This is a genomic window from Rhodococcus gannanensis (genome assembly GCF_042681175.1).
In the GTDB taxonomy this organism is placed as follows: Bacteria; Actinomycetota; Actinomycetes; order Mycobacteriales; family Mycobacteriaceae; genus Rhodococcus_G; species Rhodococcus_G gannanensis.
Genome location: NZ_JBHUFB010000020.1, coordinates 291,793 through 337,264, shown reverse-complemented (window position 1 = coordinate 337,264; position 45,472 = coordinate 291,793). Strand labels below are relative to the sequence as shown.

The window sequence follows — 45,472 nt, the reverse complement described above, 5'->3', positions numbered from 1 at the left end:
CGGTGACGAACGACGATGCCGCGGTACCCGATTGCGAACACTGTCGGCCACGGCGGCCCATCCGCACAGGATGGGTCGCCGTGGCCGATTCGCGTCGATCTCCGGGGCCGTGGCTTCCGGTGTCTCAGGGCTGGAGGCGGTCGTGGGTCCGCGTCGTCGCAGCGCCGCACATCCCCGGTCGTCGTGGATACCACCGAGGGTGTCAGCCGCGGACGGCCACCGAGCCGCGCATGAGGGTGCGTGCGGTGCGGAAGAGCGAGGCGCTCGCCACCTGCGGCTCGCCGTCGCCGGAGGTGACCTCCGCCGTCACCGACAGCACTCCGGACGGCGTGCCGATCGCGGTCGCCCCGACGCCCGCCGAGCCCACGAGATTCGGGAGGGTGCCCGGGATCTGCACGGCCGCGGCCAGGCAGAGCGCACCCGTTCCGGGTATCGCTCCGTGCGGCTGCTCCATGGAGATCATCCGAGCCGACAGGTCATACGACGCCCCGGTGACCTCGTCTCCGCTGATGGTCCGGTAGTCGGCAGGAGCGGCGACGACCGCGATCTTCGGGCCGGCGGGCGGAACGTCGGCGACGTCCGTCGCGAGCCCCATCGCCACCGCGCCGGCGCGCCGCAACTGCTCCAGGACGCCCAGCGTCGTGGAATCCGCGGCGAGCTGAGTGGGTGTCTCGGAACCGGCGAGCCCGAGCTGCGCCGCGTCCACGAACACCGTTGCCGCCGAGACGTCCACGCAGGACACGGTGAACTCCCCGGCCGGGACGCGCAGTCGGGTCGTCGGTGCGCCTACGGGCAGGACCCGCCCGGTCTTCGTGCCGCCCGGTGCCAGGTAGTCGAGCCGAATGGGCGAACCGGTCCCGGCGACGCCGGGGATCGCGAGATCGCCGTCCACCGCGGCCATTCCGCCGCGAACCTCCAGCGCGGCACGCAGCAGGGCCCCGGTGTTGGTGTTGAAGATCCGCACCTCGAGGGGACCGTCGTCCACCGCACCGAGGAGTCCCTCGTCCAGCGCGAACGGTGCCACCGCAGACGACAGGTTGCCGCAGTTCGTCGAATGGTCGACGACGGCGGTGCCGACGGACACCTGGGAGAACGTGTACTCGACGTCGGCGTCGGGCCGGTCCGACGGTCGCACCGACACCACCTTCGACAGCGACGACACCCCACCGCCCATGCCGTCCAGTTGACGGCCGTACGGGTCGGGGCTGCCCATCACCGACAGGTACAGCGCATCCCGGTCGGGGCCCGGTGCTGGGAGCGCGTCCTCCCGGAAGAAGACGCCCTTGCTGGTACCGCCGCGCATGAACACCGCGGGAATCCACTGCTGAGTCACTCCGTCATTCCACCCGCTTCGCGGTCCGGCGTCCACACCCGACCCCGGTCGTCATCTCCTGATGCGACCGCTGGCGAAGAGGGCTCCGGCAGTGAGCAGGGCGGCCAGCGCGAACGCCGCCTGCAGCGCTTCGAGCCGAGCATCCGCGTTGACGTCGACGATCGCCTGCTGCGCAGCGGGGTCCAGGTCCGTCTCGGCGAGCGCGGTGGTGAGCTGGCTGTCGGACACGAACGCCACGCCGGAACTCATCTCCGTGGTCGCCTGCTGCTGGACCGCAGGCGGCACCGCAGGGTTCTCCAGGATGCCTGTCAACGCCGAACTGCTCAGCGTCACGATCAGAGCCGACCCGATCAGGGCGGTGCCGAGGGAGGCGCCGAGATTGGTGGCGGTGTTCTGCAGTCCGCCCACTTCGGGACTCTTCTCGTCCGGGGCCGAGGACACCGTCACCGCCCCGAGCTGTGAGGACAGAGCGCCGAGGCCGATGCCCATGAGCAGCATCGGGATCGCGACCACACCCGCGTTCGCGCCCGGGTCCATACCTGCGGCCAGGATCAGGATGCCGATCAGCATGGACAGCAGACCGAGACGGACCACACGTCGCGGGCTGGCGTGCGGCCACACCTTCGGGATCCCGACGGCCGCGACCAGCAGTGCCAACGACAGCGGCAGCAGCCGAACCCCGGTGCCGAGGGCGCTCAACTCGAGCACGACGGACAGGAACAGGGGGACGGCGAAGAACACGCCGGCCTGAATCATGAACTGCATCATGAACATCGTCAGTCCACCGGTGAGCCGGCGGTTCCGCAGCAGTGTCAGGTCCAGGAGCGGCTGCCCGCCGGTACGCGTCACGTGCGTCTGCCAGCGCACGAACGACCACAGCACCAGCAGGCCGCCGAGGATCAGCCAGAAGACCGGGGACAGACCGAAGATCGCCGGGCCGTCGGGCCGCACGCGAAGCCAACCCCATTCGCTGGACCGCAGTACACCGAACACGATCAGGCCGAGACCCAGCGCCGACAGCACCGCGCCCGGCACGTCCAGATGCACCTTCTCGGGCGGCACGTCCGTGATCTTCCGTAGCACCAGCAGGATCAGGACGACGATCACGACCTCGCCGGCGAACACGTACCGCCACGACGCGAAGGTCGTCACCGCACCGCCGATCAGCGGACCTGCGGCCACGGCCATCGCACCCGCCGCCGCGATCAGCCCGTATGCCGCCGGGCGCCGCTCGGGTGCGAAGTTCGCCGCCACCAGCGCCACGATCGCGGGCATGATCAGTGCCGCACCGATGCCCTCGAGCAGCGACCATCCGATCAGCAGGACGGTGAGATTCGGCGCCAGCGCGGTCGTCGACGAACCGAGTCCGTAGATCACCAGCCCGATGCCGAAGGCGCGGCGCCGCCCGAGGATCGTGCCGATCTTGCCGCCGGTGATCATCAGCGTCGCCATCACCAACGTGTACAGGGTGATTGCGGTCTGGATGCCCGTGATGGTGGTGTCGAGGTCGGAGGCGACCTGCGCCATCGACACGTTCATCACCGAACTGTCGAGGGTCATCAGGAACTGACCGGCACCGAGCACCGCCAGCACCAGACCCGACCCGGTGTACTGCTTGGTGTCCGCGCTCACCACGACCGCTCCCGAACCGATCCGCGCCGCCTGATCGTCATACCGGCCTCGCCTCCACCCTGGACAGTCGCCTGATCGTGCCTCCGGCCGGCGGGACCGTCAACGCGGACAGGCCGTCCTCATCCTCGGTGGGTGAGGACTGTCGCTGCCCGGTGCGGCACAGTCGCGGGCATGGTGCGTACCCGGGCGCTGCGACTGCGCCGGGAATCCTGGGGCTTCGCGATCGGCTCGACACTGTTCGCGGTCGGCGCGCTGCCTGGGTACGCGAACGCGGTCGACGTCCAACTCGACAACACCACCTACTTCGTCGGGTCCCTGTTCTTCACCACCGCCGCGTTCATCCAGCTGGCCCTCAGCGGCCGTCGCCCGCCGCGCCACGGCGCGCACCGCGTCGAGCGCAGCGACTGGTACTCGGCCGCGATCCAGTTCGCCGGCACCCTGCTGTTCAACGTGAGTACCGGTGTCGCACTCGTGCATTCACTCACCGTCGAGGAGACGGACCGGTGGGTGTGGCGACCCGACATGTACGGCTCGATCGCCTTCCTCGTGTCGAGCGCGCTCGCCGTCGTCGCGACCACCGAGACCGATCGGCTGTGGGACCCACGCGCCAGGAACTGGATCAGCACCTGGCTGAACATGGCCGGCTCCGTCGCGTTCGGTGTGTCCGCGGTCGCGGCGTTCGTCGACCCGAGCACCGGAGACCTGCGCAACGCAGGCGTCGCGAACCTCGGCACCTTCGTCGGCGCGCTGTGTTTCCTGGTCGCCGCACTGCTGACCCGCCCGCCGCGGGAATCCGCGGGGTGATCCACGTGGCTCTCACCCTCCACGGATGATCCGCGCGGGCACGCAGCGTGATGGGCTGGTGGCACTGGCCCGCGCGTGACTTTCGAGGGGTGGACATGGCTGATTCCGGGACGGACGACGGAGCATCGGCACCGTTGTCGACGGACGAACGTGCCGAACTGCTCCGGCTGCGCGCCGAGGTCGACGAGCTGCGAGCCCAGCGCGCACCCGCACCGGACGCTGCGCCGCAACCGCAGACAGTCGGCCGGTCGGGGCATCCCACGTTGCGGTGGATCGCCGCCGGCGTCCTGCTCGTGCTGGTGGCGGTGTTCGCCATGGCGGGCGTCACGGCCCGCTTCGCGCGTAGCCAGATCCTCGACACCGACCGCTACGTACAGACCGTCACCCCGCTCGCATCGGAACCCGCACTGCAGACCGCGCTCGCCAGCACGATCACCGACGAGATCATGACCCGCGTCGACGTCGAGCAGCTCACCGCCGACGCGCTCGGCGCCCTCACCGAGGTCGCGCCGCGCGTACCGAGCACTGTCGTCGGGCTCGCCCCGGTGATCGCCGGGCAGGCCCGCTCGTTCGTCAACGAGGCCGCGACGAAGCTCGTGTCCTCCGAACAGTTCCAGACCATGTGGATCGAGGCGAACCGGCAGGCGCACGAGGAACTCGTCGCCGTCGCCACCGGAAGCGAGAGCGGCAGCGTCGCCATCGACGAACGCGGCCAGGTCAGCATCTCGCTCGCCGCGATCATCGAAACCGTCAAGACGGACCTCGTCGACCGCGGATTCCAGTTCGTCGACAAGATCCCCGACGTCAACGCCACGTTCGTCATCTTCGAGTCCGCGGACCTGGTCAAGGCGCAGCGCCTGGTGAACTGGCTCGACAAGGCCAGCGCGATCCTGCCGTGGGTGACGCTGTTGTTCGCGCTGCTGGCGATCTGGATGGCGCCGCGTGGCGGCCGGCGCCGCGCCGTGTGCCTGGTCGGCGTTGCGCTGGCGTTCGCGATGGCACTCCTTGCGGTGGCGACCAGCATCGGCCGCACCCTCTACCTCGACGCCATCCCGCCGGACGTGCTCGAGAACGCGGCCGCAGGCGTCCTGTTCGACACGATCGTCCAGCCGCTGCGCACCACCCTGCGGGCCGTGTTCGTGGTCGGCGTGCTCATCGCGGTCGTCGGCTACCTCACGGGTTCGTCGTCCTCCGCGACCGCGATCCGTGGTGCCTACGGTCGCACGATGGACCGGCTGCGCTCGCCCGCGACGGACCGCGAGCCGCGGGCGGTGGAGAAGTACGCGGCGACGTTCCGGATCCCGCTGCGGATCGCGATCGTCGGCATCGCGATCGCCACCCTCGTGTTCTGGCGCTACCCGTCCGGCACCGTCGTCATCGTCACGATCCTCGTCGCGGTGCTCGCCCTGCTGGCCGTCGAGGTACTGGCCAGGCCCGCCCTCGCCGCGAAGAAGCCCGCACCCGCACCCGTACCGAAGGAACCCACCCCGTCTGCATGACGGTTCCGTTCAGTCGATCCGATCGACTGAACGGAACCGTTCATGCCTCGCTACGGCGGGGGTCGCGGCGGATGGGGTGGTCGGCGGGGATCTGCACCAGCACCACCTGCACCCCGTCGGGGTCGGCGACCCACATCTCGTGCAGTCCCCACGGCTCCTGCCGCGGCTCCCGGACTATGCGCACGCCCTCCGACTCCAGCTCGGCGCGGGCGTCCTCGATGTCGCGGACCTGCAGCCAGATCGCGCCCTCGAACACCGACTCGACGTCGGAGCCGCCGTGCCCGGCGATCTCGATCAGGTTCTGTCCCGCGAAGAACACGGTGCCGCCCGGGTACTCACGGGCGATCGCCAGCCCCAACGCGTCCCGCCAGAAGGTGAGCGTGGTCTCGTAGTCCTTGGGGCGCAGAATGATTCGACTGCTCAGGATCTCCACTGCGGTCAGCCCTCCTCGGCGGGTCGCGACTCGTGCCCGGCGCGGCCGTGGGTGCGGCGCGCCTCCTTCATCTCGGCCTCGTAGACATGGCGACGGCCGTCGAGGACGGTGTCCCGGCCCTGCTTCTCCCACGACCGGAACGCCGACCAGTAGCCGTCGTCGAATTCCTCGACCGCCTGGAACGTCCACCGCCCGGGCAGCACGTTGCGTCCCACGAGATCGGTGTCGATCCCGTCGGCGAGCTCCGCGTGCCCGGCCGCGCGCAGCGCCGCCACCGCCTCACCCAACTGCCGGTCGGCATGCCCGACGAGCTGGTGGAACGAGTAGAGGTGGCCGCGTGCCCGCTCCACCGTCTCCAGCGCCTCGGACAGCTTGCCCACCGCCGCGACCTCGGCGTCGGTGACTCCGCCGGGCCGAGTGTGCTCGGTGGCGGGGCCGTCCCGTCGTTCCGGTGCGCGGTCTTCGGTCATGCCGTCAGTGTGCCCGACCGGCACGCAACCCGGGGGATCCGCGGACGATCGGGTCGTCACGGAAACGTGCCGTGTCCCGGCGTTCAGCCGCGCAAGGCCGAAGCGAAGATGCCGGGCAGTTTGGCGAAGGACGGCGAGGCGGCGAGCCGGGCCAGTCGCCGGCCCGTGACGTCAGCCGTGCGGTTGTCCACGAACCATGGCGGCTTGGGCGAGAGGGTCCACTCGCCGTGCAGGATCGAGCGGGGCGTCGGCCGGAACGGGCCCCGGACGACGGTGCGTTCGGGACGCTCGAGCAGTAGCGCGTTGTGCACCACTCCGATGCCGCTCTGGACGTCGTCCAGACGGTGACCGGGAAACGCTCCCCAGGTCGCGTTCGCTGTCAGGTACCCGACGCCGGTCCACGCGTTGATGCCGATCGTGCCGTAACGCAGGTCGGCGACGATCTCCTCGAACTCCTCGCCGACCTGATCGACGGTTCGTGGGTGGACGATGATGTTGGCGCCCAGTGTTCCCCGCAGCTTCTCGTTGGCCGCTGTCACCGCTGCCCGCAGGAAGTCGGCGCCGGTCGCCGGCAACTCGGCGACACCCAGCACGGGAGCGAAGTACTCGTCGGAGAAGGCAGGGTCCTCGGGTCGTTGGAGATCCAGGGTCAACAGAGTGCGGTCGGGTGTGCCGCCGACGTGGTGTGCGCATTCGGGGTGGGTGGCCCGTGCGGAGGCGACCCGGTCGGCCGAACCCGGATACCAGGAGGGCCGCGGTGGCGCGTCGGCGAGTGCCTCCTTCACCAGTTCGAGGAACTCGTCCTTCTGGGGCCAGTCCGAGCTGACGATCACGACCTGGGCTGCAATGCAGTTCGAACCGGAGTTGTGAAGGCGTTGCGTCGCGACGTGACGGGCCTGGAACGTCAGATCGGCCTTCGACCATGCGCCCGGTACGACGATGACCGGCGCCACTCCACCGAGTTCACTCGTGATCGGCTTGGTGAGAAGTGGGGTGTCCGCAGACTTGTTTCGGGCGCGGTCCTCGCCCACACCCCACACGATCGCGTCGTGGGTGTTCTCGCTGCCGGTCATGTGAACTGCCGCGACGCCGGGGTGGTGGGCAAGCAAGCCGCCGATGTCGGCGCCGCCGGTCAGGATCTCGACGACGCCGAGTTCGATGAAGGGCGCGAAGATCGCCTCGAAGACGGGCAGCAGCGGTTCCGAGATCGGGTTGAGCTTCAGCGCGACGACCCGGTTCTCCGCGTACAGCTGGTAGATCGTGTCGAGCGGGGCGATCGAGAAGATGTTGCCCGCACCGAGCACCAGGGTGACCCCGTTGGTTCGTGCGGGGTCCCGCAGTCCGAGTCCAGCTGTGTCGCGGGCCTCCTTCTCGCCGACGCCCGGCTCGAGCCACACCTCGGCCGAGAAGCCGTTGAGCAGCAAGCGGTCGTATGTCGAGTGCGGCAGAACCCGCATCGCGACGCGTCCTCCGGGCACCGCGCGCGCGTGGAATCCGGACGTGGCACCCTCGCCGGCCGCCATCCGTCCGATCGTCTGACGCAGAGACTGGAGTGCCGAGGCGGTTGCCCACGGTCCCGAGATCCACTCCTCGCCGACCAGCGGGCTGTCCGCGGGCAGGTGCTTGATCGTGGACGCCACCCGAACCCATTCGTCGGCGTGCCGGTCGGTCAGCTCGACCAGCACGTCGAGCATCTCGCCGCGCTTCTCCAACGAGGTTGCGGCCCAGCTCTTCTCGCCTTGGGTGAGTCGCTCGACGACCTCGTCGACCCGGGCCGCGAGTGGGGTGGCGTGTTCGGCGGTCATCGTGTCTCCTTGATCAGATCGGCAGCCTTCTCACCGACCATGACGGCCGGGGCGTGGGTGTTGCCGTGCGGGATTCGTGGGAACACCGAGGCGTCGGCGACGCGGAGGCCCGAGACCCCGTGGACCCGGAGTTCGGAGTCGACGACGCCGTCGGACTCCGAGCCGATGCGTGCGGTGCACGACGGGTGATAGGTGTGCGCGACGTTGCGGCGGATCTCGGTCTCGAGGTCGGTTCGGGTGCCGACCACCGGGCCGGGGTGCAACTCCTTGCCCACAAGCGCTGCGAGGGGTTCGGACGCGGCGACCTCACGCGCCCGTTCGACGGCCGTGACCATTGCTTCCATGTCGGCCGGATCGGCGAAGTAGTTGAACACGACGGCCGCCTTGTCGGTGGGGTCGGCCGAGCGGAGGCGGACTCGGCCGGTGCTCTGCGATCCGACCAGTGAGCATCCGATGGCAAAGGCCGGATTGTCGTGCGAGTCGAATCCATTGTTCCAGAAGTAGCCGGGCGCGGCGATGAACTGCATGTCCGGTGCACCGTCGCCCGACCGGGTGTGGAAGAACGCTCCGGCTTCACCGATGTTGGACGTCAGCAGGCCGCGGCGGCGCACCAGATAGTTGGCGAGCTGCAGCGGCTTCTCCGCCCCGGCGAGGGTTCCTTCGGCCGACGTCTCGTGGTTGACCATGTACATCGGGTGGTCCATCAGGTGACCACCCACGTTCGCGTTGTCGACGAGGACGTCGACGCCGTGCTCTCGGAGGTGATCGGCCGGACCGATGCCGGACAGCATCAGCAGCTGCGGGGTCGCGAATGCACCCGCCGAGACGACGACCTCCGAATCGGCGCGGACCGACCGAATCCGCCCGTCCTTCTCGACCACGATGCCGACCGCCCGGCCGTTGTCGATCTGGATCCGATGCACCGTCGCCCCGGTCCAGACCGTGAGGTTGGGGCGCTTGCGAGCAGGCATCAGGTAGCCGTCGTTCGTGGTCCAGCGACGGCCACGGTGCTGCGTTACCTGGTAGAGGCCGGCACCGACCTGTTCGGCGCCGTTGAAGTCGTCGTTGAGCGGGATTCCGGTCGCGGTCATCGCGTCGACGATGGTGCGACTCAGTTCGTTGGGCGACCGCGGGTCCTCGACGTGCAGCGGGCCGTCGGCGCCGTGGAACCGGTCGCCGCCACGGGAGTTGGCCTCCGCCTTCGTGAAATACGGCAGCACCTCGTCGTAGGACCAGCCCTTCGCTCCGCCGTCCGCCCAGGCGTCGTAGTCGCTGCGATTGCCGCGGATGTAGATCATCGCGTTCTGCCCGCTGCATCCACCGAGCATCCTGCCGCGGGGATGGTAGATCTCCCTGCCGAAGAGGTGCGGTTCCGGCTCGGTGCGGTAGTTCCAGTCGTGGCCGGTCGTGAACTGCTTCGCGAACGCCGCGGGAATCTGGATGTTCGGATGCCTACCCTTGCCGCCGGCCTCGAGGAGGAGGACGTGTACGTCCGGATTCTCGGAGAGTCGCGCTGCGACAACGGCTCCCGCGGAACCTGCTCCGACGACGATGTAGTCGTACCTCACTGTGTCCTCCTCGGTCTGGCAACCCGTGAAGAATTGCACCGGGTGTGACGTGTGCGCTTGGGAGGCGCATCCAGAGTTGTGCGTCACATCTGGACTTCCCTACAAGACGCGCGGGCAGGGCCCGTGCGCTGCGGCGGAGGTGCGACGCCCTGGAGGTACGGTGGCGGTACGCCTCGCGAGCACGTCCCACTCCTGCAGTGCAGGCCGCTCGTGCCCAGCCGACTCGAAGAGCCCACGAAGGAGACGCCGGTGGGAGATTCGACAGTTGTGGGGGACTGGCTCGGGCACTTCGTCCAGTCGTCGATGCGTGAAGAGGCCGTCGAACGCTTCGTTGCCGTGGTGGACGCCGCGATCCTCGCCGCGTTGCCCGCCGTGGCGGCCGACGCCGTGCTGGTCGAGGATCTCCACCGCAGCACCCGGCATCAGTGGCTGGCGTTCCTGAGTTCACTCGGACGGGCAGATCACAATCTCTTCGTGCCTGCCCAGGCGTCAGACCTCGCCCGGTCGTTGGCTCGCCGTGGGATGGAGGTGCGGGTGCTGCTCCGTGTCTACCTGAGCGCGCACCACGGTGTGTTCGCCTATCTGTCGGAGGCGATCGACAGGCTGTCCGCCGAGGACAACCTGCCAGAGGAGGTCCTTCGTACCGTGTGGCGAAGGGCGGACAGGTGGATGGACGAGTCCGTGGAGGCCTTGATCGAGACGTTCTACGTGGAACGGGAGCGTGAACTCGCGGGCTCGGCGGCACGGCGGGCCGAACTGGTGGACGAGATCCTCGCGGCAAAGCCGATCGATCTCGCTCACGCGAGCACCACGCTCGGTCACCCGCTGCACCTGCACCAGACCGCGTTCCTCGTCTGGTCCGGTGAGGTGGACGAGAGGACCGCGTCGATGCTGCAGTCCGCCGCGGAGGAGCTCGCCCGAACCTTCGACGGCGGGACCCTGCTGACGCAGCTCAGCGGTAGCCGCGACCTTCGCTGTTGGGTGGCCACTGTGTCGCCGCCACCGCCGGCAACGATGGCCGCCCTGGCCGAGAAGCGATTCGAGACCGTCGCGGTGGCAGTCGGCCGACCCGGTCCAGGGGCCGACGGTTTCCGCGTCAGTCACCTCGAGGCGCGGTCGGCGCAACGGCTCGCGATGGACGCGACTTCGGCGCCGCCGTTCGTCGACTACCGCGACGTCGAATTGCTGTGCATGGCAATGGCCGACCTCCCGGCACTGAAGAGGATGGTGCGGCGGGAGGTCGGCCCGATCTGTGTGGCCGACAAGAATCTCGCGCCGGTTCGCGAGACAGTGCTGACCTACCTCGCGAACCGGATGAACGTCGAAGCCACGGCGGAGCGGCTCTACGTGCACGGCAACACCGTGCGCTATCGCCTTGCCAAGGCGGAGGAACTGCTCGGCTGCCAGCTCGCGGACCGGCCCCGGCACCTCGAGCTGGCGCTGCAGTACGTCGCCTACTTCGGTCCGCCGGCCGACTGATCATCGACCAGGCGGCTGGGCGAACCCGCTCGCTCCTCGCCACGGCGAGGCGCTCCGATCAGAAATACCAAGGGTACGGGGACCAGTCCGGGTCCCGCTTCTCCAGGAACGAGTCCCGGCCCTCGACGGCCTCGTCGGTCATGTACGCCATCCGGGTGGCCTCGCCGGCGAACAGCTGCTGGCCGACCAGGCCGTCGTCCTGCAGGTTGAAGGCGTACTTGAGCATCCGCTGCGCCTGCGGCGACTTGCCGTTGATCTTCGTAGCCCATTCGATCGCGACGTCCTCGAGCTCGGCGTGGTCGACGACCCGGTTCACCGCACCCATGTGGTGCATCTCCTCGGCGGTGTAGGTGTCGCCGAGGAAGAAGATCTCGCGGGCGAACTTCTGGCCCACCATCTTCGCGAGGTAGGCGCTGCCGTATCCGCCGTCGAAGCTGCCCACGTCGGCGTCGGTCTGCTTGAACCGGGCGTGCTCGCGGGACGCGAGGGTGAGATCGCAGGTGACGTGCAGGCTGTGCCCGCCGCCCGCGGCCCAGCCGTTCACGAGGGCGATGACGACCTTCGGCATGAACCGGATCAGCCGCTGCACCTCGAGGATGTGCAGACGCCCGGCGCGGGCCTTGTCCACGGTGTCCGCGGTCTCGCCGTCCGCATACTGGTAGCCGCTGCGGCCGCGGATGCGCTGATCGCCACCCGAGCAGAACGCCCAGCCGCCGTCCTTCGGGCTGGGGCCGTTGCCCGTCAGCAGCACGCAACCGACGTCCGAGGTCATCCGGGCGTGGTCGAGCGCCTGGTACAGCTCGTCGACCGTGTGCGGGCGGAACGCGTTTCGCACCTCGGGCCGGTCGAACGCCACCCGCACGACACCCTCGGTGACGTGCCGGTGGTAGGTGATGTCGGTCAGGTTCTCGAACCCGGGGACGGGACGCCACAGCTGGGGATTGAAGGTCACGATCACCAAGGATAGGCCGACCCGATCGGGCCGGACGCGCGGCGGCGTGGCCGGGGATTACCGTGCAGGACATGAGCGAGCAGACCGAACGGGACGGCGACTACGAGAAGCACGGCGGGTTCCCGGTGTACCGCCACGACCCGGACAACGGTGGCCCGCACTTCGGACGGCTCGTCGAGGCGCTGCGCGTCGTCCAGGACCTCGCCGTCTCGACCGCGGCGCCGCCGGAGGTCGTGGAGAAGGCGGCCGAGCAGGCGGAAGCGCTCGCCGCACTGCTCGCGCCGTACACCGCTCCGGAGGGGCAGTACCCGGCCGGCCGGTCCCTGGAACTGCCCGGGCGCGGCAGCCTGCTGATGCTGCCGTGGACGGCCGAGCGACTCGGCGCCGAGGGCGTCCGGGCAACAGGGGTGTTCCGCCGGTACCACATGGGCGGCAACGGAGCCGCGCACGGCGGCGTCCTCCCACTGCTCTTCGACGACCTGTTCGGTTCCGTCACGCACGCCTACGGGCGTCCGATCAGTCGAACCGCCTACCTGCACGTCAACTACCGCAAGATCACCCCCCTCGACACGCCGCTGAAGGTGGAAGGGAAGGTGGACCGGGTCGACGGGCGCAAGACGTTCGTCTCGGCCCGCCTCACCGACGAGGACGGCACCCTCCTCGCCGACGCGGAGGCGCTGATGGTCGTGCTGCTCCCGGGGCAACCGTGAACCCCGAGGCCGTGCCGAGCGCCGACGAGCTGCGCGCCGCCGCGACCGTCGTCGCCCTTCCGATGCGGGTTCGCTTCCGCGGCATCACCGTTCGCGAGGCGCTGCTGCTGCGAGGTCCCGCGGGCTGGGGCGAGTTCGCGCCCTTCCCCGAGTACGGGGACGTCGAGGCCGCCGCCTGGCTGCGGTCGGCGATCGAGAGCGCGTGGGAGGGGCCACCGGCACCCCGCCGGTCGTCGATCCCCGTCAACGCCACCGTCCCCGCGGTCGGGGCCGAGCAGGTGCCGGAGATCCTCGCCCGCTTTCCCGGTGCCCGCACGGCGAAGGTCAAGGTTGCCGAGAAGGGACAGTCGCTGTCCGACGACCTCGCCCGGGTCGCCGCCGTCCGCGAGCACGTCGACCACGTCCGCGTGGACGCCAACGGCGGCTGGACCGTCGGCGAGGCGGTGCGCGCACTCACGGCACTGACGGAGGACGCCCCGTTGCAGTACGCCGAGCAGCCGTGCGCAACGGTGGACGAACTCGTCGAACTGCGGAACCGACTGGCCGAGCGGGGAACCGGTGTGCCCATCGCGGCGGACGAGAGCATTCGCCGCGCGGACGATCCGCTGCGGGTCGTGCGCGCCGGGGCCGCCGATGTCGCGGTGGTCAAGGTGGCACCGCTCGGCGGTATGCGGGCACTGGTCGCGTTGGCCGAGGAGCTCGCCGGGTACGGGGCGAAGGTCGTTGTGTCCAGCGCACTGGACACCGCCGTCGGGATCGGAGCCGGACTGTCCGCTGCGGCCGCGCTCCCGGAACTCGACCTCGCATGTGGACTGGGTACCGGTGGCCTGCTGGCGGAGGACGTCGCGACGCCGCGAGCCATGGTCGGCGGGGTGCTCGATGTCGCTGCGGTGACGCCGGACCCGGACCGGCTCGCCGGTCTGGCCGCGTCTCCGGAACGGACGTCCTGGTGGCTGGATCGGCTGGACCGCTGCCGCGCCTTCCTGTGAGGTCACTGGGAAATTGCTGGTGATGAATTGTCCGGCTGGGGGCAGAAGTGGCTGAAGTGGTCGACGGTTACTGGAGTGACCATGTGGGCTGCTCGTCGTATAAGGTCGGCGCTCGACATTTCACGCAACATCGGAGGCATTGAAAGTGGTTGCAGCACTGAACGACGCTCTGCTCGACCCGGCGCGGCTGCCCGCCGTCGTCGCCGACGTGCAGGAGCTCATCGACGCCGAGGTTTCGGACAAGTCCGGCGCTTCGGGTCTGGCCCTGAAGGGCGGCTACGGCGCCGTCAAGAAGGTTGGGCCGTCGATCGTTCCCGACGCGGTCGAGGGACTGCTGCCGAGCTTCGTCGCGCGCCTCGAGCCGTTCTGGGGCGACTTCCGGGCGTCCGGCGGCGCCGGCTTCGGTGACTACCTCGCTGCGCGCGGCGAAGAGGTCGCGAACGCGCTGCTCGGCGTCACCGACGAGAAGATCGAGGGCACCAGCAAGTCGGCCGTCAAGAAGGTCTACTCCTCGCTGCGCCCGTCCGCGCAGAAGCACGTCGAGGCCGCATTGCCGCGTCTCGGCGCGCTCGTGGAGAAGCACGCCGCGTAGTCGTCACACGCACGGATGCGCACTTCCGGTGGTCGTCCACCGGAAGTGCGCATCGTCGTTTTCGCCCTAGCCCGCCGCGTGGCCGTGACGCCAGAAACCGGTGAACGCGACCTCCGTCTTCGGCATTCCGAGGTCGGTCACCAGGAATCGGCGCACGCCCGACGCCAGTGCCTGCTCGCCCGCGACGAACGCGTAGTCCGGCAGGTCGAGCCCGGCGGCCCGCACCGTCTCCAACGCCAGCGTCCCCGGGCGGTCGTGCGGATCGCGCCGCGGCAGCCAGTGCAGCGTCATGCCGTCGGGCACCCGGATCTCCTGGATGTCGTCGGCGTCGGGGACCTCGACGAACGCGTCGCCACGGGCGTCGTCCGGGGACGATTCGAGGATGCCCGCGATCGCGGGCAGTGCGCTCTCGTCGCCGACGAGCAGCAGCTGCCGGGCCTCCGGCAACGGGTTGTGGATCAGGCCCTCGTCCAGCAGGGCGACGTCCTCGCCGGGGGATACGGACTGCGCCCAGGTCGACGCCGGTCCGGCATCGCCGGCGTCGGCGCTGCCGTGGCACACGAAGTCGATGTCGATCTCCGGGGTGTCGCCGTGCAGTGCGGCCTCCGCGGTCCGGAACGAGCGGACCGTGTAGTTGCGGATCACCGGCCGCGTGGCCTTCGACATCGCCAGGTACTGCGCGTACCAGAGCTTGCTCGTCGATGTGGGGAGCCGCAGTTCGGACTGCTCGGGCGTACGCAGGAACAGCCGGAACCACTGGTCGAAGCCGAGTGACGCATACGAGTGCAGGTCCGGGCCGCCGACGGTGACCCGGACGAAGTGCGGGCTGATCTGCTTGCTGCCCAGTACCCGTGCGTGAAGGAACTCGCGGTGCTCGGGCTTGACGTACTTGCTGCGCTTGGCCATGAACGCAATCCTCTGTCTCGAAATTAGCTCAGGCAATCCTAAGTCATTCGGGTCGTCCCGGACGGGGAAGTTCCCGAACCTCGGGCGGAAGCCCCCATTCGGTGCGGCCGAGGCGGCTCAGCGGGGCGATCGCCGCGAACTCCGGCAGGCCGTCCTCGGCGAGACAGTCGGGACGCACCGCGACCGCGCGCACCTCACCCATGACCACGAAACTGTTCCCGACCTCGACGACCCGGTACAGACCGCACTCGATCGCCACCGGCGACTCGGCGACCCGCGGCGGCGCGACCGTCGCACTCGGCTCCGCCGTGAGCCCGACCGCCGCGAGCTCGTCGACGTCGGGCGGGAACACCGCCGACGACGCGTTCACCCTCTCGATCAGCGGCGCCGACGCGAGGTTCACCACGAACTCGCCCGTCTCCTCGATGTTGCGGAGGCTGTCCTTGCGGGTCACCGACGTGAACTGGACGACGGCCGGAGACACCGACGCGACCGTGAAGAAGCTGTAGGGCGCGAGATTCGCGGTGCCGTCCGCAGCCCGGGTCGAGACCCACGCGATCGGCCGCGGCACCACCGACGCGGTGAGCAGCGCGTACATCCGGTTCCCGGAAACGTCCGCGGCGGAGAAGACGGTGCGCATCGGCACATCGTGCCAGCCGACCGGCGCCCCCGCAGAAACGTCTGACACCCTGGACACCGTGAATCCGTCCACCGCCCAGGCCGCCGCAGTCGTCGACGAACTGATCCGAGGCGGGGTCCGGGACGTCGTGCTGTGCCCGGGCTCGCGCAACGCCCCGCTCGCCTTCGCGTTGCAGTCCGCGGACGCCGCCGGACGGATCCGCCTGCACCTCCGGATCGACGAACGCACCGCCGGATTCCTCGCGGTCGGTCTCGCCGTCGCCGCGGGCCGGCCGGTGCCCGTCGTCATGACCTCCGGCACCGCGGTCGCCAACCTCGGCCCCGCCGTCCTCGAGGCGAATTACGCCCGTGTCCCGCTCGTCGTGCTGTCCGCGAACCGGCCCTACGAGATGCTCGGCACCGGCGCCAACCAGACCGTCGAGCAGCTCGGGCTGTTCGGCACCCAGGTCCGCGCGACCGTCAGCCTCGGGCTCGCGGAGGACCGAGCGGACCAGAACAGCCAGTGGCGATCGGCTGTGTGCCGGGTTCTCGCCGCGGCCCGCGGTACCCGCTCCGGCAATGCCGGGCCCGTCCACTTCGACATCCCGCTGCGCGAACCCCTCGTCCCCGACGTCCACCCCCAGGGTCCGGCGCCGGAGGGCAGGCCCGACGGGTCGGCGTGGACGACCACCCGGCACGCGACGCTGGACGTGCCGCTCGAGATCGACCTCACGCCGGACACCGTCGTCATCTCCGGGCACGGCGCCGCTCACCGCCCGGAACTGGCGGGACTGCCGACGGTCGCCGAACCGACGGCACCCCTGCACGGGTTTCCGCTTCACCCACTCGCCCTGTCCCAGCTGAACCCGCGGCAGGCGATCGTCACCGGTCGGCCGACGCTGCACCGCCCGGTGTCGGCGCTGCTCGCCGACCCGAGGGTGTCGGTGTACGCGCTGACCACCGGCCCGCGCTGGCCCGACGTCTCCGGGAACGTCCTCGCCACCGGCACCCGCGCCGTCGTCAGCGGCGAGCCGGCCACGGCGTGGATCGAGCGCTGCCGGCAACTGACCGCGCACGCCGACAAGGCTGTCCGCGAGCAGCTCGCCGCGCACACCACGCCGACCGGACTGCACGTCGCCGCCGTCGTGACCGACGCGCTCGCCGACGGCGACCAGCTCCTGCTCGGCGCGTCCAACCCCGTGCGCGATGCGGCCCTCGTCGGCCACCCGCGTGCCGAGGTGAAGGTGCTGTCGAACCGCGGCGTCGCGGGCATCGACGGCACCGTCTCGACGGCGGTCGGCGCGGCCCTCGCCGCCGACGCGGCCGGCGGCGGGCGCACGATTGCGCTGATGGGCGACCTGACCTTCCTGCACGACGCGTCCGGCCTGCTCATCGGGACCGGCGAGCCCAGGCCGAAGGACCTCACCGTCGTCGTCGCCAACGACGACGGCGGCGGCATCTTCGAGCTCCTCGAACAGGGCGACCCGCAGTACGCCGGTGTCTTCGAGCGGATCTTCGGCACGCCGCACGGGATGGACCTGTCGGCATTGTGCGCCGCCTATCGCATCGAGCACCACCGGGTGACGCCCGAGCAACTCGCGGCCGAACTGGCGCAGCCGTTCGCGCGGGGCATTCGCGTCCTCGAGGTCACCACCGAGCGGTCGGGTCTGCGGGAACTGCACGCCTCGGTTCGGGCGCAACTGTGACGGAGACGACTGCGCGCCGGGTCACCCGGGGAGTCCTGATCGCCGCGGCGTCGATCTCCGTCCTCGCCGTCCTGCTCGTCCTCGCCGCGTGGCGCAACGATCACACCATCAACTCCGACAAGGGCGTCGCCACCGCCGAGGTGCTCTCCGCGGGCGCGCTCCGCTCGGCGGTCAGCTTCGTCACCCCCGACGGCGTCACCCACAATCCGCGGCTCGGAGTCCTGTACCCCACCAACCTCACCGCCGGTCAGCGCATCGACGTCGAGTACGCCCGCGCCGACCCCGACCTGGTGCGGGTGGCAGGCCGTGACGTGCGGGTGGCGGTGGTCCCCGCGGGGTCGGTCATCGTCGTGACCTGGCTGGTCGCGCTGCCGACCCTGTGGATCGTGCGCAGGCGGACCGTCCCGGGCGGCGCCGCGTAGGGAACTCGTCGTCCGGAGTTCGCGACGCGGTCACCCGGTGCGCCCCGGCAGGTCGCGTGCCGCACCCACACTGGAGTCGTGCGAATTGCCGTCGTCGCCGAATCGTTCCTGCCGAACGTGAACGGAGTCAGCCACTCCGTCGTCCGGGTGGTCGAGCATCTCCGCCAGGCCGGCCACTCCGCGCTGATCGTCGCACCCGGTGTCCCCGGCGGGCGCAACAGTCCCGGCCCGCCCGCCGCAACCGACCACGACGGCGTCCCCGTGCACCGGGTGCCCGCGATCATGGTGCCCCGCGTCAGTTCGTTGCCCGTCGGGATACCGCAACCGTCGATGCTGAGCACGCTGCGTGACTTCGATCCCGACGTCGTGCACCTCGCGTCCCCGTTCGTCCTCGGCGCGGGCGGGCTCGCCGCCGCGCACCGACTCGGGGTGCCCGCCGTCGCCGTTTACCAGACCGACGTCGCGGGCTTCGCCCGGAGCTACGGACTCGGACACACGAGCCGCGCGGCGTGGCGCTGGACCCGCGCCCTGCACCGGAGCGCCGCCCGCACCCTCGCGCCGTCGACGGCAGCCGCCGAGGAGCTGGTCGCCCGCGGGGTCCCTCGGGTGCACCGTTGGGGCCGGGGCGTCGACACCCTCCGGTTCGCGCCGAGCCGGCGGGACGTGACGCTGCGTGCGAGCTGGGACCCCACCCACACCCGCCTCGTCGTCGGATACGTCGGCAGGCTCGCGCCGGAGAAGCACGTCGAGCGGCTCGCCGCGCTCGCCGACGACCCGTCAGTCCAGCTGGTGATCGTCGGAGACGGTCCGGACCGCGCACGCCTCGTCCGCGACCTGCCGTCCGCGGTGTTCACCGGGCACCTCGGCGGCGCCGACCTCGCCCGCGCCTACGCGAGCCTCGACGTCTTCGTCCACCCCGGCGAGCACGAGACCTTCTGCCAGGCCGTCCAGGAGGCGCTGGCCAGTGGCGTCCCCGTCGTCGGACCCGACGCGGGCGGCCCACGAGACCTGATCGACCACTGCCGGAACGGCTACCGGCTCCCCGTGGCGCACTTCGTCGAGGACCTCCCGAAGGCGGTCGCGGCCCTGCGCGACCCGCTGCTGCGGGCCCGGTTCGGGATCGCGGCCCGCCGATCCGTCCTGCACCGCACCTGGCCCGCCGTGTGCACAGAACTGCTCGGGCACTACGACCAGGTCATCGGGCAGGCGTCGGCACCGGCGCGCCGGACGGCCTGACCGAGGCCGCCTGTACGGTTGCGGTGTGGCAGCACAGAACGGCTCGGTGGCATCGAACGGCAGCAGGGCGTCGCTGGAGAAGGACCCGCACGAGGTCGCCTCGATGTTCGACGGCGTCGCCCGGCGCTACGACCTGACGAACACGGTCCTGTCGTTCGGGCAGGACCGGGGCTGGCGGAAGGCGACCCGCGCCGCACTCGATCTCAAGCCCGGCGAACGGGTTCTCGACCTCGCGGCGGGCACCGGTGTCTCGACCGTCGAACTCGGACGCTCCGGCGCATGGGTCGTCGCGACCGACTTCTCCAAGGGCATGCTCAAGGCCGGGGTGTCGCGGCAGGTCCCCATGGTCGCCGGCGACGCGATGGCGCTGCCCTACGCGGACGGCGTCTTCGACGCGGCGACGATCTCCTTCGGACTGCGGAACGTCTCCGACTTCGAAGCCGGACTCCGGGAGATTGCGAGGGTCACCAAGCCGGGCGGCCGGCTGGTCGTCAGCGAGTTCTCGACTCCGACGTTCGGGCCGTTCCGCACCGTCTACATGGAGTACCTGATGCGGGCGCTGCCGCGGGTCGCGCAGGCCGTCAGCTCCAACCCGGACGCGTACGTCTACCTCGCCGAATCCATCCGGGCGTGGCCGACGCAGGAGGAGTTGGCCCTCTCGATTGAGGCGGCAGGCTGGCGAGACGTACAGTGGCGCAACCTGACCGGTGGGATCGTCGCACTGCACCGAGCCCGCCGGTAACACCCGAAGCGCAGTCGGGGCGCTTCGGGCGACACAACAGGAGGACGCGAGCATGAAGGAGTCCACCGGTCGTGCGACCAGCGGAAATCTTCCGCAGGAGCTGACCAGTTTCGTGGGTCGGCGCCGGGAGCTCACCGAGGCGAGGCACGCGCTGTCGACATCGCGTCTGGTCACGCTGACGGGCATCGGCGGAGTCGGGAAGACCAGGCTCGCGCTGCGGGTCGCGGAGGACTCCCGCCGCGCGTTCGCCGGTGGCGTCTGGTTCGTCGAACTCGGCGAACTGCACGACCAGGAACTGGTCGCCGAGACCGTCGCGGCCGCACTCGGACTTCGTGAGCAGCCGGGGCTGCCGCCACTGACGCTGCTCGCCGATCACCTCGCCCCCCGCAGCGCGCTGGTGGTCCTGGACAACTGTGAGCACCTGATCGACGCTGCTGCCCGGCTCGCGGAGTCGCTGCTGCGGGTGTGCCCGGACCTGCGGATCCTCGCGACCAGCCGGGAGCCGCTCGCGATCGGCGGCGAGTCGATCCTGCGGGTGCCGTCGTTGACCGTCCCGGACCCCGAGCACACTCCCCAACTGCAGGGGATGCCGCGCTACGAGGCGGTCACGCTGTTCGCGGAGCGGGCCAGGTCGGCGGTGCCGGGCTTCGAACTGACGGACGAGAACCGGGTCGCGGTCGCCGCGATCTGCCACCGGCTCGACGGTCTGCCGTTGCCGATCGAACTGGCCGCGGTTCGGCTGCGGGCCATGTCGGCCGAGCAGATACTCGAGCGGCTCACCGATCGCTACGAACTGCTCACGAAGGGCAGCCGCGGGGCACCGACCCGGCAGCAGTCGCTGCGGATGAGCATCGACTGGAGTCACGAACTGTGCACCCCGGAGGAGCAGGCGCTCTGGCGTCGGCTCTCCGTCTTCGCGGGCGGTTTCGAACTCGACGCCGCGGAGGGTGTCTGCGGTGGCGGAGTGTCCTCGCTCGAACTGCTCGACGGCGTCGCCTCGCTCGTGGACAAGTCGATCCTGATCCGCGAGGACGCCGGGCCCGGTGTGCGCTACCGGATGCTCGAGACGCTCCGCGAGTACGGCCGGGAGATGTTGATCGAGGCGGGGGAGCTCACCGAGCAGCAACGCAGGCACCGGGACTGGTACGGCGCTCTGGCGAAGTCCGCGGAGGACGAGTGGATCGGGCCACGCCAGGTCGAGTTGATCCGGCGGCTCGATCACGAACAGCCCAACCTGCGAGACGCGCTGACCTTCTGTGTGACGGAGCCGGGCGAGATCGACGCGGGGCTTCGGGCGGCGGTCGCGCTGTACCCGTACTGGTTGTGCCGTGGCATGTCGAGCGAGGGACGGCACTGGCTGGACCGGCTCATCGAGGGTGAACCGGACAGCGCCGAGCTGCACCGGATCAGGGCGATCGCCGTCGACAGCGTGCTCGCAGGTACCCAGGGCGACCTGGCTCGTGCCGAGGCGCTCGTGGCCCGTGGTCGCGCGCTCGCCGACTTCCTCGGGGACGACGACGCCGACCGGATCCTGTGCCTCGCGTCGGCCTCGGTCGCGCTGTTCGCCGGCCGCCTCGTCGAGGCGATTCCGGAGTTCACCGACGTCATCGCCCGCTACCGCCGTACGACGGACCTCTTCCGTTTGACGACGGCGCTTGTGGGGGTGGCCGTCGCCACCGGCGTGAGCGGCGACGAGGACCGGGCGATCGCACATCACGAGGAGATCCTCGAAATCACCGAGGAAAATGGTGAGTCCGCGCTGCGTGAGTACTCGCTCCTCGCTCTCGCGATGAACCGGTGGTCCGACGACCCGGCGAGCGCCACGGATCTCCTGGAACAGGGGCTGCGGCTTGCCCGTGTCGTGGACGACCCTCTCGGCGCCAGTTCGTGCATCGAGGTTCTTGCCTGGATCGCGGCGGCCGACGGGCGGTACCGGCGTGCAGCGGTTCTGATGGGTGCCGCCCAGACCCGTTCGCAGGCGGTGGGCAGCCCCACGGTCCTCGTTCCCAACGTCCTCGTGCACCACGAGGAAGCCGAGAAACGCACCCGGGACGCTCTCGCCGATTCGGTGTTCGAGTCGGCGTTCCGGCAGGGGCGGAACCTGTCCGGCGAGGAGGCCTTCGCCTACGCGCTGGGCGAGCAGCAGGCTCCGGCCACACCGGCGACCGAGGTGGTTGCGTTGACGCGCCGCGAACAGCAGGTCGCGGACCTGGTTGCGCAGGGCCTGACGAACAAGGCCATCGCCGCGAAGCTGGTGATCTCGCAGCGGACGGCTCAGGGTCACGTCGAGCACGTGCTGTCGAAGCTCGGATTCAGCTCACGAGCGCAGATCGCGGCCTGGGTGGTCGAGCAGCAGGCGCACCAGACGAGCGTGACTCCCGACGACGCGTGAGCCCTCCGGGGTTGTGACGGATGACCAAGTATTTGTAGACACAACACGTACGTGGTGTCCAAAACAGGTACCCATCCCCGTCATTCGACCGTCGTGCACTCGGATGCGACGCGGCACTGTGATGAAGGTCTCAACAACCCGTCGATCGTCGCTGTGCCGTTGTGAAGCCGAGGTAACCGATGTACGAGTCCGCCCCCTCATCGCCGCAGGTCGCAGTCCTACGCCCGCGCCACGACGTGCGCTGGCGCCAGGTGCGGATCGGGCGTGCGCCGGTCGACTACGCGGTCGGGGGTCACGGCAGGCCGGTCCTGTTCCTGCACGGCTGGGGACTCGGCCCCGCCACCTACCGGAACGCGCTCCGTGAGCTCGCACACCGCGGGATGCGGGTGTACGCCCCCGCAATGCCCGGCTTCGGTGGCACGCCGGAACTACCGGTCGGGGAGCGGACCATCGACGGCTACGCGACGTGGGTCGGCCGTTTCGTCGACGCCGTCGGCATCCGCGGCCCGGTCACCGTCGTCGGTCACTCGTTCGGAGGCGGTGTCGGAGTCCGCGCCGCGCACGACCACCCGGACCACGTCGACGAGCTCGTGCTCGTCAACTCCGTCGGGGGCGCGCGCTGGCTGTCCGACGGCATCGACCGGCCCATTCACGAGCGGCCCATCTGGGACTGGATGCTCAGCCTGCCCGCCGATGCCCTCGGCTCCCGCTCCGTCGGCCAGGTCGTCGGGGCCATCGCCGGAGCGGCGCTCCCGAACGTCATCCGCGACCCCATGGCGGTCTGGCGGGCCGGGCACCTCGCCCGCACCGCCGACCTGCGCCCCGAACTGGAGGCGCTGGCCGGGCGGCAACTGCCCGTGACGCTGCTGTGGGGTACCGACGACACCGTCATCCCGGAGGCGAGCTTCGCCTCCATGCGCGCGGCGCTGGGCGACCCGAACGTGGTCATGGTCCGAGGCAAGCACTGCTGGCCGATCGGCGACCCCGCCCGATTCGCGGACACAGTGCAGCGGGTCTTCACCCGTGCTGGGGAGCTGGTGTCGGCATGAGCGTCGATTTCGGAACCCTGCCGCTGCGCACCGGCGGCTTCATGCTCCGATCCTGCGCCTGCTGCGCGACCCTGTTCGCGCCCGAAACGTGGGTCTGCCGCGACTGCGACGGCGGCCTCGACTGGGTGCCCGCCACGGGCCGCGGCACGGTCGTGTCGTGGACGCGGCTCGACCCCGCCTCGTCCGGGGGCGGCGACAAGGATCTCGCGCCGCTGACCATCGCGATCGTGGAACTCGACGAGGGTCCGTGGATCTACGCGTCGATCGAGTCCTGCGGCGCGGAACCGCGCGGTGCCCGGGTCGTGTTCGAGCGCGAGCCCCTGGTCGGGCGTTTCCCGGTCTTCGCCCTCAGCTGAACGGCGGCCTCGGGTCGAGGCGCAACGACGAGCGTCCGGCCGCCCGCCACGCGCGGGCGGTCAGATCGGCGTCCGCGTCGGTCACCAGATTCCCCATCACCCGCACCGCGACCGTCATCAGCAACCGCGACCGCATCGCCACCGGGCCACTGACGGGCAGCACCCGCGGCACGGTCAGAAGCCCCGCCAGTCTCCGGGCGATCGAGAACGCCCGGCCGTACTGACCACGCAGAACCTGCGGCCACAGGTCCGTCAGGTCGCCTGCGCCGAGCACGTCCGACACCATCCGCCCGGTCTCGAGGCCGTAGTCGATGCCTTCGCCGTTGAGCGGGTTCACGCACGCCGCCGCATCTCCGATCAGCGCCCAGTTGCGGCCGGCCACTCCGGAGACCGCGCCGCCCATCGGGAGCAGCGCCGACGCCACCGAGCGCACCTCGCCGTCGAGCAGCCACTCCTCTCGGCGGGCGTTCGCGTACAGGTCGATCAACGGCCGCAGGGCGCCGGGCGCCGGTCGCGCCGATGTCGCGAGCGTGCCGACTCCGATGTTGACGCGGCCCGACCCCAGCGGGAACACCCAGCCGTAGCCCGCCTGCACCGCGCCCGCCGGGTCGCGCAGTTCGAGGTGGGAGGTGATCCACTCGTCGTCGCTCCGGCCGGAGTCGACGTACGCGCGGGCCGCGACACCGTAGGCGGTGTCGCGGTGCCACTGCCTGCCCAGTTGCTTGCCGAGTGTCGACCGGACGCCGTCCGCCACGATCAGGTGCTCGCATCGCACGGTGCGGGGACCGTCCGCGGTCGCGAAGGTGACTGCGCGTACCCGGCCCGCGTCCACCTCGACGCCCACGGCCTTGGCGCCCTGCACCATCGTCGCGCCCGCATCCACCGCGACCCGGCGGATCCGGTCGTCGAGTTCGGTCCGCGGCACCGCGCTCCCGGTCGCGGGCAGCGAGCCCCCAGGCCAGGGCAACTGCAGTTCCCGACCGAACCCGGTCAGGCGCAGACCTCGGTTCACCGGGCCGCCGGCCAGCCACCCACCGAGGCCGAGATGTTCGAGTTCGGCGATCGCCCGGGGCGTCAGCCCGTCACCGCACGTCTTGTCGCGGGGGAACACCGCGGCGTCGGCGAGGACGACGTCGCGCCCGGCGCGGGCCGCCCACGTCGCCGCCGACGATCCCGCCGGACCTGCGCCGACGACGAGCACCTCGGTGCGTTCCGGGGCGGTGACGCGCGCGGGAGCGAGACGTGCGGACGGATCGGGTTCGACTGGCGGGGACACCACGGCAGTATCTTCGCAGGCGCCACGCCGGGCCCGGCGACAGCCCGGTACGCCGTGCGGCCGACGGGTTAACTACCGTGGGCACTCACGGCAGGTTGGTGAGGGGTCCGGTTGGGCATCCCGGAGAACAGGATGGGTACTGGGATCGTGAGCACGAGCGAAGTGACGAACACCGTCGTCGCCGGTGTGGACCTGGGGGACCAGGCGCTGGCAGGCGTGATGCGGACCGGACTGGCCGACGTCGAGTCGCTGCTGGTCGGGGAGCTCTCCGACGGCGAGGACTTCCTCACCGAGGCCGCGCTGCACTTGGCGAAGGCGGGCGGGAAGCGGTTCCGGCCCCTGTTCACCCTGCTGACGGCGCAGCTGGGTCCGAACGGCACGGACCCGTCGGTCGTCACGGCCGCGACGGTGGTGGAGCTTGTCCATCTGGCGACGCTGTACCACGACGACGTGATGGACGAGGCGTCCATGCGGCGGGGTGCGCCGAGCGCGAACTCGCGGTGGGGGAACAGCATCGCGATCCTGGCCGGCGACTACCTGTTCGCGCACGCCTCCCGTCTGGTGTCGACGCTCGGCCCCGACGCCGTGCGGATCATCGCCGAGACGTTCGCCGCGCTGGTCACCGGCCAGATGCGCGAGACCATCGGGGCCAAGGAGGAGCAGGACCCGGTCGACCACTACCTCAAGGTCGTGTGGGAGAAGACCGGTTCGCTGATCGCGGCGTGCGGGCGTTTCGGTGGCACCTTCTCGGGTGCCTCCGCGGCCGACGTCGAGCGCCTCGAGCGCCTCGGCGACGCTGTCGGGACCGCCTTCCAGATCGTGGACGACATCATCGACATCTCCTCGGCGTCCGAACAGTCCGGAAAAACGCCGGGCACCGACCTCCGGGAGGGCGTGCACACCCTCCCGGTGTTGTATGCGATCCGCGAGGAGGGACCGGACGCGGACCGACTCCGGGTGCTCCTGGACGGGCCCGTCACCGACGACGCCGAGGTGGCCGAGGCCCTCGAACTGCTCGAGCGTTCACCCGGCATGACCGCGGCGAAGGCCAAGCTCGAGGAGTACGTCGAGCTGGCCCGCACCCAGCTCGCGGAGCTCCCGCAGGGGCCGGCGAACGAGGCCCTCAAGCGGCTCGTCGAATACACGGTCGCGCGCGTCGGCTGACGTAACGTCTGCAGTCGAGGAACTCCCACTGCGGGGGTACTCGTTGACCTGGTGGCGGGTCGGCAGGCACGGCCCGCCGATCGGGATCGAGTCGGGAAGGCGCCGCTGTGCATCGGTATTCGAACGGGATCAAGACCTTCGGGCTGCTCGTCGTCATGTCAGCACTGATCGTGTTCATCGGTTCGCTCTTCGGTAACCGGACGATCCTCCTGTTCTCGATCGTCCTCGCGGTCGGCGCCAACGCCTACGCGTACTTCAACAGCGACAAGTTGGCCCTGCGGGCGATGCACGCGCAGCCGATCACCGAGGTCGAGGCTCCGGTCATCTACCGGATCGTCCGAGAACTGGCGACGGCCGCGCATCAGCCGATGCCACGCCTCTACATCAGCCCGACGGCGGCACCCAACGCCTTCGCGACGGGACGCAACCCGCGCAACGCGGCGGTGTGCTGCACGAGCGGCATCCTGCAGATCCTCGACGAGCGCGAGCTCCGCGCCGTGCTCGGTCACGAACTGTCGCACGTGTACAACCGGGACATCCTCATCTCGTCCGTCGCAGGCGCGATGGCTGCGGTGATCTCGGGGCTCGCGAACATGGCGATGTACGCGAGCATGTTCGGTGGCCGCGGGGAGGGCAGGCCGAATCCGCTGGCGTTGCTCCTGGTGTCGCTGCTCGGCCCGATCGCGGCCACCGTGGTGAAACTCGCCGTCTCGCGCTCCCGGGAGTACCAGGCCGACCAGTCCGGCGCCGAGCTGACCGGGGACCCGCTGGCGCTCGCCTCGGCGCTGCGCAAACTGGAACGGGGCACCCAGGCGGCGCCGCTGCCGCCCGAGCCGAAGCTCGCCGCGCAGTCGCACATGATGATCGCCAACCCGTTCCGGGCGGGCGACAAGATGAGCCGGATGTTCTCCACCCACCCGCCGATGGCGGACCGAATCGCCCGCCTCGAGAATCTCGCGGGCCGACGCCTCCCGGAGTAGGGGCGTCCCTCCCGATCCCTCGTCGGTGCCCCGGCGTTCGTTCGCCGCCTCGCTGCGTTGGCGTCGGCGCCGACACGAGAGCGGGATCAGCAGACACGCGCCAGCCACTGCCGTAGGTTTACCGACCGGTACGTGAGTTCCCCGTGGAATGGGCGGTCAATGAGAACGACAACGACGCTGTTCGGAGCACTCGTGGTGATCGCGGGTGCGGCGCTGCTCCCCGCCGGCGCGGCGCACGCGGATCCCGCGGGCTTCACCAAGTCGAGCCTGTTTCTCGACGCGACGGTCGGTCCCGATGGCAGCAGGCACTGCAACGTCGAGGCGGATCTCTACGTACCGGACGGGGTGTCGGCGGAGGATCCCGCGCCCGCCGTTCTGACCACGCACGGGTTCGGCCAGACCAAGAACGCGCAGGCACCGACCGCCGAGTTCCTCGCCGGGCGCGGCTACGTGGTGCTCGCCTACTCCGGCCTCGGATTCGGTGGTACCGGGTGCAAGGTCACGATCGACAGTCCCGACCCTGACGGTCAGGCCGCGCAGGACCTCGTCAGCTTCCTCGGCGGTGCCGACGGCATCGCGTTCGAGGACGCCGCCCACACCCGTCCGGTGCCCGGCCTGGACAGCGTGGTGCGCGACACCGTCGCCCAGGACGGCTGGGCGCTGCCGAACGATCCGCGGGTCGGGATGGTCGGCGGCTCCTACGGCGGCGCGATCCAGTTCGCCGCGGCCGCGGTCGACCCGCGGATCGACGCGATCGTGCCGATGATCACGTGGAACGACCTCACCTACTCGCTGGCACCGAACAGCAGCGGGGCGACGGTCGGCGTGTCCAGCGAGGTTCCCGGCGCGACCAAGACGTCGTGGGCGTCGATCTTCAGTGCAGCGGGTGTGACGGCCCCCGGCGCCGCGGGCTACCGGACCGACCCGACCAAACTCCTCGGCTGCCCGAATTTCGCCGATGCGACCTGCGGCGCCCTCGTCACCTCGTACACCCAGGGGTTCCCCGATCCACAGGCCGTCGACTTCCTGCGTTCCGCGTCGGTGGCGTCCTACGTCGATCGAATCCACACGCCGACACTGCTGATCCAGGGCGCGGAGGACACGCTGTTCAACCTCAACGAGGCGACCGCGACGTTCGAGGCGCTACAGCGACGCGGCGTCGAGGTCGAGATGATCTGGCAGCAGCGCGGTCACTCCTCCGGGGGCGACGCGAGCCTGCTCGCGGGCGGGTCGACCCGGCCGAACCCGGACACGCAGTACACGACGGCGCGGTACCTGGACTGGTTCGATCGCCACCTCGACGGCTCCGGCGGCGCCGGCGGCCCGACCTTCGCGTATCACCAGGACTGGGTGGGCTCGAATGTGGACAGCGCCGACAGTTACGCAACGGCCGACACACCGGACGTGGGCACCGACCGGGTGATGTACCTGTCCGCGGACGCGCGACTCGTGACCGACGTCGCCGCCGTTCGGTCGGGGGAGCAGACGTTCTCCACGCCCGCCGGGGGAGTCGTTCAGGGCTCGACCCCGTCGAACATCCAGGTGGCGCCCGGTCCTCGGCCGGAGAACCAGCCGACCGGCAGTTTCGTGGAGTGGACGGGCGCCGCGCTTGATGCGCCGGTCGACGTCGTCGGTGCGCCGACCGCAACGCTGAGGATCTCGACTCCGACGCCGGTGGCCGGGAACGCGGACGCCGTCGTCGTCTTCGCCAAGCTGTACGACGTCGCACCGGACGGCTCCGCGACGCTGATCAACGGCCACGTCGCACCGGTCAGGATCGTCGAGCCGAATGCCCCGGTGCGGGTCACCCTGCCTGCGATCGTCCACCGCTTCGACGTCGGGCACAGCGTGCGCCTCGTGCTGTCGGGCAGTGACTCGAACTTCCGTGGCGGACTGGTGCCCCGACAGGTCACCGTTGCCGGTGACGTGGGACAGCAGTTGGTCCTGCCGGTGGTCGCGAGCTGACCTACGACCAACGACGCCGGGCCGCCCGATCGGGCGGCCCGGCGTCGTGTCGCGAGGGCGACTAGCGGTAGTTGACGAACTGCAGGGCGATACCGAAGTCCTCGCCCTTGAGCAGAGAGATCACGGCCTGCAGGTCGTCGCGCTTCTTGGAGCTGACCCGCAGCTCTTCGCCCTGGATCTGCGCCTTGACCCCCTTCGGACCCTCGTCGCGGATCTTCTTCGAGATCTTCTTCGCGTTCTCGGTGGAGATGCCCTGCACGAGGGAACCGGTGAGCTTGTAGATCTTGCCGGACTGCGCCGGCTCGCCGGCATCGAACGCCTTGAGGGAGATGTCGCGGCGGATCAGCTTCTCCTTGAACACGTCGAGGGCGGCCTTGAGGCGTTCCTCCGTCTCGGCGGTCAGCGTGATGGCCTCCTCGCCGGACCACTCGATGCTCGCACCGGTTCCCCGGAAGTCGAAGCGCGTGTTCAGCTCCTTCTCGGCCTGGTGCAGAGCGTTGTCCACTTCCTGTCGGTCGACCTTGCTCACCACGTCGAAGGACGAGTCCGCCACGTCAATCTCCCTACGTTCGTCGGTCCCCGTCGGGGCTCTCGGGGGTTCGGAACCCACGATAACCACCCGGTTTGCGTTCACCCGCCCCGGTGGTTGTATTCTTCTCAAGCGCCAGGGAGAACCGGGACGCCCGAAAGGGGGACCGAGGAATCCTGGATGACACCAGGCAGGTTGCCCGAGCGGCCAATGGGAGCGGACTGTAAATCCGTCGGCTTACGCCTACGTAGGTTCGAATCCTACACCTGCCACACCTGGGTCCCAGCGAGTGCGAGCTCGCTGGGGCCTGGTGGTTAGACAGTCTGAATATGGGTCCTGACCAGCCGGTTTGGAACTCCGGACACAGACTGTGTAACCTTCTGGAGGCTTCGAAGCGCGGACAATGCGCAGCGGAGCACGCCCCCTTAGCTCAGTCGGCAGAGCGTTTCCATGGTAAGGAAAAGGTCAACGGTTCGATTCCGTTAGGGGGCTCGCTGGATGGGTGCCACGTACAGTGGGACCGATGCATCGAGGCGGTGTAGCTCAGTCGGTAGAGCAAACGACTCATAATCGTTGTGTCGCCGGTTCAAGTCCGGCCATCGCTACAAACCTGACCAGACTCTGGTCGAACCGAAGATCAGAGTGACCGACAGTTTCTCCGAAAGAAGGCGTACCCGTGGCCTCCTCCACAGACATTCGTCCCAAGATCACCTTGGCCTGCGAGGTATGCAAGCACCGGAACTACATCACCAAGAAGAACCGGCGCAACGATCCCGATCGCCTCGAGCTGAAGAAGTTCTGCCCGAACTGCGGAACCCACCAGGCGCACCGGGAATCCAAGTAGCATCGATCGCGTGCCCCGCAAGTGCGGGGCGCGCGATTTTTTTTTGGCCGCGACGCAAGGGCCGGTACGGAGTCGTCCGTGGCCGGCCCATCGCTGTGTTCACTCGCAGGTGCGTCCACTGCAGATAGGGTCCCGTTTCGGTGAAACTGAACGCTGATCTCGTTGGCCTGCATCACAGGTTCAGCGACTACTACGAGGTCGGCCGCGAGAAGGTGCGCGAGTACGCGCGCGCGGTCAAGGACGACCATGCCTCGCACCTCGACGAGGCCGCCGCCGCGGAACTCGGCCACGACTCGCTCGTGGCGCCGCTCACCTTCATCTCGGTGTTCGGGTTCCTCGCCCAGGAGGAGTTCTTCGAGTCGCTCGGTCTCGAACTCGACCTGAGCAACATCCTGCACACCGATCAGCGTCTGGTGTTCCACCGTCCGATGAAGGTCGGGGACCGGCTCTACTGCGACGTGTTCGTCGATTCCTTCCGTGTGATGGGTGGCAGCGACATCATCGTCACCCGCAACGACATCACGGACGAGGCAGGCGAGCCGGTGCTCACCACGTACACCACGCTGATGGGCCGGCACGTCGAGGAGGGTGAGTGATGGCGCTCAGGCGTTTCGAGGACGTGGCGGCCGGGCAGGAGCTGCCCGAGTCGGTGGTGACGCTGACGCGCGCCGATCTGGTGCAGTACGCCGGCGTCGCGGGGGACCCGAATCCGATCCACTGGGACGACACGGTCGCCCGATCAGTGGGTTTGCCAATGGCCGTCGCGCACGGCATGCTGACGATGGGTGTCGGAGCCGGGTACATCACGTCCTGGCTCGGAGATCCGGGAGCGGTACTCGAGTACAACGTCCGTTTCACCAGCCCTGTCTACGTACCCAACGACGGCAAGGGCGCCGAGATCGAGCTTTCCGGTAAGGTACGCTCGGTTGACGAGGCGGACCGCACCGCGGTGATTGCCATCGTGGCGAAGGTGGACGGCAAGAAGATCTTCGGTCGAGCTGCCGCAACCGTCCGACTCGGCTGATCGCAGGCCGATTGGGTTTGATTGACCACCGTGCAGTACACTGAGATTTCTGGGATCGTTCAGCGCTGCGCGCTGCCCTACGGCGTCGAGCCGACCGGGGTGGCGCGCATGTTGTGTGGTCACAGAGTTGGTTGAGTCGGGAACGACGTAGTCGTGATCGCCCAACCAAAGGGGCGTAGCTCAATTGGCAGAGCAGCGGTCTCCAAAACCGCAGGTTGCAGGTTCAAGTCCTGTCGCCCCTGCCCCGGATGTCAGCAACTGAGAGGAACGACGGTGAGCGACGATCGCGGAAAGGCCGAGAACTCGACGGGGTCCTCGGACACCGACGACGTCGCCGCGAGCGCCGCATCCTCTCGACCGACTGGCAAGCGTCCGGGCCGCCGTTCCAGCGCGGCCGCGGACACGTCCGCGGCGACCACGGTCGCCGCCACCGCTGGAGCATCCTCCGCGACCGCCGCGCCGGCGAAGAAGGCGGAGAAGCCGCGCAAGGAGAACATCTTCAAGCGCCTGCGTCGGTTCCTGCGCGAGGTCGTCGCCGAGCTGCGCAAGGTGATCTGGCCGAACCGCAAGCAGATGGTCACCTACACCACGGTCGTGCTCGTCTTCGTGGCGTTCATGGTGGCGTACATCAGTGGATTGGACTTGGCGTTCATCAAGGGCGTCACCTGGTTGTTCGGCTGATCCCGAACAACCACCCGCAATGAGAGGAAGCGAGCGCGCCAGTGAGCACCCCCGATAACGACGCAATTGAGGCCGTGGCCGGAGAGCCCGTTGCCGATGACGCGGTCGCTGCGGAGTCCGCTGACGGCGTGATTGCCGACGAGGCAGTCGAGGCAGAGGCAGCCGAGGCCGAGGTCTCCGACGAGGCCGGCGACGTCGCCGAGGAGCCCGTCGATCCCGTCGCCGAGATGAAGGCCGCGCTCCGTCGCGCCCCCGGTGACTGGTACGTCATCCACTCGTACGCCGGGTACGAGAACAAGGTGAAGGCCAACCTCGAGACCCGCGTCCAGAACCTCGACGTCGGCGACTACATCTTCCAGGTCGAGGTTCCGACCGAAGAGGTCACCGAGATCAAGAACGGCCAGCGCAAGCAGGTCAACCGGAAGGTTCTGCCGGGCTACATCCTCGTCCGTATGGAGCTCAACGACGAGTCGTGGGGTGCCGTGCGCAACACCCCCGGTGTCACAGGATTCGTCGGCGCCACGTCGCGCCCGTCGCCGCTGACCATCAACGAGGTCGTCAAGTTCCTGATGCCGCAGCAGGGCGCGAAGAAGCCCGCTGCTGCCGCGGCCGCAGTCGCAGGCGACACCTCGGCCGAGACGGCGGCCAAGCCGCTGATCGAGGTCGACTTCGAGGTCGGCGAGTCGGTCACCGTCATGGACGGCCCGTTCGCGACGCTGCCCGCCAGCATCAGCGAGGTCAACGCCGAACAGCAGAAGCTCAAGGTTCTGGTGTCGATCTTCGGCCGCGAGACGCCGGTCGAGCTGTCCTTCAACCAGGTCTCGAAGATCTAGTACGAACGGCCCGGCCGCGGTCAGCCAGACGGTGCGGCCCACACACTTGCATTGCAGCAAGAAACACACCCGCAAGAATTAGGAACGAAGATGCCCCCCAAGAAGAAGAAGCTCGCTGGGCTGATCAAGCTTCAGATCCAGGCCGGTCAGGCGAACCCTGCCCCGCCGGTGGGTCCCGCGCTCGGTCAGCACGGCGTGAACATCATGGAGTTCTGCAAGGCCTACAACGCGGCGACCGAGTCGCAGCGTGGCAACGTGATCCCCGTGGAGATCTCCGTCTACGAGGACCGGACCTTCGACTTCAAGTTGAAGACCCCGCCGGCCGCCAAGCTGCTGCTCAAGGCCGCAGGCGTCCAGAAGGGCTCCGGCGAGCCGCACAAGACCAAGGTCGCGACCGTGACCATGGATCAGGTGCGCGAGATCGCGAAGACCAAGCAGGAAGACCTCAACGCCAACGACATCGACGCCGCCGCGAAGATCATCGCCGGCACCGCCCGTTCCATGGGCATCGTCGTCGAGGGCTGAGCGAAGCCCGCATCGGGCTCCGTGGAGTTGATCCACTCCTGCTTCGGCTGACAGTCGAACAGAACCAGAACGCGTGGGAGGACCGGCCAGGTCCGCAACCACAACCGAATCGTTCACCGCCGGACGGCACGTGCCGCGGTGAGAAGTAAGGACAGAAACATGGCAAAGCGCAGCAAGGCGTACCTCGCCGCCGCCGAGAAGGTCGACCCCACCAAGCTCTACAGCCCGCTGCAGGCTGCGAAGCTCGCGAAGGAGACCTCCTCGTCGAAGATGGACGCGACCGTCGAGGTCGCCGTTCGTCTCGGCGTCGATCCCCGCAAGGCGGACCAGATGGTTCGCGGCACCGTCAACCTCCCGCACGGCACCGGTAAGACCGCCCGTGTCATCGTGTTCGCCGCCGGCGAGAAGGCCGCCGAGGCCGAGGCCGCAGGCGCGGACGCCGTCGGCGCCGAGGACCTGATCGAGCGGATCCAGGGCGGCTGGCTGGACTTCGACGCCGCGATCGCCACCCCGGACCAGATGGCCAAGGTCGGCCGCATCGCCCGCGTCCTCGGACCGCGTGGCCTGATGCCGAACCCGAAGACGGGCACCGTCACCACCGACGTGGCGAAGGCCGTTGCGGACATCAAGGGCGGCAAGATCAACTTCCGCGTCGACAAGCAGGCCAACCTGCACTTCGTGATCGGCAAGGCGTCCTTCGACGACGCCAAGCTGGTCGAGAACTACGGCGCCGCGCTGGACGAGATCCTGCGTGCGAAGCCGTCGTCGGCCAAGGGTCGCTACGTCAAGAAGGTCACGGTTTCGACCACCACCGGACCGGGCATCCCGGTGGATCCGAACCGTACCCGCAACCTCCTCGAGGATGCAGAGGCGTAAGTTCGCGCTGAATACAACGAAAGGGCCGGTCGGGAGTTCGCTCCCGGCCGGCCCTTCGGCATGTCGTGGGTCGGCCGACTCGCCGTCTGCCGTACGGCCACACATCGACCCCGCGGCCGGCAACCCGGTCACCGCTGCGGCTGGGCCCGCCGCCGGTGGGGCGTGCGGTGGTCTGGTCGGTGAGGTCACGGCGGGATGCCAAGGACACGATTTGGTGTCGCGACCGGTGTCGCGTACTCTTTTCGAAGAGTTCGACTAGTTCGAGTTCACCCCAAGAAGTTCTACCAAAGACCGTTGGTCACCGGTGTGCGCTGCAGTCAGTTGAGAAGCTGTTGTAGCGAGATCGGTTGAAGGTCCGGAGCAAGTCCGGCGGCCCACGCAGGAGGACGAGGTAGGGGAGAGATCGTTTCGGCGTGAGCCGTGCCATCGCTCCTCATTTACGCCCCGTGTGCCCTGCACCGGGGCGTTTGTCGTGTTGCGGGTCCTTCCGCCGGATGTTTCACACCGTCCGGCAGGACGCACCAACACGATGTCACGAGAGGAGGCGAAGTATGGCAAAGACCGAGAAGGTCACCGCGGTTGCGGAGATCACCGAGCAGTTCAAGGGTTCGACCGCCGCCGTCATCACGGAATACCGTGGTCTGTCGGTGACGAGTCTGACGCAGCTGCGTCGCGCCCTCGGAGAAGGCGCAACCTACTCCGTCGCCAAGAACACCCTGGTCAAGCGTGCCGCCGCTGAGGCGGGCGTCGAGGGCCTTGACGACCTGTTCGTCGGACCGACCGCCATTGCATTCATCAAGGGCGAGCCGGTCGACGCCGCGAAGGCACTGAAGAACTTCGCGAAGGACAACAAGGCGCTTGTCATCAAGGGCGGCTACATGGACGGCGCTGCGCTGTCCGTGGACGAGGTCAACAAGATCGCGGACCTCGAGTCCCGCGAGATCTTGCTGGCCAAGCTTGCCGGCGCGATGAAGGGCAACTTGGCGAAGGCCGCAGGCCTGTTCAACGCTCCCGCGTCGCAGGTGGCCCGTCTGGCCGCCGCGCTGCAGGACAAGAAGGCAGCGGAAGGTTCCGCCGCCGAAAGCTGATCCGCAACGAGACGTCGGGCCAATTGGCGCGAGGTCTTGCGTATCACGTACCACCACCCCTCCCACCTCGTCGCGGATCAGCGACATGGGACTTACAGGAAGGACGCCATCATGGCGAAGCTCACCACCGAAGAGTTGCTGGACCAGTTCAAGGAGCTCACCCTCCTCGAGCTCTCGGAGTTCGTGAAGGCATTCGAGGAGACCTTCGAGGTCACCGCTGCCGCTCCGGTCGCCGTTGCCGCTGCCGGCGCCCCGGCCGCTGCCGCCGACGCCGCTGAGGAGCAGGACGAGTTCGACGTCATCCTCGAGGGTGCCGGCGACAAGAAGATCCAGGTCATCAAGGTCGTCCGTGAGGTCGTCTCCGGTCTGGGCCTGAAGGAGGCGAAGGACCTCGTCGAGGGTGCTCCGAAGCCGATCCTGGAGAAGGTCGCCAAGGAGGCCGCCGAGGCCGCCAAGGAGAAGCTCGAGGCTGCCGGCGCGAAGATCACCGTCAAGTAAGACGTGTGTCGCGTGACGCCTCGGCGTCAGCTTTGATCGGAATAGGGCCGTTCCCCGTTGGGGGAGCGGCCCTTTTCGTGTGCCGACCGCGTGTCTGCGGGACTTGTCCGTTTTCATCCGTTCGAATGGTGAACAAAGTTCCGCCGGTATCCGTTCGGCTCTTGCACTCCTTTCTTACTCGTGAGTAGGATCGGTGGTCACGGGTACCACACTGATGCGATACAGTGACGCAACCCACAGTGGGGGTACCTGTCGAGCAGCGTGGAGGTTAGTGGTGGGAGTTGAGGTAGCGGTCGAGGGGCTGACAAAGTCGTTCGGTTCGCAGAAGATCTGGCAGGACGTCACCCTGACGCTGCCTGCGGGGGAGGTCAGCGCGCTGCTGGGCCCGTCCGGTACCGGCAAGTCCGTATTCCTCAAGTCGCTGATCGGCCTGCTGCGGCCCGAGCAGGGATCGATCGTCATCGACGGCACGGACATCCTCCAGTGCTCATCGAAGGAGCTCTACGAGATCCGACAGATGTTCGGTGTCCTCTTCCAGGACGGCGCGCTGTTCGGCTCGATGAACCTGTACGACAACGTCGCCTTCCCGCTGCGGGAGCACACCAAGAAGTCCGAGTCCGACATCCGCAAGATCGTGATGGAGAAGCTCGAGCTCAACGGTCTGCTCGGCGCGGAGAACAAGCTGCCCGGTGAGATCTCCGGCGGTATGCGCAAGCGAGCGGGTCTGGCCCGCGCGCTCGTGCTCGATCCGGAGATCATCCTCGTCGACGAGCCCGACTCGGGCCTCGACCCGGTCCGCACGACCTACCTGAGCCAGCTGCTGATCGACATCAACGCGCAGATCGACGCGACGATCCTGATCGTGACGCACAACATCAACCTGGCCCGTACCGTCCCGGACAACCTGGGCATGCTCTTCCGCAAGCAGCTGGTCATGTTCGGGCCCCGCGAAGTGCTGCTCACCAGCGAGGAGCCCGTCGTCAAGCAGTTCCTCAACGGCAGCAAGATCGGCCCGATCGGCATGTCGGAGGAGAAGGACGACTCCCAGATGGCCGCCGAGTTGGCCATGAAGGAGGCCGGTCACCACGACGGTTCGCAGGAGGTGTCCGGTGTCGTCCCGCAGATGCAGGCGACCCCGGGGATGCCCGTCCGGCAGGCCGTCCACCGCAGGCAGGACCGCGTCCGGTCCATCCTGCACACGCTGCCGCCCGAGGCGCAGGCGAGCATCATCGAGAGCTTCGGTGACGCCGACGACGCCACGCAGGTGATCCCTGCCTACAGCGACGCCGCAGCGGATTCGTCCTGGGGTCACGGGTAGCCGCGGGTGGGGGGACCGAAGAGCGCGCTGCTGAGTCCACTGTCAGCGGCGCTGACCCAGGCCGGCCTGATCGTCCAGCTGTTCGTCGATGTCGTCAGGAACACCTTCCGCAAGCCGTTCCAGTTTCGTGAGTTCATCGAGCAGGCCTGGTTCATCGCCAGCGTGACCATCCTGCCGACGGCGCTCGTCGCGATTCCGTTCGGCGCTGTCGTATCGCTCCAGACGGGTTCGCTGATCAAGCAGCTCGGTGCGGAGGCATTCACCGGCGCAGCCAGCGTGCTTGCCGTGATCCAGCAGGGCAGTCCGATCGTGACGGCCCTGCTGATCGCGGGCGCCGCCGGCTCCGCGGTGACGGCCGATCTCGGCTCGCGCACGATTCGCGAGGAGATCGACGCGATGGAGGTGCTCGGTATCGACCCGGTGCACCGGCTCGTCGTCCCCCGGGTTCTCGCGATGGTGCTCGTCGCGCTGCTGCTCAACGGTCTCGTCTCGGTTGTCGGCATCGCCGGCGGCTACTTCTTCAACGTGATCCTTCAGGGCGGGACACCGGGCGCGTACCTCGCGTCGTTCTCGGCGCTCGCCCAGCTTCCCGACCTCTACGTGGCGGAAGCCAAGGCGGCGATCTTCGGCGTCATCGCCGGCGTGGTCGCGGCGTACAAGGGCCTGCACCCCAACCCCGGCCCGAAGGGTGTGGGCGAGGCGGTGAACCAGACCGTCGTCATCACGTTCCTGCTGCTCTTCTTCGCGAACCTGATCCTGACCATGGTGTACCTGCAGATCGTTCCGGCGAAGGGGGCATGAGTCGATGACCATCGCCAAGGGCCGCGGCGACCGAACCGCGATGCTCGCCCGGCGGGCGGGCAGGGCGCCGCTGCACATGCTCGACCGCGCGGGCGACCAGATGTCGTTCTACGCCCGCGCCATCGGTTGGATTCCGCGGACGATCACCCACTACGGGCGTGAGGTGCTGCGACTACTTGCCGAGGTCACCTTCGGCAGCGGCGCGCTCGCCGTCATCGGTGGCACGATCGGCGTGATCGTGATGATGTCCGGCTTCACCGGCGTCGTCGTCGGACTCCAGGGGTACGCGGCGCTCGACCAGCTCGGCAGCTCGGTGCTCACGGGCTTCCTGTCCGCATACGTCAACACGCGCGAGATCGCGCCCATCGTGGCGGCGCTGGCGCTGTCCGCGACGGTTGGCTGTGGCTTCACGGCGCAGCTCGGTGCCATGCGGATCTCCGAGGAGATCGATGCGCTCGAGGTGATGGCGGTGCCGTCGGTGCCGTTCCTCGTCACGACCCGCATGGTCGCCGGATTCGTCGCGGTGATCCCGCTGTACATCGTCGGTCTGCTGGCGTCGTACTTTGCGTCGAGGATCATCAGCACGGTCTTCAACGGCCAGTCCACGGGGTCGTACGACCACTACTTCAACCTGTTCCTGCCACCGGCCGACGTGCTGTGGTCGTTCGGCAAGGTGCTGGTCTTCGCATTCGTACTCATCATGATCCACTGCTACTACGGCTACACCGCGTCCGGCGGTCCCGCCGGCGTCGGCGTCGCGGTGGGACGTGCGGTGCGCACCGCGATCGTCACCGTCGCGGTGCTCGACTTCTTCCTCAGTCTCGCGATCTGGGGTACCACGACGACTGTGCGGGTGGCGGGATGAGCACCGACATCTCGGCGCTGCGACGCCGACTGCTCGGCGTGGTGTTCTTCCTCGTCCTCGCGCTGTTCCTGGCGTTCACGATCGGGGTCTACAACAAGTCGTTCACCAAGTCCGTCAACGTCGCTCTCGTCACCGACACGGTCGGGAACTCGCTGCCCTCGCACGCGGACGTGAAGGTCCGCGGGCTGATCGTCGGTGAGGTGCGCTCGACGTCCACGAAGGACGGCGAGGTCACCTCCCAACTTGCGATCTCTCCGGACAAGGCCGAACTCATCCCGTCCAACGCGACGGCCCGGCTGCTGCCGAAGACGTTGTTCGGTGAGCGCTACGTGGCGCTGATCGTTCCGGAGGGCGACACCGCGCCGCCGATCTCCGACGGCGACACCCTCTACCAGGACACCAGTGGCAACGCGATCGAGGTCGGGGAGCTGCTCGACGGACTGCTGCCGTTGCTGCAGGCGGTTCCCCCGCAGGATCTCGCCAACACCCTCGGCGCGCTGAACCAGGCCCTCACGGGCCGCGGCGACGAGATCGGCTCGAGCCTGGAACGTCTCGAGACGATCTTCGCGGGCGTGAACACGGAGCTGCCCAACCTCGAGCAGTCCCTGCGCGGGCTCGCCGACTTCTCGCAGACATACTCCGAGGCCGCGCCCGAGCTCGTGAGTGCGCTCGACAATCTGCGGACCACCGGTGCGACCGTCGTCCAGCAGCAGAACCAGATCCGCGCGCTGATGTCCGCGGCCACCGCGACCGCGGGCACGACGGCCGACTTCCTCGAGGCCAACCGTGACTCGCTGATCTCGATCACCGCCGATTCGCGGGAGACGCTCGAGGTGCTGGCAGCGGCGTCGCCGACCTTCGGCTGCATGTTCGCGCAGTTCGTGCCGATCGTGGAGCGCGCCAACGGCATTCTCGGCCTGAACCCGGACGGCAGCCTGCAGGACCACCCGGGCGCGCGGGCGGCGACGGTGTTCGTCAACCCGAAGGGCCGTTACCTGCCGAACCAGGACGAGCCGCGACTCTTCGACAACCGTGGTGCCAAGTGCTACACACCCGCCGGTCCGGGGGAGAACTTCCCGCAGTACCCCGGCGGGTCATACAACGACGGCGCCTATCAGGTGCCCTCGCGTAATCCCGGCCCCTCGTACGTGCCGTCGCCCGCGGCGCCGCAGTACGCACCCGTTCCCGGGGTAACGCCCGCGAGCTACACAGGATCGACGTACGAACAGGACACGCTGGCAGTGATCTACGGGACGGGCACGGGTACGTCGCCCGAGGAGGTGCCCGGCTGGACGACCCTGCTGGGAGCGCCGGCGCTACGCGGGGCGGAGGTGAGCGTCCGATGAAGGCACAGTTGCGGGGGCTCGCGGGTCCGCTGACGAAGCTCGTGATCTTCGCCGTCGTGACGATCACGGCGACCGCGCTGCTGGCGTTCACCATCGCCAACACCGGTGGCGGTGGCGGCACCCGGTTCAATGCGGTCTTCTCCGACGTCACCTCGCTCAACAAGGGTGACGAGGTGCGCATCGCCGGTGTCCGCGTCGGGCAGGTCGACAAGATCTCGATCGTCAACGACAGGGAGGCGAAGGTCGAGTTCTCCCTGACGGACCGCGACTGGCTGCCGGTCGGATCCACGGCCACCATCCGCTACCGGAACCTGGTGGGGCAGCGCTACATCGCTCTCGAGCAGGGTGAGGGGCCGCAGGGCGTCAAGATGACCGAGGGGCAGACGATCGATCTCGCCCACACCAAGCCGGCGGTCAACCTCACGACCCTGTTCAACGGGTTCCGGCCGCTGTTCCAGACGCTCAGCGCCGACGACGTGAACAAGCTGTCGTACCAGATCATCCAGGTCTTCCAGGGGGAGGGCGGGACCATCTCGGAGCTCGTGCGCAACACTGCATCCCTGACGAACACGATCGCGGACAAGGACCGGGTGATCGGGGACGTGATCGACAATCTCAACGTGGTCCTCGCGACCGTGAACGAGCACGACGAGGAACTGAGCTCGCTGATCGTGAACACGCAGCAGCTGGTGACCGGGCTCGCGAACGACCGTGGCGTGGTCGGCGACGCCGTCACGTCCCTCGCCGTCCTCACCGACACCGCCGCGGACGTCCTCGAGCCGACGCGGCCGTCGATCCAGGGTTCGGTGTCGGCGCTGAACACTCTCGCGAGCACGCTGAACGAGCAGAGCGACCAGGTGAACGCGGTCCTGGCCAACCTGCCCGTCAAGCTCGAGAAGCTCAGCCGCATCGCAAGTTTCGGGTCCTGGTTCCAGTTCTACCTCTGTGGCATCGACGTCGTCGCCGGGCCGGGTGACTCGCCGTACCTGAACCTGCCGACCGGCCTGCCGACGGTGAACCAGCCGCTGTACACGAACGCGGCCCCGCGCTGCTCGGCGAACGGAGCCGGTCAGTGAGCGAGCCGCGGCGCAGCCCTGCGCAAACCGGAGCACTCGGCATCGTCATCGTCCTGCTGGCGACGATGTCGGCGTTCTTCCTCGAGGACCTGCCGATCATCGGTGCGGGATCGACGTATCGTGCCGAGTTCAGCGAGGCCGCCGGTCTCAAACCCGACAACGAGGTCCGGATCGCCGGTGTGAAGGTCGGCAAGGTCACCGACGTCTCGCTCGAGGGCGATCGCGTCGAGGTCGCGTTCAAGGTCAAGGACGCCTGGGTCGGTGACCAGACCACCGCGTCGATCCAGATCAAGACGATCCTCGGGCAGAAGTACCTCGCCCTCGATCCCCGTGGCGACGAGGCGCTCTCGCCGAGCGCGACCATCCCACTGGACCGGACGACGTCGCCCTACGACGTCATCGACGCCTTCTCCAGCGCCGCGTCGACGATCGACAAGATCGACACTCCGCAGCTGGCGCAGAGCATGCAGACCCTGTCGGAGGCCTTCGAGGGCACCCCGGCGGACATCCGCGCCTCCCTCGACGGTGTCGCGCGGCTGTCCCAGACGATCGAGAGCCGGGACGCCGAGCTGACCAAGCTGTTCGCCGCGACGGCGAAGACGTCGACCGTGCTGGCGGATCGCAACACCGAATTCACCGAGCTGATCTCCAGCGCCGGACTGCTTCTCGGTGAGCTCAACGCCCGCCAGCAGTCGATCTCACAACTGCTGACCGGCACGCAGCGCCTGTCGCAGCAGCTCACCGGGCTGGTGCGGGACAACGAGGCGCAGATCGGGCCGGCTCTGGAACAACTGCGCGGTGTGGTGCAGATCCTGCAGGACAACAACGAGAACCTGAACCAGGCGATGAAGCTGTACGCGCCGTTCACGCGGTTGTACGCGAACATCGTCGGCAACGGCCGCTGGTTCGACCAGGTCGTGGTCAACCTGACGCCGCCGGGGCTGCCCTTGATTCCGGGCTACCGGGATCCGGTGCGCACACTGGGAGACAACTGATGACGGGCGTGACAACGGGGCGGATGCCGAAGTTCAGTCGAGCCCAGGTCCTCACCACGATCGGCGTCGTGATCGCGGTACTCGTCGTCGCGGTCGGCGGCTGGTGGATCTACGCCCGGGCCGGAACCACGACGATCACCGCCTACTTCGACAAGTCGGTGGGCATCTACTCGGGCTCGGACGTCCGCGTGCTCGGGGTCAAGGTCGGTGAGGTCAACGAGGTGACACCGCTCGGCGACGAGGTCCGCGTGGTGATGAGGGTCGACCGCGGTGTCGACGTTCCCGCCGATGCGAAGGCTGCGCAGGTCACCCCGTCGGTGGTGGCGGACCGCTACATCCAGCTCGCCCCCGCGTACTCCGGTGGCCCCGTGATGGAGTCCGGCGCGACCATCCCCAGGGAGCGGACCGCGACACCCGTCGAGGTGGACCAGCTGTACGCGAGCATCGAGGACCTGTCCGACGCGCTCGGTCCGAACGGAGCGAACAAGGACGGCGCGCTCACGAACCTGGTCGACACGGCCGCGGCGAATCTCGACGGCAACGGCGAGGCCCTCGGCAACACGATCACGGAGCTGTCCCGGGCCGCGGCGACGCTGAACTACAGCCGCGGCGACCTGTTCGACACGGTCGACAACCTGCAGACCTTCGTGAGCGCGCTCGCCGCGAACGACGAGCAGGTCCGGCAGTTCAACACGCAGCTCGCCGACCTCAGCGGATTCCTCGACGGGGAGCGGGAGAACCTCGGGGCGGCACTCAACCAGCTGTCCGTCGCGCTCGGCGACGTCGCGGTCTTCGTTCAGGACAACAAGGACCTCGTCGCGAGCAACGCGGAGCGACTGGTCCAGGTGACGCAGACCCTCGCGGACAACAGGCAGGACCTCGTCGACGCCTTGACGGTGCTGCCGCTCGCGATCAGCAACGTCGTCAACTCGTACGACGCCGAATCCGGGACCCTGGCGTCACGGCTCGTGCTGCCGGAAACCCAGGACCCGTACGGTGCCCTCTGCAAGCTGATCGACCTCGGCAAACTGATGCCGGGCGACCCCGAATTCGAGGCGTTGAGCCGGCAGATGCGTCCGGTCATCGAGAACTGCAACGTGATCATGGACCAGATGACGGCCGGGGTGAAGACCCCGACGCTGAACCTTCCGTTCGGCATTCTCAGCGGTGACAACCTGCAGCGTCCGGCGCAGCCGGGCACGGTGCCGGGCACCGTTTCGCCGCGGCTCGGCAATTCGCAGGCACCGGGGCTGGCGGAGCAGGACGACGCTGCGGGGGGTGGCCAGTGAGGCGGTCGATGACGCAGCGGTGGGCGGCGGCCAGGGGTCTCGCGCTCGGCGTGGGTGCCTGTGCGACGGCTCTGGTCGTCACCGGGTGTGGGTCGGGCATCTACAGCGTCCCGCTCCCGGGCGGCGCCGCGATCGGTGACGACCCGATGCACCTGACGGTGCAGTTCGACGACGTTCTCGACCTCGTGCCGCAGTCGACAGTCAAGGTCGACGGTGTCGCGGTCGGGCGGGTGGAGACGATCGGCGTCCCCGACGACGGCTGGACCGCCGACGTCGACGTCGTCGTGGACTCCTCCGTCGACCTGCCTGCGAATGCCGTCGCGAGCGTGCAGCAGACGAGCCTGCTCGGTGAGAAGTACATCGAGTTGGAGGCTCCGGAGTTCGAGCCGTCCTCGGGGCGTCTCGAGGACGGTGCGACGATTCCGGTGGACCGCACCCGGCACGCCACCGACATCGAGCAGGTGCTCGGTGCGCTGTCGCTGCTGCTCAACGGTGGTGGTGTCGCGCAGTTGCAGCCGATCATCCACGAGCTGACGGTGGCGTTCGACGGCCGCGAGGACCGGGTTCGCTCCCTGCTCGACCAGGCGAACACCCTGATCGGTGGGCTGGAGCGGCAGAAGGACGAGATCACGCGTGCACTCGACGGCCTCGACGCGCTCTCGGGCCGGGTCGCCGAGCAGACGGATCAGATCGACGCGATCCTCGCGGAGATCCCGCCTGCGGTGCAGGTCCTCAACGAGCAGCGGCCGCAGTTCGTGCAGATGCTCGGCCAGCTCGACCGGCTCGGCGACGTCGGAGCGGACGTGCTGACACGCTCGCGGGACGACCTGATCGCGGATCTGCGGGCCTTGCGGCCGACGCTGCAGGCGCTGGCCGATTCGAGCGAGGACCTGGTGACGTCGCTGCCGCTCATTCCGACGTTCCCGTTCCCGGACGGCGCGGAGAAGGTCATCCACGGAAACTCGATGAACCTGTTCCTGACCCTCGACCTGCGGCTCGGTCAGCAGTTGGACGCGTTGGGCGTGGGACAGCCCGACCCGGTGTACGTTCCGCCGCCGCCCGGCTACAACGGTTACGTCCCGAACGTCGACCCGTCGAATCCGTACTACAACGGCAACGGACCGCGTCCGGGCTGGCCGACGGTGTCGTTGCTGCCGCTGCCGCCGATCGTGCCCGCGCCCGCACCGCCCGCGGGTCAGCCGCCGGCGCCGGGCACCGAGCCGATCGCCGGTGAGGTGCAGGATTCCGCGCCGCAGAACCCGCTCAGCGGGCTGCTCGACTCGTTGGGGGTGGGTGGCCGATGAGGTCGAGACTGGTTCGGGTCCAGTTGGTCGTGTTCGTCCTGGTGGCGGCTGTGGGTCTGTTGTACGTCGGCGCGACGTACGTCCGGCTCGACAATCTGCTCGGGTTCGGGCAGTACCGGGTGACCGCCGACTTCGCGGACTCCGGTGGCATCTTCACCAACGCCGAGGTCACCTATCGGGGTGTCCCGGTCGGTCGCGTCGGAGAGTTGCACCTGACCGACGACGGAGTCGAGGTCGACCTGGAGCTCGACAGTGGCGGCCCGTCGATTCCCGCGTCGGCGCGGGCGGTGGTCGCGAACCGTTCGGCGATCGGCGAGCAGTACGTCGATCTGCAGCCGACGTCGGACGAGGGGCCGTACCTCGAGGACGGCTCGGTCATCACACGGCAGGACACCACGATCCCGGTACCGGTCGAGCAGGTGCTGGCGAGCGCGAACTCGCTGGTGCGCTCGGTTCCGCTGGACTCGCTGAACACCACCGTCACCGAGCTCGGTCGTGCCTT

45 protein-coding genes and 4 tRNA genes (1 of these 49 cut by a window edge) are annotated in these 45,472 nt (G+C 68.9%); 38 read left to right on the top strand and 11 right to left on the bottom strand.

Features of this window, described 5'->3' with window-relative positions; translation table 11 throughout:
* Positions 1-202: 202 nt before the first annotated feature.
* A complete protein-coding gene (locus ACFSJG_RS22385) occupies positions 203-1,333 on the bottom strand; it encodes a PrpF domain-containing protein (protein ID WP_378487427.1) in 1,131 nt (376 codons plus the stop codon).
* 51 nt (positions 1,334-1,384) lie between these two features.
* Positions 1,385-2,968, bottom strand: coding sequence for an MFS transporter (locus ACFSJG_RS22380; RefSeq protein WP_378487426.1), 1,584 nt, complete (start codon positions 2,966-2,968; stop codon positions 1,385-1,387).
* 168 nt (positions 2,969-3,136) lie between these two features.
* Between ACFSJG_RS22380 and ACFSJG_RS22375 the strand changes: the two genes are divergently transcribed.
* Positions 3,137-3,769: a hypothetical protein gene (locus ACFSJG_RS22375; RefSeq protein ID WP_378487425.1), complete on the top strand. Its 633-nt coding sequence runs from the start codon at positions 3,137-3,139 to the stop codon at positions 3,767-3,769.
* 95 nt (positions 3,770-3,864) lie between these two features.
* Positions 3,865-5,268, top strand: a complete 1,404-nt coding sequence (locus ACFSJG_RS22370; RefSeq protein WP_378487424.1) for a hypothetical protein — start codon at positions 3,865-3,867, stop codon at positions 5,266-5,268.
* A gap of 40 nt (positions 5,269-5,308) precedes the next feature.
* Here the strand turns inward: ACFSJG_RS22370 and ACFSJG_RS22365 are convergent, their stop codons facing one another.
* The 4 genes from ACFSJG_RS22365 to ACFSJG_RS22350 form a co-directional block, all read right to left on the bottom strand.
* Complete coding sequence (locus ACFSJG_RS22365) at positions 5,309-5,701, bottom strand: VOC family protein (RefSeq protein WP_378487423.1); 393 nt, start codon at positions 5,699-5,701, stop codon at positions 5,309-5,311.
* Positions 5,702-5,706: 5 nt separating this feature from the next.
* Entirely contained in the window at positions 5,707-6,171 is a 465-nt protein-coding gene (locus ACFSJG_RS22360) for a hypothetical protein (RefSeq protein WP_378487422.1), read from the bottom strand.
* An 83-nt stretch (positions 6,172-6,254) separates the two neighbouring features.
* Complete coding sequence (locus ACFSJG_RS22355) at positions 6,255-7,976, bottom strand: aldehyde dehydrogenase family protein (protein ID WP_378487421.1); 1,722 nt, start codon at positions 7,974-7,976, stop codon at positions 6,255-6,257.
* Positions 7,973-9,544 carry a GMC family oxidoreductase gene (locus tag ACFSJG_RS22350; RefSeq protein ID WP_378487420.1) on the bottom strand — a complete coding sequence of 524 codons (1,572 nt, stop codon included), beginning with the start codon at positions 9,542-9,544 and terminating at the stop codon, positions 7,973-7,975. Before ACFSJG_RS22350 ends, ACFSJG_RS22355 begins: the two co-directional genes overlap by 4 nt.
* 249 nt (positions 9,545-9,793) lie before the next feature.
* Here ACFSJG_RS22350 and ACFSJG_RS22345 point away from each other — a divergent pair, with 249 nt between their 5' ends.
* A complete protein-coding gene (locus tag ACFSJG_RS22345; protein WP_378487419.1) occupies positions 9,794-11,023 on the top strand; it encodes a PucR family transcriptional regulator in 1,230 nt (409 codons plus the stop codon).
* A 58-nt stretch (positions 11,024-11,081) separates the two neighbouring features.
* Here the strand turns inward: ACFSJG_RS22345 and ACFSJG_RS22340 are convergent, their stop codons facing one another.
* Entirely contained in the window at positions 11,082-11,975 is an 894-nt protein-coding gene (locus ACFSJG_RS22340; RefSeq protein ID WP_378487418.1) for a 1,4-dihydroxy-2-naphthoyl-CoA synthase, read from the bottom strand.
* Positions 11,976-12,046: 71 nt separating this feature from the next.
* Here ACFSJG_RS22340 and ACFSJG_RS22335 point away from each other — a divergent pair, with 71 nt between their 5' ends.
* The 3 genes from ACFSJG_RS22335 (at position 12,047) to ACFSJG_RS22325 (ending at position 14,266) form a co-directional block, all read left to right on the top strand.
* Positions 12,047-12,685 carry a PaaI family thioesterase gene (locus ACFSJG_RS22335; RefSeq protein WP_378487417.1) on the top strand — a complete coding sequence of 213 codons (639 nt, stop codon included), beginning with the start codon at positions 12,047-12,049 and terminating at the stop codon, positions 12,683-12,685.
* Positions 12,682-13,674 (top strand): o-succinylbenzoate synthase, encoded by a 993-nt coding sequence (locus ACFSJG_RS22330; protein ID WP_378487416.1) that lies wholly within the window; start codon positions 12,682-12,684, stop codon positions 13,672-13,674. Before ACFSJG_RS22335 ends, ACFSJG_RS22330 begins: the two co-directional genes overlap by 4 nt.
* Positions 13,675-13,819: 145 nt before the next feature.
* Positions 13,820-14,266 carry a DUF6918 family protein gene (locus tag ACFSJG_RS22325; RefSeq protein WP_378487415.1) on the top strand — a complete coding sequence of 149 codons (447 nt, stop codon included), beginning with the start codon at positions 13,820-13,822 and terminating at the stop codon, positions 14,264-14,266.
* A 66-nt stretch (positions 14,267-14,332) separates the two neighbouring features.
* Here the strand turns inward: ACFSJG_RS22325 and ACFSJG_RS22320 are convergent, their stop codons facing one another.
* Both ACFSJG_RS22320 and ACFSJG_RS22315 read right to left on the bottom strand, forming a co-directional pair.
* The gene (locus tag ACFSJG_RS22320) at positions 14,333-15,172 is read right to left on the bottom strand and encodes a siderophore-interacting protein (RefSeq protein WP_378487414.1); all 840 of its coding nucleotides are present in this window, start codon (positions 15,170-15,172) and stop codon (positions 14,333-14,335) included.
* A 43-nt stretch (positions 15,173-15,215) separates the two neighbouring features.
* On the bottom strand, positions 15,216-15,812 hold the full coding sequence (locus ACFSJG_RS22315) for a flavin reductase family protein (protein ID WP_378487413.1): 597 nt from the start codon (positions 15,810-15,812) through the stop codon (positions 15,216-15,218).
* Positions 15,813-15,870: 58 nt separating this feature from the next.
* On the opposite strand from ACFSJG_RS22315, the gene menD reads away from it, so the two are divergent.
* From menD to ACFSJG_RS22280, 7 genes are all read left to right on the top strand, one after another.
* Positions 15,871-17,496 (top strand): 2-succinyl-5-enolpyruvyl-6-hydroxy-3-cyclohexene-1-carboxylic-acid synthase, encoded by a 1,626-nt coding sequence (gene menD, locus ACFSJG_RS22310; RefSeq protein WP_378487412.1) that lies wholly within the window; start codon positions 15,871-15,873, stop codon positions 17,494-17,496.
* Positions 17,493-17,918 carry a DUF3592 domain-containing protein gene (locus tag ACFSJG_RS22305; RefSeq protein ID WP_378487411.1) on the top strand — a complete coding sequence of 142 codons (426 nt, stop codon included), beginning with the start codon at positions 17,493-17,495 and terminating at the stop codon, positions 17,916-17,918. The genes menD and ACFSJG_RS22305 overlap by 4 nt, the downstream gene beginning before the upstream one ends.
* A 78-nt stretch (positions 17,919-17,996) precedes the next feature.
* Positions 17,997-19,154 (top strand): glycosyltransferase family 4 protein, encoded by a 1,158-nt coding sequence (locus ACFSJG_RS22300; RefSeq protein ID WP_378487410.1) that lies wholly within the window; start codon positions 17,997-17,999, stop codon positions 19,152-19,154.
* A 46-nt stretch (positions 19,155-19,200) separates the two neighbouring features.
* Positions 19,201-19,896 (top strand): demethylmenaquinone methyltransferase, encoded by a 696-nt coding sequence (locus ACFSJG_RS22295; RefSeq protein ID WP_378487922.1) that lies wholly within the window; start codon positions 19,201-19,203, stop codon positions 19,894-19,896.
* Positions 19,897-19,948: 52 nt separating this feature from the next.
* Positions 19,949-22,288 carry an ATP-binding protein gene (locus ACFSJG_RS22290; RefSeq protein ID WP_378487409.1) on the top strand — a complete coding sequence of 780 codons (2,340 nt, stop codon included), beginning with the start codon at positions 19,949-19,951 and terminating at the stop codon, positions 22,286-22,288.
* A gap of 179 nt (positions 22,289-22,467) precedes the next feature.
* A complete protein-coding gene (locus tag ACFSJG_RS22285; protein WP_378487408.1) occupies positions 22,468-23,337 on the top strand; it encodes an alpha/beta fold hydrolase in 870 nt (289 codons plus the stop codon).
* Positions 23,334-23,693, top strand: a complete 360-nt coding sequence (locus tag ACFSJG_RS22280) for a Zn-ribbon domain-containing OB-fold protein (RefSeq protein ID WP_378487407.1) — start codon at positions 23,334-23,336, stop codon at positions 23,691-23,693. Before ACFSJG_RS22285 ends, ACFSJG_RS22280 begins: the two co-directional genes overlap by 4 nt.
* Here the strand turns inward: ACFSJG_RS22280 and ACFSJG_RS22275 are convergent.
* Positions 23,686-24,894 carry a geranylgeranyl reductase family protein gene (locus ACFSJG_RS22275; protein ID WP_378487921.1) on the bottom strand — a complete coding sequence of 403 codons (1,209 nt, stop codon included), beginning with the start codon at positions 24,892-24,894 and terminating at the stop codon, positions 23,686-23,688. The two genes, ACFSJG_RS22280 and ACFSJG_RS22275, sit on opposite strands and share 8 nt — an antisense overlap.
* A gap of 207 nt (positions 24,895-25,101) precedes the next feature.
* Between ACFSJG_RS22275 and ACFSJG_RS22270 the strand changes: the two genes are divergently transcribed.
* The 3 genes from ACFSJG_RS22270 to ACFSJG_RS22260 all read left to right on the top strand — a co-directional run bounded on the left by ACFSJG_RS22270 (position 25,102) and on the right by ACFSJG_RS22260 (position 29,078).
* Positions 25,102-26,133, top strand: a complete 1,032-nt coding sequence (locus ACFSJG_RS22270) for a polyprenyl synthetase family protein (protein ID WP_378487406.1) — start codon at positions 25,102-25,104, stop codon at positions 26,131-26,133.
* 107 nt (positions 26,134-26,240) lie between these two features.
* Positions 26,241-27,113, top strand: a complete 873-nt coding sequence (gene htpX / locus ACFSJG_RS22265) for a zinc metalloprotease HtpX (protein WP_378487405.1) — start codon at positions 26,241-26,243, stop codon at positions 27,111-27,113.
* Between the two features lie 159 nt (positions 27,114-27,272).
* The gene (locus tag ACFSJG_RS22260; RefSeq protein WP_378487404.1) at positions 27,273-29,078 is read left to right on the top strand and encodes a CocE/NonD family hydrolase; all 1,806 of its coding nucleotides are present in this window, start codon (positions 27,273-27,275) and stop codon (positions 29,076-29,078) included.
* A gap of 61 nt (positions 29,079-29,139) precedes the next feature.
* Here ACFSJG_RS22260 and ACFSJG_RS22255 read toward each other — a convergent pair whose 3' ends face one another.
* Positions 29,140-29,631 (bottom strand): YajQ family cyclic di-GMP-binding protein, encoded by a 492-nt coding sequence (locus ACFSJG_RS22255; RefSeq protein WP_378487403.1) that lies wholly within the window; start codon positions 29,629-29,631, stop codon positions 29,140-29,142.
* 165 nt (positions 29,632-29,796) lie between these two features.
* On the opposite strand from ACFSJG_RS22255, the gene ACFSJG_RS22250 reads away from it, so the two are divergent.
* The 22 genes from ACFSJG_RS22250 to ACFSJG_RS22145 form a co-directional block, all read left to right on the top strand.
* Positions 29,797-29,879 (top strand) — tRNA-Tyr (locus tag ACFSJG_RS22250).
* Positions 29,880-30,026: 147 nt separating this feature from the next.
* Positions 30,027-30,099: transfer RNA gene (locus ACFSJG_RS22245), tRNA-Thr, on the top strand.
* A gap of 40 nt (positions 30,100-30,139) precedes the next feature.
* Positions 30,140-30,212, top strand: a tRNA-Met gene (locus ACFSJG_RS22240).
* Between the two features lie 71 nt (positions 30,213-30,283).
* Positions 30,284-30,451 carry a 50S ribosomal protein L33 gene (gene rpmG, locus ACFSJG_RS22235; RefSeq protein WP_007534019.1) on the top strand — a complete coding sequence of 56 codons (168 nt, stop codon included), beginning with the start codon at positions 30,284-30,286 and terminating at the stop codon, positions 30,449-30,451.
* Between the two features lie 140 nt (positions 30,452-30,591).
* Positions 30,592-31,047, top strand: a complete 456-nt coding sequence (hadA, locus tag ACFSJG_RS22230) for a (3R)-hydroxyacyl-ACP dehydratase subunit HadA (RefSeq protein ID WP_378487402.1) — start codon at positions 30,592-30,594, stop codon at positions 31,045-31,047.
* Positions 31,047-31,475: a (3R)-hydroxyacyl-ACP dehydratase subunit HadB gene (gene hadB, locus ACFSJG_RS22225; protein WP_378487401.1), complete on the top strand. Its 429-nt coding sequence runs from the start codon at positions 31,047-31,049 to the stop codon at positions 31,473-31,475. The genes hadA and hadB overlap by 1 nt, the downstream gene beginning before the upstream one ends.
* A 169-nt stretch (positions 31,476-31,644) precedes the next feature.
* A tRNA-Trp gene (locus tag ACFSJG_RS22220) sits at positions 31,645-31,717 on the top strand.
* 31 nt (positions 31,718-31,748) lie between these two features.
* Positions 31,749-32,156 (top strand): preprotein translocase subunit SecE, encoded by a 408-nt coding sequence (gene secE, locus ACFSJG_RS22215; RefSeq protein WP_378487400.1) that lies wholly within the window; start codon positions 31,749-31,751, stop codon positions 32,154-32,156.
* 41 nt (positions 32,157-32,197) lie between these two features.
* Positions 32,198-32,989, top strand: coding sequence for a transcription termination/antitermination protein NusG (gene nusG / locus ACFSJG_RS22210; RefSeq protein WP_378487399.1), 792 nt, complete (start codon positions 32,198-32,200; stop codon positions 32,987-32,989).
* A gap of 90 nt (positions 32,990-33,079) precedes the next feature.
* Entirely contained in the window at positions 33,080-33,514 is a 435-nt protein-coding gene (gene rplK / locus ACFSJG_RS22205; RefSeq protein WP_007534031.1) for a 50S ribosomal protein L11, read from the top strand.
* 159 nt (positions 33,515-33,673) lie between these two features.
* Positions 33,674-34,390, top strand: a complete 717-nt coding sequence (gene rplA, locus ACFSJG_RS22200; RefSeq protein WP_378487398.1) for a 50S ribosomal protein L1 — start codon at positions 33,674-33,676, stop codon at positions 34,388-34,390.
* A gap of 551 nt (positions 34,391-34,941) precedes the next feature.
* The gene (gene rplJ / locus ACFSJG_RS22195) at positions 34,942-35,478 is read left to right on the top strand and encodes a 50S ribosomal protein L10 (RefSeq protein WP_378487397.1); all 537 of its coding nucleotides are present in this window, start codon (positions 34,942-34,944) and stop codon (positions 35,476-35,478) included.
* 111 nt (positions 35,479-35,589) lie between these two features.
* Positions 35,590-35,976, top strand: coding sequence for a 50S ribosomal protein L7/L12 (rplL, locus tag ACFSJG_RS22190; RefSeq protein ID WP_378487396.1), 387 nt, complete (start codon positions 35,590-35,592; stop codon positions 35,974-35,976).
* Between the two features lie 271 nt (positions 35,977-36,247).
* Complete coding sequence (locus ACFSJG_RS22185; protein ID WP_378487395.1) at positions 36,248-37,294, top strand: ABC transporter ATP-binding protein; 1,047 nt, start codon at positions 36,248-36,250, stop codon at positions 37,292-37,294.
* A 6-nt stretch (positions 37,295-37,300) separates the two neighbouring features.
* Complete coding sequence (locus tag ACFSJG_RS22180) at positions 37,301-38,095, top strand: MlaE family ABC transporter permease (protein ID WP_378487394.1); 795 nt, start codon at positions 37,301-37,303, stop codon at positions 38,093-38,095.
* Between the two features lie 4 nt (positions 38,096-38,099).
* Positions 38,100-38,960 carry an MlaE family ABC transporter permease gene (locus ACFSJG_RS22175; RefSeq protein ID WP_378487393.1) on the top strand — a complete coding sequence of 287 codons (861 nt, stop codon included), beginning with the start codon at positions 38,100-38,102 and terminating at the stop codon, positions 38,958-38,960.
* On the top strand, positions 38,957-40,306 hold the full coding sequence (locus tag ACFSJG_RS22170; protein ID WP_378487392.1) for an MCE family protein: 1,350 nt from the start codon (positions 38,957-38,959) through the stop codon (positions 40,304-40,306). The genes ACFSJG_RS22175 and ACFSJG_RS22170 overlap by 4 nt, the downstream gene beginning before the upstream one ends.
* Positions 40,307-40,314: 8 nt before the next feature.
* A complete protein-coding gene (locus ACFSJG_RS22165; RefSeq protein WP_378487920.1) occupies positions 40,315-41,382 on the top strand; it encodes an MCE family protein in 1,068 nt (355 codons plus the stop codon).
* Entirely contained in the window at positions 41,379-42,377 is a 999-nt protein-coding gene (locus ACFSJG_RS22160) for an MCE family protein (RefSeq protein ID WP_378487391.1), read from the top strand. The genes ACFSJG_RS22165 and ACFSJG_RS22160 overlap by 4 nt, the downstream gene beginning before the upstream one ends.
* Before the next feature lie 23 nt (positions 42,378-42,400).
* A complete protein-coding gene (locus ACFSJG_RS22155) occupies positions 42,401-43,666 on the top strand; it encodes an MCE family protein (protein ID WP_378487919.1) in 1,266 nt (421 codons plus the stop codon).
* Positions 43,667-43,674: 8 nt separating this feature from the next.
* Positions 43,675-44,970, top strand: coding sequence for an MCE family protein (locus ACFSJG_RS22150; protein ID WP_378487390.1), 1,296 nt, complete (start codon positions 43,675-43,677; stop codon positions 44,968-44,970).
* A protein-coding gene (locus ACFSJG_RS22145) for an MCE family protein (RefSeq protein WP_378487389.1) crosses the window boundary here: on the top strand, positions 44,967-45,472 show its beginning. Its footprint extends 742 nt past the window's final position; 506 of the gene's 1,248 nt are visible here — the first part of the coding sequence; it begins with the start codon at positions 44,967-44,969; its stop codon lies off the right edge, out of view. Before ACFSJG_RS22150 ends, ACFSJG_RS22145 begins: the two co-directional genes overlap by 4 nt.

Bases quoted from the DNA above. Each gene is read 5' to 3' on its own strand.
- ACFSJG_RS22375 (WP_378487425.1), top strand. From the start codon at position 3,137: ATGGTGCGTACCCGGGCGCTGCGACTGCGCCGGGAATCCTGGGGCTTC.
- ACFSJG_RS22370 (WP_378487424.1), top strand. From the start codon at position 3,865: ATGGCTGATTCCGGGACGGACGACGGAGCATCGGCACCGTTGTCGACG.
- ACFSJG_RS22360 (WP_378487422.1), bottom strand. From the start codon at position 6,171: ATGACCGAAGACCGCGCACCGGAACGACGGGACGGCCCCGCCACCGAG.
- ACFSJG_RS22355 (WP_378487421.1), bottom strand. From the start codon at position 7,976: ATGACCGCCGAACACGCCACCCCACTCGCGGCCCGGGTCGACGAGGTC.
- ACFSJG_RS22335 (WP_378487417.1), top strand. From the start codon at position 12,047: ATGAGCGAGCAGACCGAACGGGACGGCGACTACGAGAAGCACGGCGGG.
- ACFSJG_RS22320 (WP_378487414.1), bottom strand. From the start codon at position 15,172: ATGGCCAAGCGCAGCAAGTACGTCAAGCCCGAGCACCGCGAGTTCCTT.
- ACFSJG_RS22315 (WP_378487413.1), bottom strand. From the start codon at position 15,812: ATGCGCACCGTCTTCTCCGCCGCGGACGTTTCCGGGAACCGGATGTAC.
- ACFSJG_RS22290 (WP_378487409.1), top strand. From the start codon at position 19,949: ATGAAGGAGTCCACCGGTCGTGCGACCAGCGGAAATCTTCCGCAGGAG.
- ACFSJG_RS22285 (WP_378487408.1), top strand. From the start codon at position 22,468: ATGTACGAGTCCGCCCCCTCATCGCCGCAGGTCGCAGTCCTACGCCCG.
- ACFSJG_RS22280 (WP_378487407.1), top strand. From the start codon at position 23,334: ATGAGCGTCGATTTCGGAACCCTGCCGCTGCGCACCGGCGGCTTCATG.
- ACFSJG_RS22270 (WP_378487406.1), top strand. From the start codon at position 25,102: ATGGGTACTGGGATCGTGAGCACGAGCGAAGTGACGAACACCGTCGTC.
- ACFSJG_RS22260 (WP_378487404.1), top strand. From the start codon at position 27,273: ATGAGAACGACAACGACGCTGTTCGGAGCACTCGTGGTGATCGCGGGT.
- hadB (WP_378487401.1), top strand. From the start codon at position 31,047: ATGGCGCTCAGGCGTTTCGAGGACGTGGCGGCCGGGCAGGAGCTGCCC.
- rplK (WP_007534031.1), top strand. From the start codon at position 33,080: ATGCCCCCCAAGAAGAAGAAGCTCGCTGGGCTGATCAAGCTTCAGATC.
- rplA (WP_378487398.1), top strand. From the start codon at position 33,674: ATGGCAAAGCGCAGCAAGGCGTACCTCGCCGCCGCCGAGAAGGTCGAC.
- rplJ (WP_378487397.1), top strand. From the start codon at position 34,942: ATGGCAAAGACCGAGAAGGTCACCGCGGTTGCGGAGATCACCGAGCAG.
- rplL (WP_378487396.1), top strand. From the start codon at position 35,590: ATGGCGAAGCTCACCACCGAAGAGTTGCTGGACCAGTTCAAGGAGCTC.
- ACFSJG_RS22175 (WP_378487393.1), top strand. From the start codon at position 38,100: ATGACCATCGCCAAGGGCCGCGGCGACCGAACCGCGATGCTCGCCCGG.
- ACFSJG_RS22170 (WP_378487392.1), top strand. From the start codon at position 38,957: ATGAGCACCGACATCTCGGCGCTGCGACGCCGACTGCTCGGCGTGGTG.
- ACFSJG_RS22155 (WP_378487919.1), top strand. From the start codon at position 42,401: ATGCCGAAGTTCAGTCGAGCCCAGGTCCTCACCACGATCGGCGTCGTG.
- ACFSJG_RS22150 (WP_378487390.1), top strand. From the start codon at position 43,675: ATGACGCAGCGGTGGGCGGCGGCCAGGGGTCTCGCGCTCGGCGTGGGT.